We start from the raw sequence: 56,499 nt of genomic DNA on the forward strand, positions 1-56,499 counted from the left end.
GGCGCGCCGGAGAGCGCCTGCTCGAGCGTGAGGGTCTCGCCGACCACGTCGGGTCGGAAGACGTTCTCGAGCGGGATCGGGTGGCTGGTCGCCGGCACCTCGGGCGTGGCGACGGCCTGGACCGCGCGCACGGAGTCGACGATCTGGCCGAGCTCCCTGGTGAGGCTCCCGATCTCGTCGGAAGTGAGGTCGATCCTGGCCAGCTGGGCCAGATGGGCGACCGTGTCGGCCGTGATCTCGGACATGCGTCTCCGTCTGGTGGTTCGGGGGGATTTCCGGCCGCCAGTCTACTCGGCGCGCCCGCACCGCCTCCGCCCGTGCCGCCCGCCCGTCAGGAGCCGCCGAAGAGGCTGGCGCCGTGCTTCAGGAGTGCGTTGTACGCGCCCTCGTAGGTGGTCGGCAGGTCCTCGCCGGGCTCGCCGTACCGGGCCAGCAGCAGGCCCATCAGGCCGACGGCGGGCGGGCTCAGCGGCTTGTCGCGGTTCACGTGCGCCGGATGCGCCGGTGCCGCCTCGGGGTTCGGCGGCAGGTACTGCGGCACCGTGGTCGGCCAGTCGCCGATCTGCCGCGGCTCGTCGAGGGTCAGCACCCCGAAGAGGTCCGGGGCGGAGGCGTCGCGAGCGGTCAGCGGCTCGAGGCCGTGCAGGGCGCTGAGGGTCCGGATCACGGCGCCGTGGTGCAGCTCGTCGTGCACGATCGTGCCGGCCCTCGTGTACGCCGAGACCGCAATCGCCGGCACGCGGCAGCCGAGCCGGTCGAAGGCGAAGCCCATCTCGCCCTCGCGGCCGTCGCCCGGCGGAGTCGCCGACGGCGGGGGGACGTGGTCGTAGAGGCCGCCGTGCTCGTCGAAGGTCGCCAGCAGGAGCGTGTTCACCGCGTTCGAGCCGGTCGTGCTCGCGCTCTCCCGGATCGCCGAGTACACCTGGTGCAGCAGCAGCTCGCCGGCGCGGACGTCGGACAGCGCGCTGTCGTAGACGGGCGTGCCGTCGACCTCGTCCTCGTGCAGGACCCCGGTCGGCGGGTGCATGTCGTTGTGGTCGAAGACGAGCCGCGGCTCGAGGAAGGCGTAGTCGGGCAGCTCGCCGTTCTCCACGTCGGCGTAGAAGCGGTCCATCGTCGAGAAGTGGGTCTTCCAGTACTTCTCGAGCACCGGCGCGTGCAGGAAGCCGGTGTAGGAGACCACCTGCAGCGCGTCGAAGTAGACGCGCCAGGTCCTCCCCGCCTCCTCGAGGCGGTTGAACACCGTCGGCGCGTCGGCCAGGTCGTCCGCGAGCCACTTCTCGTAGCCGCCGCCCTGCTTGTTGGTGACGAAGCCGTGCGAGGTCGACGCGTGCAGGAAGGACCTGTTGCAGAAGGTCTGGGAGGGGACGGCGCAGAACCACTGGTCGAAGACGGCGAACTCGCGGGCGAGGGTGGAGAAGACGGGCAGCATCTCCGGCGAGAAGCCGCCCATGATCGTCCGCGCCTCCTCCGCCGTGGGCTCCTGCCCCTTCTTCATCACCCTCAGGTGCTGGACGTAGTCCTCGAGGAAGCCGCTCATCGTCGGGGCGGAGGCGTCGGCAGGCGCGTTGAAGGGCGTGGTCATGGCGCCGACGGTGCGGCCGGCGTTCTCGGGCGGATCCACCGTGCCGAAGAGCTGGGTGTTGACGTGCGGGTACTCCTCGCCCGGGTCCGGGTCGGGCTGGCGCATCACGGAGTCGGTGGCGCCCTCGTAGACGTGCGTGCCGACGGTCAGTCCCCCGGCGCTGGTGTTGGTCCGCTCCTCGGGGAGGAGGCCCTCGAAGCTCTCGCCCGCGGGCAGGTCGTCCGGTCCGTAGAGGCGGCCGAGGACGTTGTCGAAGGAGCGGTTCTCGAACATGATCACGACGACGTGGTCGAATCCCGGCTCCGTGCGGGCGGGCAGTCGCGGCTCCTCCTCGCGGCGGGGGCCGGAGGCGACGGCCGCGCCGATCGCGCCGCCGGCGAGGGCTCCGGCTCCGACTCCGGCGGCGGCGGTGCCGGCCAGGAAGCGGCGGCGCGAGCGGGAGCGGGGAGCTCCGTCGTCGTGCTCCGAGGGAGTCCGCTCGCTGGTCATCTCCGCCGCCTCTCCTGCGCCGCCTGCGCCTGCTCGGAGTGTAGCGACGCGCCCGGGACGGCGGCTCGGACGCGGGCGAGCAGTCCGGCCTCCGGCTCGGGGTCGACGTGCGCGCGGCGGGCCGCGTCGCGGAGGCGCCGCCCGATCGGCGCGGGCGGCGCGAACGCCGGCGCCGTGCGGGGCCAGCGCGCGAGGGGGCGGTCGGGACCGCTGAGGAGTGCGGCCAGCTCTCGGACCTGCGGATCGACGAGCGCTCGGCGCACGCCCGCCCGGGCGCGGACGAGCTGCGCGGGAGTCTCCGGACCGAGCGGCACGCCGATCCGTGCACCCGAGGGGACGGCCGAGGCGATCACGAGCGCCGGCACCGTGCCGGGCCGCTCCGCGCTCCCCCGCGCGGTGACGAGGAGCAGCATCCGCCGCCCCGCCCGCTCCCCGTCGCGGACGGCGTCGAACACGACGTGCAGCAGCTGCTCCGCGAGGCGCGCATCGGCGGATCGATCGGTGCCGGCGGCTGCGGCGTCGGCGAAGTCGGCCGGATCGACGAGGGACCGCGGCTCGACCAGGACGAGCGGAGGCAGGGTGCCGGCTGCGGCCTCGGCGGCCAGCGCGTCGATGGGAAGGAGGCGCCCGCCGCGGGAGCCGGCGGCGCCCGGGTCGCGGTGGGGCCACTCCGGATCGGCGAGGAGCGTGGTCGAGACGCCCTGCCGCTCGTCGACCGCGAGAGCCCAGCCGGTGCCGGTCTCCCGGGCCGCGCGCAGGGCCGCCGGCAGCGGATCGCGGCCGTCGGCGCGCCAGTGGTCGGCCCGGGCGAAGGCCGTGGCGAGGAGCGCGTGCACCGGCAGCATCTCGGGGGCGAAGCGCGCGCCCGGAGGATCGTCCGGGCCGGGCGCGGTCATCACGGCGTCCGTGCCGCCGGTGAACACCGGGCCGTCCGTGTCGTCGAGCGCGCCGAGGACCTGGTCGCGGCTGCGGCCGGCGAAGGAGAGCACGACCACGTGGTCGATCCGCCCGAGCACCTCGGCGGTCCGACGCTCGGCGGTGGTGGGCCGAGCCGCGGCGTCGAGCGCGAGCGACGCTGCCTCGGCGAGGGAGCGGCGCAGGAACGCACGCCGCTCCCCGCCGCCCGCGTCAGGCATCGGGCCCGGTCGGCTCCTCCGTGCTCGGGGCGGCCGCGTCCGGGACGGCGTCGGTCTCCGGCACGGCGTCATCCTCCGGCGAGGCGTCGGAGTGCGATGCGCCGGCGACGTCCCCGTCCGGGCCGGCGGCGGCCTCCTCCGGAGCGTCGGCGGACGCCTCCTCCGGAGCGTCGGCGGACGCCTCCTCCGGCAGCGCGATCGCGTCCGGTCCCTCCGTCACCAGGAGGTGGAACTCGGCCGCGGTGATGATCCGGAGCCCCAGGGCCTCGGCCTTGCCGAGCTTGCTGCCGGCGCCGGGACCGGCGGCGACGTAGTCGGTCTTCTTGGAGACGCTCGAGCCGGCCTTGCCGCCGGCCGCGAGGATGGCCTCCTGCGCCCCCTCGCGGGAGTACCCCTCCAGGCTGCCGGTCGCTACGACCGTGAGACCCGCGAGCACCCCGCCGGCGGCGTCCGCGGCACCGGGCCCGGGGTGGCCGGGCGTGGCGAAGCGCACTCCGGCCGCGGCCCAGCGGTCGACGATCTCGACGTGCCAGTCGACCTCGAACCAGGCGATCAGAGCGTCGGCGATGATCCCGCCCACCCCGTCGACCGCGGCGAGCTCGTCGCGGCTCGCCCCGCGGATCGCGTCGAGCGAGCCGAAGTAGCCCGCCAGCGCGCGCGCGGCGACCGGGCCGACGTGCCGGATGCTGAGCGAGACCAGCAGACGCCACAGCTCCTTGGTCTTCGCCCGCTCGATGTTCTCGATCAGCCGGAGGGCGTTGGTGGAGGGCACGGAGGCCGCGTCTCCCGCGAAGGCTCCCGCCTCCGGGTCGAAGGCGCCGTCCTTGGCGAGCTGCCGCTTGCGCTTGAAGGGCGTGACGACCTTCGGATCGCCCTTCGCGTCGAGCTTCTGCAGACCCGTCTCGGAGTCGCGGACGACGACCTCGATCGGGAAGAGATCGGCCACCGCGAGCTCGAACAGGCCGGCCTCGGTCCGCAGCGGCGGCTCGGCGGGCACCAGGGGCTGGGTCAGGGCGGCGGCGCTGACCTCGCCGAGCGCCTCGATGTCGAGCGCGCCGCGGCTGCCGATGTGCTCGACGCGTCCGCGGACCTGCGCGGGGCAGGACTCCGCGTTGGGGCAGCGCAGGTCGACGTCGCCCTCCTTGGCCGGAGCGAGCGTGGTGCCGCACTCGGGGCACTGCGTCGGCATCACGAACTCGCGCTCGGAGCCGTCGCGGAGCTCCACCACCGGGCCGAGCACCTCGGGGATGACGTCCCCGGCCTTCCGCAGCACGACCGTGTCGCCGATGAGTACGCCCTTGGCCCTGACCACGTCGGCGTTGTGCAGCGTGGCCTGGCGCACCTCGGACCCCGCGACCTTCACCTTGGTCATCTGGGCGAAGGGCGTCGCGCGGCCGGTGCGCCCGACGCTCACGACGATGTCGAGAAGCTTCGTGTGCACCTCCTCGGGCGGGTACTTGTAGGCGATCGCCCAGCGCGGCGCCCGGCTGGTGGCGCCGAGCTCGTCGTGCAGCTCGAGCTCGTCCACCTTCACGACCACGCCGTCGATCTCGTGCTCGACCGAGTGCCGCTCGCGGCCGTAGCGCTCGACGAAGGCGAGCACCTCCTCCACCGAGGCCGAGACGCGGTTGTGGCCGCTCACCGGCAGTCCCCAGGAGGAGAGGAGCCCGTAGACCTCGGACTGGGTCGCGACAGGCGGGTCCGGCCAGGCGCCGATGCCGTGCACGTAGAGCGCGAGGGAGCCGACGCGCGCCTCGCCGGCGCGCAGGTCGAGACCCGACTTCTTGTCGAGCTGCTGGCGGAGGCCGCCGCTCGCCGCGTTCCGCGGGTTGGCGAAGGTCGGGAAGCGCCGCAGCGCGCTCGTGCGCGCCTTCTCCTCCTCGAAGACGCCTCGGGTGGCGGCCGGGCGGGTCGACCAGCGGGTCCGCGCCTCCTCGACCGCCTCGTCGCGCAGCGTCTCCTGGAGGGCGTTCAGCTCGGCGAAGGCGGCCACGGGGATGAAGACCTCGCCGCGGACCTCGACGAGTGCCGGGTGGCCCTCGCCGGAGAGGCGCTCGGGGATCCCCGCGACGCGGAGGGCGTTGACGGTGACGTCCTCGCCGGTGCGGCCGTCGCCCCGGGTCGCCGCCGTGACGAGGCGGCCGTTCTCGTAGTGGAGGGAGATCGCGAGCCCGTCGATCTTGAGCTCCGTGAGCCAGGCGACGGGGCGGTCGGCCGACGCCACCGTCTTCTCGCACCACTCGCGCAGCTCCTCGGCCGAGAACACGTTGTCGAGGGAGAGCATCCGCTCGGCGTGGTCGATCGGGGCGAGGCCCGCTCCGACGATCCCGCCGACGGTCCGCGTCGGCGAGTCCTCGGCGGCGAGCTCGGGGTGCTCGGCCTCGAGCGCGGCCAGCTCGCGCACCAGGGCGTCGTACTCGGCGTCGGACAGCGGCGAGGAGTCGGCCGCGTAGTAGTCGTCGCTCGCCGACCGGATCCGCGCCCGCAGCTCCTCGACGCGGGCGGCGGGCTCGACGGCGCTCACCGGAGCACCGCGGCGTCGGCCGCGACCGTGCGGTCGATCGTGCACTGGCCCAGCACGCGGGTGCCGAGGTAGACGACGGCCGTCTGGCCGGGGGCGACGCCGTCGAGCGGCGAGTCCGGAGTGATCACGAGCTCCACCCTGCCATCGACGTGCGACACCACCGCGGAGGCGGGGACCGGGTCGGCGTGGGCGCGGATCTGGACGTCGCAGCGGAAGGGCGCGTCCGCGTCCTCGGGAGCGGCGCCCGCCCAGGTGAACCGCTCGCCGGCGATCTCGCCGATGCGCAGCGCCTCGCGCGGACCGACCACGACCTCGTTGCTCACCGGCCTCACCTCCAGGACGAAGCGCGGCCGACCGTCGGGCGCGGGGACGCCGAGGTGCAGGCCCCGGCGCTGGCCCACCGTGTACCCGTGAGCGCCCTCGTGGGAGCCGACCACCGCGCCGTCCCGATCGACGACCGCTCCGGTCTCGGGGGCGACGCGCTCGGCGAGCCAGCCGCGGGTGTCGCCGTCGGGGATGAAGCAGATGTCGTAGCTGTCGGGCTTGCTCGCGACGCTGAGGCCCCGCTCCGCCGCCTCCGCGCGCACGATCGCCTTGGACGGCGTGGAGCCGAGCGGGAACATCGAGTGCCGCAGCTGCTGCTCCGTCAGCACGCCGAGGACGTAGGACTGGTCCTTCGCCTCGTCGCTCGCGCGGTGGAGCTCCGGGGAGCCGTCGGCAGCCGTGCGGAGGGAGGCGTAGTGGCCGGTGCAGACCGCGTCGAAGCCGAGGTCGAGAGCCTTCTCGAGCAGGGCGGCGAACTTGATCCGCTCGTTGCAGCGCATGCAGGGGTTCGGGGTGCGGCCCGCCGAGTACTCGGCGACGAAGTCGTCGACGACGTCCAGCTTGAACCGCTCGGAGAAGTCCCACACGTAGTACGGGATGCCGAGGACGTTCGCGGCACGCTGCGCGTCCATCGAGTCCTCGATCGTGCAGCACCCCCGGCTGCCCGTGCGAAGCGTGCCGGGCATCCTGCTCAGGGCGAGGTGCACGCCCACCACGTCGTGCCCCGCCTCCACCGCGCGGGCCGCGGCCACCGCCGAGTCCACTCCACCGCTCATCGCCGCCAGAACCTTCACCGTGCGAGTCTACGTTTCCCGCGGGCGCGGCCGGCAGGGGGTCAGGCGGGCAGCACCGCGCGGCTCGACAGTCCGGCTCGGGCGGCGCGGGCGTAGGCGCCGGGCAGCGCGGCCAGGAGGGCGTCGACGTCCGCGTCGGTCGAGGTGTGGCCGAGCGTCATCCGGAGCACTCCGCGGGCCTCGTCCTCGCTGCGGCCGAGCGCGAGGACCACGTGCGAGGGCTCCGGGATCCCCGCCGTGCAGGCGGATCCGGTCGAGACGGAGACGCCCGCGGTGTCGAGGAGGAAGAGGAGGGAGTCGCCCTGCGCACCGGGGAAGGCGAGGTGCGCGTTGTTGGCGACCCGGCGTCCGGAGTCGAGGGCGGGCCCGGTCAGGGTCGCCCCCGGCACGGCGGCGAGGACGCCCGCGACGAGCCGGTCGCGCAGGGCGGCCAGGCGCTGCGCCTCCGCCGACAGCTCGGCGTCCGCCTCGACCGCGGCGGCGGCGAAGGCCGCGGCGCCGGGCACGTCCTGGGTGCCGGAGCGGACGCCCCGCTGCTGTCCGCCTCCGTGCAGCACCGGGACCACGCGGGCGTCGCGGGCGAGCACGAGCGCACCGGTCGCGATCGGCCCGCCGACCTTGTGACCCGAGACGCTGACGGCGGCCAGTCCCGCGCCGCGCCCGGAGCCGGAGGCGCGGCGGATCTCGGCGATCCGCAGCGGCACGTGTCCGAGGGCGGCGACCGCGTCGACGTGGAGGGGGACGCCGGCGCGGGCGCACACCGCCGCCAGCTCGGCGATCGGATTGATCGTCCCGATCTCGTTGTTGACCCAGAGCACCGTGACCAGGGCGACCGATCCGGGGTCCTCCTCCAGCGCCGCGGCGAGCGCCTCCGGCCGCAGGGTGCCCTCGTCGTCGAGCGGCAGCCACTCGAGGACGGCGCCCTCGTGCTCGGCGAGCCAGGCGGCGGAGTCGAGCGTCGCGTGGTGCTCCCCCTCGGCGACCAGGACCCGGACGCGGGCCGGATCCTCGCTCCGGCGCTGCCAGTAGAGGCCCTTGATCCCGAGGTTGACCGCCTCGGTGCCGCCGGCGGTGAGGATCACCTCGATCGGCTCGCAGCCGAGCACCCCGGCGAGCGCCGACCGGGCGTCCTCCAGCCGGCGGCGCGCCTCCTGGCCGGAGCCGTGGACGGAGGAGGGATTGCCGCCGTGGGCGGACGCCTCCGCGAACGCGGCGAGCGCCGAGGCGCGCAGCGGGGTGGTCGCGGCGTGGTCGAGGTAGATCACAGCAGCCCTTCGTCCCGCGTCGGGGGCACGGAGGGAGCCGGTGCCCGTCACTACTGTAAGTCGCATGACCTCTCACGATCCCCTGGCCCGGCTCGGCGTGACCGTGGACGATCAGGGCGGTGAGCTGCGGGTCTGGTCCGAGAGCGCGAGCGCCGTCGATCTGCTGCTGTACGACGAGAAGGATCCGACCTGGGTGACCCGCACGGTCCCGCTGGCGCGCGACGACGCCGCGGTCTGGTCCGCGCGCTCCGATCTGCTGGCCCCCGGCCGCCGCTACGCCCTGCGCGTCGACGGGCCGACGGGCCCCCGGCACCGCTTCGACCCCCGCCGGGCCCTGCTGGAGCCGTACTCCCGCGGCCTGCACCGGGTGGCGGAGAACGAGTGGCGCTCGGTCGTCGTGGACGACGCGTTCGACTGGGGCTCCTCCTCCCGGCCCGGCACCCCGATGGACCGCACCGTGATCTACGAGGCGCATGTGAAGGGGCTGACCCGGCTGAACCCGGCGCTGCCCGTGGAGCTGCGCGGCACCTACGCCGGCCTGGCGCACGAGTCGACGGTCTCGGCGCTGCTCGATCTGGGCGTGACGGCGGTCGAGCTGCTGCCCGTGCACGCGTTCGTGTCGGAGCAGCGCCTGCTGCGGCAGGGGCTGACCAACTACTGGGGCTACAACACGCTGAACTTCTTCGCCCCGCACGCCGCGTACGCCCCCTCCACCGCGCAGCGCGGCGGACCGTCCGCGGTGCTCCGGGAGTTCAAGGGGATGGTGAAGCTCCTGCACGAGGCCGGCCTCGAGGTGATCCTGGACGTGGTCTACAACCACACCGCCGAGGAGGGGCCGGGCGGGCCGATGTCGAGCCTGCGCGGGATCGACGATGCCGGCTGGTACCGCCAGACGCCCGAGGGCCACTACGTGGACGTCACGGGCTGCGGGAACACGATCGACTTCGGCCGGCCGGCGGCGCAGCGCCTCGCGCTGGACTCGATGCGCTACTGGTCGGGCGAGGTCGGGATCGACGGCTTCCGGCTCGACCTGGCCGCGACCCTCGGCCGGGACGAGATCGCGCACTTCCGGAGCGACCACCCGCTGCTGCGGGCCGCGGTCGAGGATCCGGCGCTGGCCGGCGTGAAGATGATCGCCGAGCCCTGGGACGTGGGAATGGGCGGCTGGCAGACGGGGAACTTCCCGGCCGGGTGGTCGGAGTGGAACGACCGCTACCGCGACCGCGCCCGCAATTTCTGGCTCTCGGACATCGACTACGCCCGCCGCGCCGGCACGGCCCCCGTCGGCATCGGCGGCTTCGCGACCCGGCTCTCGGGCTCCTCCAACACCTTCTCGGCGGAGCGGGGACCCCTCGCTTCGGTCAACTTCGTCACTGCGCACGACGGCTTCACGCTGGCGGACCTCGTCTCGTACAACGTCAAGCACAACATCGGCAACGGCGAGTCGAACCGCGACGGAGCCGACACCAACCGCTCCTTCAACCACGGCTTCGAGGGCCCCACCACCGACGAGCGGATCACGCTGGCGCGGCGGAAGGCGATGCGGAACCTCCTCGGCACCCTGCTGCTGTCGGCCGGCGTGCCGATGATCACGGCGGGCGACGAGACCGGGCGCAGCCAGCGCGGCAACAACAACGCCTACTGCCAGGACTCGGACCTGACCTGGGTGCGCTGGGAGGGCCTGGCCGACTGGCAGCTCGCGCTGCGCGCGCACACGCGCACCCTGCTGCGCCTGCGGCGCGAGCACCCGGCGCTGCGTCCCTCCCGCTACGGCAGCGGCGACGCGAGCGAGCCGGGCGCCACGACCATGACGTGGTTCGACGCCCACGGGCGCGGGATGAGCGAGCACGACTGGACCTCCGCCGCCAACCGGACGCTGCAGTACCTCGCGGCCTCGACGCCGGTCGAGGGCGAGCCGGACCGTGTCCTGCTGGTGGTGCACGGCGTCGAGCAGGACACCACGGTCGTGCTCGCCGAGGACGAGGGGGTCGCCGGCTACACGCGCCTCTGGAACAGCGAGGAGCCGGAGCCGCTGGAGCACGGCGAGTCGTTCGAGCCGGGGCAGGTCATCCGCGTGGCCGGAACCTCGATGCAGCTCTTCGCCGCGCACGGGCCGGCGGCCGAGCAGGACGCCTGATGGCGAGGAGCGGGCCGGGGACCCCGGCGACCGTCGCGCTGACGGCGGCGGGCGTCCCCTTCACTCCCCGCCAGTACCGGCACGACCCGGCCACGACGCGCTACGGGCTCGAGGCGGCCGAGGCGCTCGGCGTCGAGCCGGAGCGCGTGTTCAAGACCCTGATGGTCGACGTCGACGGCGAGCTCGTGGTGGGCGTCGTGCCCGTCACCGGCTCGCTCGGGCTGAAGGAGCTCGCGGCCGCGGTCGGAGGCAGGCGGGCGGCGATGGCCGACCCGGCGCTGGCCCAGCGCCGGACCGGCTACGTGCTCGGCGGCATCTCGCCGCTCGGGCAGAGGACGCGGCACCGCACCGTGATCGACGAGACCGTCGAGCTCCACGACACGGTGCTCGTGTCGGGCGGGCGCCGGGGCTTCGACATCGAGCTCACCCCCGCCGACCTCGTCGCCGCGACGGCCGCCCTCCTCGCCGACATCGCGCGCTGACCCCCGATCCCTCGCCGTCCTCCTCCGGGCGCCGTTTCGCTCGATGCGCCGTCCTCCTCCCGCGAGATCCCACTCCGGTCCGCGAGACGCCGAGGAAGGCGCACCGGAGCGGCATCTCGCGGAGAGGGACCGGGCGGGGTCAGCCGGCGGCGGCGGCCAGGCCCAGCTCGGCGGAGCGGGCCAGGAGGGGATGCCGGGGCACGACGCGGACGGTGTAGCCGAAGGAGCCGCTGCGGTCGAGGGTGACCACTCCGGCGTAGGGCACGCGCCCGACCGCGTCGGCCGGCACTACGGCACCCGACTCCTCGACCACCTCGAGCTCGTGGTGGCGGACCTCGGTGAGCGAGCCGTCAGCGGCCGTCGTCCCGTACACGACCTCGACCGAGACGTCCGCCGGCGAGAGCTCGCCCAGGCGCACGCCCGCCCGCACGGCGAGCCGGTCCCCGCGCTGGGGCACCGCGTCGATCCCGCCGGATTCGACGGACGCGACCGCGACTCCGGGCCAGCCGGCGCGGACCCGCCGCTTCCAGCTCGCCAGCTCCTTGGCCGGCTCGAAGTGATCGGCGGCGACGGCGCGCCCGGCCTCGGCGGCCGGCGAGTAGAGCGCCTCGACGTACTGGCGCACCATCCGCTCGGCGGAGAGCTCGGGCGAGAGGGTCGCGAGGGTGTGCCGGATCGACCGCACCCACCGCCGGGGCACGCCGTCGTGGTCACGCTCGTAGTAGCGCGGCACGACCTCGGTCTCGAGCAGCTCGTAGAGCGCCTCGGCCTCGAGCGTGTCGCGGGCCTCCGGGTCGAGCGCGCGGTCGGAGGAGGGGATCGCCCAGCCGTTCTCGCCGTCGAAAAACTCGTTCCACCAGCCGTCGAGGATCGAGAGGTTGAGCGAGCCGTTGAGCGCCGCCTTCATCCCCGAGGTGCCGCACGCCTCGAGCGGGCGCAGCGGGTTGTTGAGCCAGACGTCGGTGCCCGGGTAGAGCAGCTGCGCCATCGCGATGTCGTAGTCCGGCAGGAAGACGATCCTGCGGCGCACGTCCGGCTCCTGCGCGAAGCGGACGAGCCGCTGGATCAGGCGCTTCCCCTCCTCGTCGGCCGGGTGGGACTTGCCCGCGATGACGATCTGGATCGGGTGCTGCGGGTGGGTGAGCAGCGCCCGCAGACGCTCGGGGTCGTGGAGCATCAGGGTCAGCCGCTTGTAGGTCGGCACCCGCCGCGCGAAGCCGATGGTGAGCACGTCCGGGTCCAGCAGCTCGTCGAGCCAGGCCGGCGGGAGGCCGCCCGGGTTCTGCTCGCGCCAGGAGCGGGCGGCCCGGCGGCGGGCGTCCCGCACCAGCTGCTCCCGCATCGCCCGGCGCGCGGCCCACAGCTCGGTGTCGCCGAGCGCACCCGAGGCCCAGTCGGCCCGCGTCGTGTCGTCGGTGCCGAGCCGCTCCTCCGCGAGCCGCCGGAGGATCGGATCGGTCCAGGTGGCCGCGTGGACGCCGTTCGTCACCGAGCCGATCGGCACCTCCGCCGTCTCGAAGCCGGGCCAGAGGCTCGAGAACATCGAGCGGCTGACCTCGCCGTGCAGCGTCGAGACGCCGTTGGAGCGCTGCGCGAGCCGCAGGCCCATGTACGCCATGTTGAACGCCGTCCCGGAGTCTCCCGGCTCGGCGCCCAGCGCGAGCACGTCCTCGACCTGCACGCCCGGGAGCAGCTCCGTGGAGAAGTACTCCTCGATCATCCCGCGGTCGAAGCGGTCGATGCCCGCCGGAACCGGAGTGTGCGTGGTGAAGACCGTGCTCGCCCGCACCACCTGGAGAGCCTGGTCGAAGTCCAGGCCCGCGCCGATCAGGCCGGAGATGCGCTCGAGCCCCTGGAAGCCGGCGTGCCCCTCGTTGGTGTGGAACACCTCCGGGAGGACGCCGCCCGAGACCTCGGCCCAGAGCTCGAGCGCGCGGACCCCGCCGATGCCCAGCAGCAGCTCCTGCAGCAGGCGGTGCTCGCCCCCGCCGCCGTAGAGGCGGTCGGTGACGGAGCGGAGCGAGTCCTCGTTCTCGGGGATGTCGGTGTCGAGCAGGAGGAGGGTCACCCGGCCGACCTCCGCGCGCCAGACCCGGGCGTAGAGCGCGCGTCCCTCGGGGAGCGCCAGCACGATGCGGGCGGGCGAGCCGTCGGCGAGACGGACGACGCGCAGCGGCAGCCCGTCGGGATCGAGCGAGGGGTAGGACTCGAGCTGCCAGCCGTCGGCGGAGAGCTTCTGCGAGAAGTAGCCCGACCGGTAGAAGAGGCCCACGCCGGTGAGCGGCACGCCCAGGTCCGAGGAGGCCTTCAGGTGGTCGCCCGCGAGGATGCCGAGTCCGCCGGAGTACTGGGGCAGCGCCGCCGCGATGCCGAACTCCGGCGAGAAGTAGGCGATCGAGCGCGGGGCGGACTCCGGCAGCGACTGGTACCACCGCGGCTCGGTGCGGTAGCGCTCGAGCTCGTCGCGGAGGCGCCACGCCTCGTCGACGAAGCCCTGGTCCCCCGCCAGCTCGGCGAGGCGCTCGGGGCTCACTGCTCCGAGCAGAGCGGTGGGGTCCGCTCCCCCGCGCCGCCACAGCTCCGGATCGACCCGCTCGAACAAGCGCCGGGCGGGCTCGTGCCAGGCCCAGCGGAGATTGCCCGCCAGATCGCCCAGAGCCGAGAGCTCGGGCGGGAGGACGGAGCGGACGATGAAGCGGCGGATCGCCTTCACGGCACCCCTCGACTCTCTGCGGACCCCGGAGCGCCCGGTCGCGGAGCACCGGGGCGGTCGCGCTCGGTCACCCTAGCGGACCCCTCGGCCGCCGCGGATCGGCCGGACGCGGACCCGCCCCGACGCTCCGGCACGCGCTCCCCGGATCCGTTTGCACAGGCCCGAGCGCGGGCGCAACCGTCGTGTGCGAGCCGCCGCCGGTCGCTACTGTCATGACGTGGCTCAGATACCTTTCGGCAAGGCTCAGAACGGCAAGGACGCACGGCGAGCGGGTCGCGGACGCGCACCCCAGGAGGCGTCGGCGCCTCCCGAGACGGCCGCTCCGGCGCCCGCCGCCGCCCCCGAGGCGACTCCTGCTCCCCCCGCGGCCGACAGTGCTCCGGCCGCCCCGGTGACCGCGGACGCACCCCACGCGTCGCCGGCGACCGCGACGACCGGGAGCGGCTACCGCGTCCGGGCCGAGCGCCTGCCGATCATCGACCCGCAGCCCCGGCTCGAGGACGACCGCTGGCCCGCGAAGGCGTTCGTCGGCGAGGTCGTCCCCTTCGCTGCCACGGCCTTCCGCGAGGGGCACGACCTCATCGGCGTCGACCTCCTGCTGCGCTCGCCGTCCGGGGCCGAGTCGGAGCACCGCATGTCGCTCCTCGCGACCGGCACCGACCGCTACGGGCGCCTCGTGGCCCTCGACGAGGAGGGCGACTGGAGCTACCGCATCCGCGCCTACGCCGACGACTGGGCGACCTGGCTCCACACGGCCGAGGTCAAGATCCCGGCCGGCCTGGACATCGACGTCACCTTCGCCATCGGCGAGGGCCTGCTGCACAGCGGCGCCGACGACTCCTCGCGGCCCGAGGGCGAGCGCAGCCTGCTCTCCGACACCGCCGCCCGCGTCGGCGACACCACGCTGAGCGCCGAGGAGCGCCTCGCCTCGGCTACCGATCCCGCCGTCCACGGCGCGCTCGATGCCCGCCCGGTGATGAGCCTCACCAGCGTCTCGGAGCCGCGCACCGTCCACGTCGAGCGCACCCGCGCCGGCGTCGGCGCCTGGTACGAGTTCTTCCCCCGCTCCGAGGGCGCCGTGCGCCACGAGGACGGGACCGTGACCAGCGGATCCTTCCGCGCCGCGATAGACCGCCTCCCCGCCGTGGCGGCGATGGGCTTCGACGTGCTCTACCTGCCGCCGATCCACCCCATCGGCCGCTCCTTCCGCAAGGGCCCGAACAACACGCTCGACGCCGGCGAGAACGATCCCGGCTCGCCGTGGGCGATCGGCTCGGCCGAGGGCGGCCACGACGCGATCCACCCGGACCTCGGCACCGAGGACGACTTCCGCGCCTTCCACGCCGCGGTCGAGGCCGCGGGCCTCGAGCTCGCCCTCGACTTCGCCCTGCAGGCCTCGCCCGACCACCCCTGGGTCACCAGCCACCCCGAGTGGTTCACGACGCTCCCCGACGGCTCGATCGCCTACGCCGAGAACCCGCCGAAGAAGTACCAGGACATCTACCCGATCAACTTCGACAACGACCCCGAGGGCATCCGTCAGGAGTCGCTGCGGGTCCTGCGGCACTGGATCGACCTGGGCGTGCGCATCTTCCGCGTCGACAACCCCCACACGAAGCCGCTCGACTTCTGGGAGTGGATCATCCACGAGGTCAACGCCGAGCACCCCGAGGTCGTCTTCCTCGCGGAGGCGTTCACCCGCCCCGCGATCATGCGCGCACTCGGCAAGGTCGGCTTCCAGCAGTCGTACTCGTACTTCACCTGGCGCAACACCAAGGAGGAGCTCGGCGAGTTCTTCACGAGCATCTCCCACGAGACGGCCGACTACATGCGGCCGAACCTCTTCGTGAACACTCCGGACATCCTCACCGAGTACCTCCAGTACGGCGGCCGCTCGGCGTACAAGGTGCGGGCGGCCCTGGCCGCGACCGCGTCGCCGCTGTGGGGGGTCTACGCCGGCTACGAACTGGTCGAGAACGTCGCTCGCCCCGGCGCCGAGGAGAACATCGACAACGAGAAGTACGAGTACAAGACGCGCGACTGGGCCGGCGCCGAGGAGTCGGGCCGCTCGCTGGCGCCGTACATCACGCGCCTCAACGAGATCCGGCGCTCGCACCCCGCGCTCGGGCAGCTGCGGAACCTGCACGTGCACGGCAGCGACGACGACGCGATCCTCGTCTACTCCAAGCACCTGCAGGCCGCGTTCACGGGCACCGGGACCGACGACACGATCATCGTCGTCGTCAACACCGACCCGCATTCGGCCCGCGAGACCACGGTCCACCTCGACCTGCCCGCGATCGGGCTCGACTGGAGCGCGACCTTCGAGGTCGAGGACCTGATCACCGGCGCCGTCTGGACCTGGGGCAGCGACGACTACGTGCGGCTCGACTCGTTCGTCGAGCCCGTGCACATCCTGAGCGTGAAGGCGGACGAGCGATGAGCGGAACCACCCCCGAGGGCACGAGCCCGGCCGAGGAGGCGGGCCTCGGCGCGCACGCCGAGACGGTCCCGACGACCGGCACCAGCTCGGCGACCACCTCCGGCCACGGCGCGCACATCGCCGACGCGGCGCTCGACGCTCGACAGCACCCCGGAGCGGAGGGCGAGAACGCGCGCAGCTACGCGGTCGAGACGGTCCCGGAGGCGCCTCAGCCGGTCGCGGCCGACGACGCCGTGACCGTCGAGCCCGACGCCGACGACGCGGAGTCCGCTCCGGTCGGCAGCGGGGCCGAGGGCGACCTGCCCGACGACACGGACGCCGCCGATTCGGTCGCAGCCGACAGCGCCGCGCCCTTTGAGACGACCGCCGGCCCCGCCGAGACGACCGCGGACCCCGCCTCCGCTTCGGGCCCCGTCGACGGCACCGCTGCGATCGCGCTGCCCGACATCCCGGAGTGGGTGCTGCAGCAGCTCGCCACCGGCAGCAACGCGCTCCCCCACGACGTCCTGGGCCAGCACCTCGTCGCGGCCCCCGGCGTCTCCGACCCGGTGACGGTCGTCCGCGTGCGCCGCCCGCTCGCCGAGAAGGTCGCCGTGGTGCTCGCCACCGGCGCCCGCGTCGAGCTCAGCCACCTCAGCGACGGGATCTGGCAGGGCTTCCACGTCCTCGGTCCGCAGGCGTACACCGTCGAGGCCCGCTACGGCGGCGGCGGCGAGTGGACCGCGGAGGACCCCTACCGCTTCTCGAAGACGGTCGGTGATTTCGACCTCTACCTCATCGGCGAGGGCCGCCACGAGCGCCTCTGGGAGGCGCTCGGCGCCCGTCACCGCGAGCACGAGGGGGTCTGGGGCACGAGCTTCGCCGTGTGGGCCCCGCACGCCCAGGCCGCTCGGGTCGTCGGCGACTTCAACGACTGGAACGGCGAGGGCCACTCCCTCCGCAACCTCGGGACGACCGGGGTCTGGGAGATCTTCGTCCCGGGCGTCGAGCCCGGAGCCTCCTACAAGTTCGACCTGCTCTCGCGTGACGGCCACTGGGTCCGCAAGGCCGACCCGATGGCCCGCGCCACGGAGGTGCCGCCCGCGACGGCGTCCAAGGTCCCCGTCTCGCACCACCAGTGGGGCGACTCCGGCTGGATGGAGAAGCGAGCCTCGGTCGATCCGCACACGCAGCCGCTCAGCGTCTACGAGATGCACCTCGGCTCCTGGCGTCCGGGACTGGGCTACCGCGACCTCGCGGACCCGCTGATCGAGTACGTCACCGAGCTCGGCTTCACGCACGTGGAGTTCATGCCGCTCGCCGAGCACCCGTTCGGCGGCTCCTGGGGCTACCAGGTCACCGGCTACTACGCCGCCTCCAGTCGCTTCGGCACGGCCGACGACCTCAAGTACCTGATCGACCGTCTGCACCAGGCCGGCATCGGCGTCATCGTCGACTGGGTGCCCGGGCACTTCCCCAAGGACGACTTCGCCCTCGCCCGCTTCGACGGCGAGCCGCTCTACGAGCACCCGGACTGGCGCCGCGGCGAGCAGATGGACTGGGGCACCTACGTCTTCGACTTCGGGCACACCCAGGTGCGCAACTTCCTCGTCGCGAACGCCCTGTTCTGGCTCGAGGAGTTCCACGTCGACGCCCTGCGCGTGGACGCCGTCGCCTCGATGCTCTACCTCGACTACTCCCGCAAGGAGGGCGAGTGGCTGCCGAACCAGTACGGCGGACGCGAGCACCTCGAGGCGATCAGCTTCCTCCAGGAGGTCAACGCCACGGCCTACAAGCTGCACCCCGGCATCATGATGATCGCCGAGGAGTCGACGAGCTGGCCCGGCGTCACCCAGCCCACCAGCTCCGGCGGCCTCGGCTTCGGGCTCAAGTGGAACATGGGCTGGATGCACGACTCGCTCGACTACATGGCGAACGATCCGCTGTGGCGCCAGTACCACCTGGGCGAGATCACCTTCTCGTTCGTCTACGCCTTCAGCGAGAAGTTCGTCCTGCCGATCAGCCACGACGAGGTCGTGCACGGCAAGGGCTCGCTGATCCAGAAGATGCCGGGCGACCACTGGCAGCAGCTCGCGAACGTGCGCGCCTACCTCGCCTTCATGTGGGCCCATCCCGGCAAGCAGCTGCTCTTCATGGGCCAGGAGTTCGGCCAGTACTCCGAGTGGAGCGAGGAGCGGGGCCTGGACTGGTGGATCCTCGATCAGCCGAGCCACCGCGGTCTCTGGAGCCTCGTCGGTCAGCTGAACCGCGTGTACCGCGACTCGCCGTCGTTCTGGGAGCTCGACCACGAGCAGTCGGGCTTCGAGTGGATCGACGGCGGCGCGGCGGCGGCCAACGTCGTCTCGTTCCTGCGCAAGGACAGCGAGGGTCGCCCGATCGCCGTCATCGCCAACTTCTCGGGCTCGCCCGTGCACGGCTACCGCGTGAGCCTGCCCACGGCCGGCCGCTGGGAGGAGCTCGTCAACACGGACGCCGAGATCTACGGCGGCAGCGGAGTCGGGAACTTCGGAGCGGTCGAGGCTCGCGAGGAGCCGTGGGCCGGCCGCCCGGCTTCCGCCGAGCTGGTCCTGCCCCCGCTGGCCGTGCTCTACCTGCGACCCGCCGACTGATCGGTCCCCGCACGGAAGAGGCCGCCCGCCGCGACGATCGTCGCGAGCGGGCGGCCTCTCGGCGTTCCGGCCGGCGTCAGTAGAGCAGGCCGGTGAGCCGGGCCCGAGCCTTGTTGACGCGCGGGTCGGTCTGACCGACGATCTCGAAGAGCTCCAGGAGACGAGCCCGGACGGCGGCCTTCCCCTCGGCGTCGAGGCGCGGGAACATCGAGAGCAGCCGGTCGAAGGCATCCTCGACGTGGCCGCCCGAGACGTCCAGGTCGGCGACGGCGAGCTGCGCGTCGAGGTTCGACGGCTCGGCCGCGGCGGTCGAGCGGATGTCGTCGAGCGTGCGGCCCTGGAGGCGGGCCAGCAGCCGCACCTGCGCGAGACCGGCGACGGCGAGGTCGTCGCGCGGGTTCTGCGCGATGGCGGTCTCGTACTCGGTGATCGCCGCGGCGTAATCGCCCCGGTCGATCGCGTCGTAGGCCTCCTGGTGGTGCGGCGGCAGCGGCTCGGGCTCGGGCTCGCCGCCCTCGGCGGGAGCGACTCCCTCCACCGGCACCGTGCCCGTCACACCGTTCTGAGCGGCGAGCTGGAGGACCTGCTCGAGCAGGTCGCGCAGCTGCTCCTCGGCGACGAGGCCGCTGAACAGGGGCACCGGGCGGCCGCCGATGATCGCGGCGACCGTCGGCACGGACTGCACCTGGAACGCCTGCGCCAGCTGCGGGCTCGACTCCACGTCGACCCCGACGAGCACGAACGCGCCGGCGTACGAGACGACGACCTTCTCGAGCAGCGCGGTCATGCTCTGGCTCTGGTCCGACCAGGAGCCGCGCAGGTCGACGATCACCGGCACGCGCGACGAGAGCTGGACCACCTGGTCGAACTCGGCGTCGCCGGCGGTCAGCAGCAGAGGATTCGCGCCGGGCGCGCCTCCGGGAGCGGCGGGCGCGGCCGGGGCGCCGGCGGAGGCGGCGGGCGGGGTGCGGCGGTTCACCAGCGACGAGAGGTCGACGGCGCCGCGGAGGTTTCCGGGCAGGGGCGGGACGGTGCTCACGGCAGCTGCACCACCGAGACGAGTCCCTGGCTCCATCCGAGCATCACGATCTTCTCCTCCGATCCGACGGGCGGTACGTAGAACAGCAGTTGGTATCCGTAGGTGGTCTCGATGCCGGTCGTCGACTTGTCCGTGCCCAGCAGGGTCTGCGAGGCGCCGGAGGTCGAGACGGTCGAGCCCTCGGCAGTGGGGCGGACGGTCGACGTCTCGGCGATGCTCGCCGCGACGAGGGCCCCCGAGTCGTTCGTCGCGAGCGCGATCGTCGGCGACGTGCCGGCGGCGTTCGAGAACTCGATCGAGGCGGTGTCCGGCAGCGCCTCGCGGTCGGCGTTCTTCTTGTCGACGCCGACCTGCCCCCGGAGGGTGTCGCCGTCGGCCGCGAAGAGCTCGGCGTACTGGCTCGAGTCGCCGTTGGCGAGCACGTCCGCGTACGCGGAGCCGACGGTCTGCGGGGCGAGCTTCATCAGGCGCGAGTCGGGCGCCACGATCGACGTGCCGACGGTGACGGGCGCGACGTCGGGGATGCGCGCGTTGGCCTCGAGCGAGATGGCGTAGTCGACCTTGTAGTCGACGCGCGGGCTCGCCTGGCTCATCATCAGCGCGATCGGGGCCTGGGTGGAGTCCGTCGAGTTCTGCACGACGGCGGTCACCAGGCGCGGCCACGACTCCGTGTCCTGCGGGAGCACCAGGCTCACCGGGGAGGCCGGGATCGTCTGCGGCGGGTCGATCGTCCCGCCCTTGGCGACGACGTCGTAGTTCGTGGTGCGCTCGGTGAGCGCCTCGCCCTGGAAGCGCTCGGCGAGGATCCCGGCGTCCCGGGCGGCGTCGGCGCGCGACGCGACATCGGCGACCTCGGCGACGACGGCCTCCGCCTGCTGCGTGGTGACCACGGGGGTCGGCTCGGCCGAGACCGGCTCTGCCCCCGCGGTCGCCGTGGCGGACGCGGTCGGCGCCCCGCTCGCGCCCGCGGCGAGATCAGGCCAGTAGTCGGAGCTGCAGCCGGAGAGGAGGACGGTCGTCCCGAGGACGACGGGCAGCACCAGGGCCGTCCGGCGGCGCGAGGGCGCCGGCGACGCCGTGGAGGCCTGGATCCCGGCACGCGGCCGGGGACGGCGGGCACCGCGGGGGATCCGGCCCTGCGGTCCCTTCCGGCGCGGGCCGTGCTGGCGGCGCAGGTGGACGAAGGCCCAGATGTAGAGGACGAGGCCGAGGAGGAGGAACACGGCTCCTCCGAGCAGCAGCGGGCCGGCGAGGGGCGTCGCGGTGTCCACGGGCCAGCTGACGCGCACGGAGTCGGCTGCCGGCGCGGTGCCGTCGCTCGCGATGAGGATGGAGACGTCCTCCGGCACGTCGAGCGCCAGGGTCACGCTGCCGCTCCCCTCGAACTCCTCGAGCCAGAGGTCGGAGCCGCGCGGATCGACGACCGCCGCGTCGGCGGTCTCGACGTCGGAGGAGAGCTGGACGCGCTCCCCCGTCTCCTCCGCGGAGGTGAGGGTGTCGTCGGCGCGCTCGTAGCCGATGGCATCGTAGCTCGAGCCGCCCACCCAGCCCAGCACGTCGGAGGTCGGGGCGTAGGCGACGACGAGGTCGCCGCTGCCCTCGACCGTGATCGTCTGGCGTCCCGGGTTGGCGCCCAGGGTGCTGCCGTCGATCACCGCGTAGGGAGCGGAGGAGTCGAGCACGGTCTCGGCGGTGAGGGACTCCGGAGGAGCCCAGACCGTCCGCTGACCGATGCCGAGCACGATCATCGCGGCAGCGATGACGGTGGCGATGATGGCGAAGACGAACCGCACGAAAGAACTCCTCCTGCGTTGCCGGATCGGGGTGACGGCCGGGGCCGGCTCGGGGTACGCAGCCGGACCGGGGCGCGACGGCAACAGACAAAGACAGTCCACGATAGCCGATGCCCTCGCTCCGATGCCCGGGAGAAGCCGAGAGTGCGGCCCGGGCGGCGCGCGGTGCGGGTGTCGCCCCGGCCGCGGCCTCCGCGCTGAATACACTTTCCGAGTGCCGCGAGCCCCACCGCGGTCCTGCTCTGAAGGAGACGACGTGGCGAACGACGAGGCCGAATTCACCCAGGTGTTCCGTGGCTACGACCGGGACGAGGTCGACAAGGCCGTCCAGGGCCTGCGCCGCGAGCTCATCCACTCGAACACCCAGGCGGCCGAGAGCGGCCGCGAGGTGAAGCGCCTGTCCTCCCGGATCGAGGGCCTCGAGAAGGAGCTGCAGCAGGTCGGCACTCCCACTTACGCCGGCCTGGGCGCCAAGCTCGAGCACACCCTGCGCGTGGCCGAGGAGCAGTCCGAGCGGATCATCGCCCAGGCCGAGAACGACGCCTCCGCCCTCCGCCGATCCACCCGCGACGACGGCGACCGCATCCTCCAGGAGGCGCGCGACGAGGCCGAGCGCCTGGTGACCGAGGCGCGCCGCCGTGCTGACCGGACCCGCGACGAGTCCGAGGCGCAGGCCGCGGCGACGCTCGGCAAGGCCGCCGACGACCGCGACGTGATGACGCAGGACGCCGTCCGCGAGGCCGCCGCGATCCGCGGCACCGTGGCGACCGAGGCCGCCGAGACCCGCGCCACCGCGAAGCGCGAGGCCGCCGCGATCCGCTCCGAAGCCGAGCGCGAGGCTGCGGAGATGCGCGCCGTCGCCGCCCGCGAGATCGAGGTCGCCCGCGCCGAGGCCGCCCGCCTCGCCCAGGCCAACGAGCTCCTGCGGGCCGAGGTCGCCTCCGAGGTGGACCGGCTCCGGGCGGCCGTCGAGGCCGAGGTCGCCCAGGCGCGCGCGGCGGTCGAGGCCGAGGTGCTCTCGACCCGCGCCGCGCTCGACGCCGAGGTCGCCGCAGTCCGCGCCGAGGGCGCGCGCGAGATCGCCGACCAGCGCACCCGGCTCACCCAGGAGCGCGCCGAGGCCGTCGCCGTGCTCGACGCCGAGCTGGCGGGCCTGCGCGCCGCGTCCGCCGACGAGGCCGCTGCGCTCTCGCGCGAGGTCGAGCAGGCCCGGATCGACCTGGTGGTCGAGCTCGCCGCGCGCCGCGAGGAGGCCGACCGCGACGACCTGCTCCGCCACCAGGAGGCCGTCGCGCAGACCCAGCGCTACCTCGACGAGTCGAACCTGCAGCTCGCCGACGCCATCCGACGCGCGAACGACAAGCGCCTCGAGGCGGACGCCCTCCGCAGCGACGCCCTCGACGACACGACGCGACTGCGCCGGAAGGCCCAGGACGACTCCGACGCCCTCCTCGACGACGCGCGCGACCAGGCGCAGAAGCTCGTCGCGGACGCGGAGCGCCGCAGCCGCGAGCTGATGGACACCGCCGAGCGGCGCCTCGACGAGATCCGCACCGAGCGCGACGCGATCGCCGGCTATGTGTCGGGACTGCGCGGGCTCATCGGCCACATCGACGGACTCGCGGACGACAGCGACGGCGACGGCTCCGACGGCAGCGGCCCTGACGGCAGCGGCTCCGACGGCGGCTCGTCCGGCCGCTAGGCGGTCGCTGGGCGGGTCGGCTCAGCCGAGCTCGCCCGCCCACTCCGTCGGCAGCGGGGACGAGGCGGGCGCGACCACGCGCACGATCTCGTCGAGGACGCGCCGTGTCTGCGCCTCGCCGACCCAGAGGTGCTTCCCGCCCTCCACAGCGACGAGGTCCAGCTGCGGCACGCTCGCGAAGCGCTCGGCGGCCGCCTCCGGCCGCAGGTAGTCGTCGAACTCCGGGACGAGCGCCACGAGCGGTCGGCCGTCCTCGCCCCAGGCGGCGACCTCCTCCGCGCTCGTGCGGTGCAGCGGCGGCGAGAGCAGGATCGCTCCCTCGACGGGGTGCTCCCTCCCCCACTTCAGCGCGAGCTCGGTGCCGAAGGACCAGCCGACCAGCCAGGGGTGCGGCAGTCCGCGCTCCGCGACGAGCGCCAGGGCTGCGGCGACGTCGGCGCGCTCCTCGGTGCCGTGTCCGAACGCGCCCTCGCTCGTGCCGCGCGGCGACGCAGTGCCGCGGGTGTTGAAGCGGAGGACCGCCAGATCGGCGAGCGCGGGCAGGCGGGCGGCGGCCTTCCGCAGGATGTGCGAGTCCATGAAGCCGCCGTGTGTGGGCAGCGGATGCAGGGTGACCAGGGTCGCGACCGGCTCGCGCTCCAGGGGCAGCGCGAGCTCCCCGACAAGGGTCAGCCCGTCGGCCGTGTGCAGCTCGATGTCCTCGCGACGGGCGGGGAGGACGACGCCTCCGCGGATCTCGTGGGTCATCGTGCTCCTCGGATTCTCCAGCAGTGCGTGTGCCAGTGGCGGCGGCCGGCCAGATCGGCCGCGTCGCCGAGCGCGCCGTCGGCCCGCCAGGTGACCAGGTGCGGCTGGCCGATGTCGATGGTGAGCCCGCAGCCCGGGCAGAGGTAGTTCTTCACGGCCCGCGCTGCGGAGACGGGCTGGACGTTCCACTCCCGGCCGGCGTGGGACTCGGTGCGCCGGAAGCCGGCGAGCATCTGCGAGAGGTCGCGCTGCTCGTCGTCGTCGTCACGGCGGCCGCCCCGGGGTCTGTTGCTGCGCGGCATCCCCCCAGTCTAGGAGGCCGCCGCCGTGCCCCTTCCGTCAGTGGGAGCTGTCGTCCATCTCGAGCCGGGTCTCCTCGGCGTCGAGCATCAGCTGCGCCCGCCGCAGCGTCCGCGAGGAGTAGACCCCGCGCCCCCGGGCGTCCAGCAGTGCCTCCCGCTCGGCGAGCAGGACCGCTCGGCGCAGCCGCAGGTACTGCGCGTGCGGGCCGAGGGGCGCATCCTCCGCGCGGCCGACCTGTTCCCACGCCACCTGCGAGCGGGTCAGAGTGTCGCGGCGCACGCGCTCGAGGACGCGCTCGCCCGCCTCGCCGTCGGGCAGCTCCGCCACCGCCTCGGGGAGGGCCTGGATGCCCGTGGCCGCGACCTCGTCGAGCAGCGTCGCGAGCTCGCGGCGGTCTGCCTCTCCGTCGGTGCCCTGGATGCCGGTGAGCCGGATCAGCGCGGGGAGCGTCGCACCCTGCAGGAGCAGCGTCACGACGGCGACGGTGAAGGCGATCAGGATCAGCTGGGAGCGGTAGGGAGTCTCGTCCGGCAGCGACTGGGCCGCGGCGAGCGTGACCACGCCGCGCATCCCGGACCAGGACAGGACGACTCCTCCGCGCCAGCCGAACGCCTCGCTCGTGGTCGCGGCCAGATCGGTCTCGCGCCGGAGGTAGAGCCGCTCCGCTCTCACCTGCCGCCGCCGGAAGCGCTCGTCGCTGGTGGCGCTGTTGCGCAGTCGCATGAGGCCCACCGCCAGCCGCCGGTTGATCCGCTCCGCCCGCCGACCGGAGCTGCGCAGCCACAGGAGCAGCGGCCACACGAAGAGGGCCCGCAGCACGATCAGGATGACCACGGTGGCCAGACCCAGCAGCACCGCGGTGCCCACTCCGAACTCGCCCGGGTCCACGACCCCGGAGACGATCGCCTTGATCTCGGCGCCCATGAGCAGGAAGACGCCGTTCTCGAGCAGGAACTGCGCCGTCCGCCAGTTCACCCGCTCGCTGATCCGCGACTGCGGCGAAAGGAAGCGCGCGCTGTTGTGCCCCGTGTAGATCCCGGTGACCACGACGGCGAGCACCCCGGACGCGCCCAGCTCCTCGGCCGGGATGTAGGCCAGGAACGGCACGGCGAAGGACACGGCGGTGTCGAGCACCGGGTCCCGCAGCTTCGAGCGCACGAAGACGGTGAGAACGCCCATCACCAGTCCGAGGACGATCGCCATCAGGACGGAGTAGACGAAGAGGACCCCCACCTCGCCCACGTCGATCGCGTCGGTCGTGACGGAGGCGCCGACCACGGCCGCCGCAGCCGTCGCGGCGCGCAGCAGCACCAGCGCCGACGCGTCGTTCACAAGGCTCTCGCCCTCGAGCACCGTCACCAGGCGGGGCGGGAGTCCGAGCTTCTTGCCGATCGAGGTCGCGGCCACCGCGTCGGTCGGGCTCACGACGGCGCCCAGAGCGATCGCCGCGGGCAGGCTCAGATCGGGGAACACGAGGTAGAGGAAGCCGCCGACCACGAGGGCGGTCACGACGACCAGGAGGACCGAGAGCCCGAAGATCGAGCGCAGGTTCCGCCGGAAGTCGGTGAGGGGCACCTGGATCGCGGCCGAGTACAGCAGCGGCGGCAGCACGCCCGCGAGGATCAGCTCAGGCTCGACCTCGATGTCCGGGACCCCGGGGAGATAGGACGCGCCGATCCCGATGACGACCAGGAGCAGCGGTGCGGCGATCCCGAGGCGGCTCGAGAACCGCGCGACGGTGACGACCGTGATGATCCCGACGACCCCGAGCAGCGCGTAATCCACGGCACCAGGGTAGCGAGAGCCTCAGCCCGCCGGACGCTGTGCCGAGCGGAGGGGAACGATCAGTACCAGCCGACCGACTCGGAGTGGGCCCAGGCGCCGCAGGGCGAGCCGTAGCGGCCGGAGATGTAGCCGAGGCCCCAGGTGATCTGGGTGCTCGCGTTGGTCGCCCAGTCGGAGCCGGCCGACGCCATCTTGCTGCCGGGGAGTGCCTGCGGGATGCCGTAGGCACCGCTGGACTTGTTCTCGGCGTAGACGTTCCAGCCGGACTCGCGGTTCCAGAGGAGGACGAGGCAGTCGTACTCGCTGTCGGCCCAGCCGCGCTGCACGATCATGTCGTACGCGATCGCCTTCGCGGATCCGGGATCCGGAGCGGCGGCGCGCTGGACGGGAGCGGCGGTCTCGGCCTCGGCGGAGCCCGACTCCTCCTCGTCGATGGTCGCGGAAGCGGTCTGAGTCTCGGTCGGAGTGGGCGTCGGGGTCGGAGTGGGCGTCGGCTTCGCCTCGGCGCCGAACGAGTCGCGCTGGACGGTCCGCTCGACGGCGTCCGCGACGACGAGTCGCTGCGCGGAGTCGCCGTTGAAGCGCGCCGGGGCCTGGTAGTAGGGAGACGCGACCGCGCCGCTGGACGGATCGACGACGTTCACCATGGCGAACGCGATCGACGCCGTGAAGGCCAGCACCGTCACCGGGATCCGAGCCCAGGAGCGCCGCACCGGGGTCTGGTGCGGGATCGCCGGGCGACCGCTGGTGCGGTTCGCGGGCGTGTGGGCGACGGAGGTCTGAGGATGCTGAGCCACGATTACGAAAGCATAACGGACGATGACCTGATCGGCCAGCAGATCCGGCTCCGGTCAGCGGACCGCCAGCATCACGTCGACGACCGTGTCGAGCAGCAGGTCGACCTGCGCCTCGGCGTACCCGCCGCGCTGCGGGGCGAAGGAGACGGTCCGCACGTCGTCCACGGTCAGCACCGATCCGTCGCGGAAGTAGCCGGAGATCCTGTCGGCGAAGGCGTCGACCTGGCGGATGTTGTAGCCCGTCGTGAGAGCGCCGGCCCGGGTGAACCGCTCGCGGGGAGCGCGGGCCAGCCGGTTCACGATCTCCTGGGCGGTCGACCGCGCGTCCGCGAGCCACGCCTCCTCGCCCCGGGCCGCGATCGCGTACTGGCGCTCCCGCAGGGCGAAGGCGTCCTCGAGGCGCTCGAGCGCCGCATCGACGTGGGGCGCGGAGTAGCCGCCCTTGCGCAGGGTGAACGCGGTGTGGCGCAGGTCGGCGGCGCGGAGGTCCGCCGGTCCCCCGGAGAGCTGCGAGTAGGCCTCGCGCGCCGACGCGAGGAAGGAGTCGACCTCGGCCGTGTCGTAGCCGGGACGGGACTCGCGGGCTCGGGGGAAGGGAGCGGTCATCCCGACATCATGCCAAGCCGCGCGCCGGGAGCGGAATCGGCACGCCCCGGTGAGGCGTGCGCTCAGTGGGCGAAGAGGAAGTACAGCACGTAGGCAGCTGCGGCCGACGGCAGGATCGAGTCCAGCCGGTCGAGGACTCCCCCGTGGCCGGGCAGCCAGGAGCTCATGTCCTTGATGCCGATGTCGCGCTTGATCAGCGACTCGGCGAGGTCGCCGAGCGTCGCGGTGAGCAGCACCACGGCCCCGAACACCGCACCGACCCACCAGGGCTGGCCGAGCATCAGCAGGGCGAGCAGGACGCCGACGACGATCCCCGCGACGGCCGCACCGGCGAACCCCTCCCAGGTCTTCTTCGGGCTGATACGCGGTGCCATCGGGTGCTTGCCCCAGGTGAGTCCGCTCACGTAGGCGCCGGTGTCGACGACGATCACGAGCACCAGGAACGCGAACGCCCAGAGCTGGCCGCCGGGCTCGGCGACGAGACGGATCGCGAAGGCGCCGAGGAAGGTCGTGTAGCCCTGGACGAACGCGCCGAGGCCGATGTCGAGGGCGAGGTCCCTCCGGCTGGAGGCGGTGCGCCGGAAGAGCTGCTCCCCCAGCCGCCAGAGGCCGACGAGGACGGATCCGCCGAGGACCGTGGCCCACGCGGCGCCGAGGCCGCCGTAGTAGGCGGCCGGCACGGCGACGACCGCCACGATCCCGGTCGGGATGCGCGGGATGTCCCGACCGGCGTGGCGCAGAGCGTTCGAGAGCTCCAGCGCCGCGAGCAGCACCACCACCCCCGCGAGCACCATGAAGAGCTCCTTGACCAGGAGGAGGCTGACGACCATCGCGCCACCACCGAGGAGTCCGATCGCGGTCGCCGACACGAGGTTCCGGCCCGAGCGCGCAGTCAGGCGGTCGTTCGTCGCCTCGAGCTGGGCGCGGGTCGCCTCGAGCTGGCGCTCGACGTCGGCCCGGCCCTGCTGGGCGCGCGCACGCAGCGCGTCGCGGGTGACCATCCGGGATCCCCGGGCACCCGGGACGTGCGGAGACGGTCTCTTCTCGCCGCCCTCGGGTCCTTCGGGGATCTCGGGCACCGCTACACCTCGAGCAGTTCGGATTCCTTGCGCTTGAGCGCCTCGTCGATCGCGTCGACGTGCTGCTTCGTGAGCGCCTCGAGCTCCTTCTCGCCGCGGGCGAGCTCGTCGTCGCCGACGTCGCCCTTCAGCGCGTCGAGGTCGTCCTTGCCCTTGCGGCGGATGTTGCGCACCGCGATCTTGGCGTCCTCGGCCTTGGTGCGGACGATCTTGACGAACTCCTTGCGGCGCTCGGCGGTGAGCTCCGGCAGGGTCACCCGGATGATCGTGCCGTCGTTGGTCGGGTTCGCGCCGAGGTTCGGCATGTCCCGGATGGCCTGCTCGATGTCGCGGAGCGAGCCCTTGTCGTAGGGCGTCAGGACGAGCGTGCGGGCCTCCTGGTTCTGCATCGAGGCGAGCTGCGACAGCGGCGTCGGGGTGCCGTAGTAGCTCACCAGCACCTTCTGGAACATGCCGGGGTTCGCGCGTCCGGTGCGGACCGTGGAGAAGTCCTCCTTGGCGACCTCGACGGCCTTGCCCATCTTGGTCTTCGCGTCGGCCAGTACATCCGAGATCACAGGGAGCTCCTTAAGAGAGGGAAGTGGTCAGTCTAGTTCGAGACGAGCGTGCCGAGCTCGGCGCCGCGGATGGCCTTCGCGACGTTGCCCGAGGGCTCCATGCCGAAGACCTGCATCGGCATGCCGTTGTCCATGCAGAGGCTGAACGCGGTGGAGTCGACAACCTTGAGGCCCCGCTGGAGCGCCTCCTGGTAGGTCAGCGCGTCGAGCTTCTTCGCGTCGGGGTTCGTCCGCGGGTCGGCGTCGTACACGCCGTCCACACCGTTCTTGGCGACGAGGACCACGTCGGCGTGCGTCTCGAGCGCGCGTTGCGCGGCGACCGTGTCGGTCGAGAAGTACGGGAGTCCGGCGCCGGCGCCGAAGATGACGACGCGGCCCTTCTCCATGTGCCGGATCGCCCGGCGGGGGATGTAGGGCTCCGCGACCTGCGTCATCGCGATCGCGGACTGCACGCGCGTCTCGGCGCCCGCCTGCTCGAGGAAGTCCTGGAGGGCGAGGGCGTTCATCACCGTGCCCAGCATGCCCATGTAGTCGGCCCGGCCGCGGTCCATGCCGCGCTGCGAGAGCTCGGCTCCGCGGAAGAAGTTGCCGCCGCCGACGACCACCGAGATCTCCACCTCGGTCGCGGCATCGGCGATCTCGCGCGCCAGGGCGCTGATCACGTCAGGGTTCACGCCGAGCGTGCCGGCTCCGAACGCCTCCCCCGACAGCTTCAGAAGCACCCTGCGGCGCTTGCCCGTCGTCATCGCATCCGTCTCCGTCATGGACGTTTCCTCCCGTAGACCCGTACAAACCTATCCCGCGCGGAGCGGGCCCCGCGACCACGCCCGGGACCGCCCCGGGCAGAGCGAAGGGAGCCCGGGTCGACTGAACGACCCGGACTCCCTCCTGCAGTGCTGTTAGGCGCCGACCTTGAAGCGGGCGAAGCCCGACACGGTCAGGCCCGCGTCGCTCAGGACCTTGCTGACGGACAGCTTGTTGTCCTTCGCGTAGTCCTGGTCGAGCAGGGCGACCTGCTTGAAGTACGCGTTCACGCGTCCCTCGATGATCTTCGGCAGGGCGGCCTCGGGCTTGCCCTCGCCGCGCGAGATCTCCTCGACGATGCGGCGCTCGTTGTCGACCTCGGACTGCGGCACGTCCTCGCGCGAGAGGTAGGACGGGTTCGCGAACGAGATGTGCTGGGCGACGGAGCGCGCGGTCTCGGCGTCCTCGCCCGCGTAGCCGACGACCACGCCGACCTGCGGGGGCAGATCCTTGTTCGTCTTGTGGAGGTAGATCGCGAAGTGCTCGCCCGAGACGGAGGCCACGCGGCGCAGCTCCACCTTCTCGCCGAGGATCGCGGCCTCGTCGTTGATGAGGTCGGCGACGGTCTTGCCGTCGGCGGGGGCCGCGAGGGCCTCCTCGACCGTGGTGGAGCCGGCGGCGACGACCGCGGCGAGCACGGCGTCGGCGAGGGCGATGAACTTCGTGCCCTTGGCGACGAAGTCGGTCTCGCAGGCGAGCTCGATCATCGTGGCGACGCCGTCCTTCTCGGCGGCGGCGACGAGGCCCTCGCTCGTCGAGCGGTCGGCGCGCTTCGCGTTGCCCTTGGCGCCCTTGAGGCGGAGGATCTCGACCGCCTTGTCCAGGTCGCCGTCGGCCTCGACGAGCGCGTTCTTCGTGTCGACCATGCCGGTACCGAGCTGCTCGCGCAGCGTCTTGACGTCAGCGAGGCTGAAATTTGCCATGTTCTCGGAACTCCTCTTGGTTCGGAAACCCTGTGGCGCCGTCACTCGCGGCGGGCTCACGGGAGGAGCCCAGCACGCCGAGGTGACGGCGGTTCTTACTCGTGGTGAACGTGCACCGACCGAGCGGGGGCCGGACGACCGCGGGTGCGGCGTCCGACCCCCGTCACGGAACGGGGTGTCAGGCGGTGGCGGTCTCGTCGGTCGAGGTCGCGGCGGCGTCGGCCTCGGGGGCCTCCTCCGCGGCGGGGGTCTCGGCCTCGACGACGGCCTCGTCGGCGGTCTCGGCCTCGGCGTCGGCGACCTTCTCGGTCTCCGCGCCGGCCTGCTCGTTCGGCTCCTGCACGTCGGCGGCGGGCGCACCGGTGGAGAGCAGCTCCTGCTCCCACTCGGCCAGCGGCTCGACGGCGGAGACGTTGCCCTCGGCCTCGGGCTTCTGGTGGCGCTGGATGAGGCCCTCGGCCGCGGCGTCGGCGACGATGCGGGTGAGCAGGCTCACCGAGCGGATCGCGTCGTCGTTGCCCGGGATCGGGTACTGGACCTCGTCCGGGTCGCAGTTCGTGTCGAGGATGCCGATGACCGGGATGCCCAGCTTCTTGGCCTCGTCGATCGCGAGGTGCTCCTTCTTGGTGTCGACGACCCAGAGGGCCGACGGCGTCTTCGAGAGGTTGCGGATGCCGCCGAGCGACTTGTGCAGCTTGTCGAGCTCGCGCTTCTTGATGAGGAGCTCCTTCTTGGTGAAGCCGCTCTTCGACGTGTCGTCGAAGTCGAGCTCCTCCAGCTCCTTCATGCGGGCGAGGCGCTTCGAGACCGTCTGGAAGTTGGTCAGGAGGCCGCCGAGCCAGCGCTGGTTCACGTAGGGCTGGCCAACACGGGTCGCCTGCTCCGAGATCGCGTTCTGCGCCTGCTTCTTGGTGCCGACGAAGAGGATGGTGCCGCCGTGGGCGACCGTCTCCTTGACGAAGTCGTAGGTCTTGTCGATGTAGGCCAGCGACTGCTGGAGGTCGATGATGTAGCTGCCCGAGCGCTCGGTCAGGATGAAGCGCTTCATCTTCGGGTTCCAGCGACGGGTCTGGTGCCCGAAGTGGACGCCGCTGTCGAGCAGCTGGCGCATGGTGACGACTGCCATGAGTCGTTCTCCTTGTCTCGGGGCCCGGGCGCACGACGGCGCCGAACTCCCGTTCGGTTGTCTGCGACGGCCGGTCGGCACGTCGCCCTGGCGCCCGGCGCACTCCCGCCCCGGCCGCGTGAGCGGAGAGGGACCGTGGGGAGCGGAGGCCCAATGGGCGCGCGTAGTCACCCCGACGAGCGAGGTGCTCCGTGGAGTCTAGCACCAGGACGGCCGCCTCCCCCGCTGCTGCGGGAGGGCGGCCGTCGGGGCTCGGAAGACCGGTGCTACTTGCGCGCCGACTTCATCACGGTGCGGATGTGCAGGGTGTCCATCTCCTCCAGAGAGCGGCCCTTGGTCTCGGGCACGAACATGAAGACGAAGACGAACGAGATCGCCGCGAAGGCGGCGTAGAGGCCGTAGGCCAGGGTGAGCGACACGTCCTGCGAGAGGATCGGGAAGGTCACCGTGATGGCGAAGTTCGCGATCCACTGGGCCGAGGCCGCCAGGCCGAGCGCGGCCGCTCGGATCCGGTTGGGGAAGATCTCGCCGAGGAGGACCCACACCAGCGGGCCCCAGGTCGCGCCGAAGAAGACGACGAACGCGTTCGCCGAGACGAGGGCGATCGGCCCCCACGCGCCGGGCAGCGAGACGTCCTCTCCGCTGATCGTCGACTGGCTGAAGGCGATGGCCATCAGCGCGAGCGAGACGGCCATGCCGGCCGAGCCGACCAGCAGCAGCGGCTTCCGGCCGACCTTGTCGACCAGGAAGATCGCCACGAAGGTGACGACGACGTTCACGACCGAGGTGAAGACCGAGATCGCGAAGGAGTTGGACTCGTCGAATCCGACCGCGCTCCAGAGCGAGGTGGAGTAGTAGAAGATCACGTTGATGCCCACGAACTGCTGGAAGACCGACAGCAGGATGCCGACCCAGACCACGGGGAGCAGGCCGAGGGCGGGACCGCGGAGGCTGGAGCGCTTCGCGTTCTCGGAGTCCTCGTCGATCTTCTTCTGAATGTCCGCGAGCGCCTCGTCGACCTCGTCGCGCGGCGTGACCGTCGCGAGCACCGCCCGGGCATCCTCGGAGCGGCCGCGGGTCGCGAGGTAGCGGGGCGATTCCGGCAGGGTCAGGGCCAGGAGGCCGTAGATGACGGCCGGCACGGCGCAGGCGATGAACATCCAGCGCCAGGCGGCGACGCCGAACCAGAAGGGCTCGGAGGCGCCGTCCGCGCCGTTCGCGATGAGGGTGTCCGAGAGCAGGGCGGCGAAGATGCCGAGCGTGATCGCCAGCTGCTGCAGCGACGCGAGGGCTCCGCGGATGGCCTTGGGCGCGATCTCCGAGATGTAGGTCGGAGCGATCACGGAGGCGATGCCGATGCCGAGGCCGCCGACCACGCGCCAGAGCACGAGGTCCCAGACCGCGAACGCTGCGCCGGCGCCGATGGAGGAGATGAAGAAGAGCCCGGCGCCGAGCAGCATGACCTTGATGCGGCCCCAGCGGTCGGCGAGGCGGCCCGCGAGGTACGCGCCGAGTGCGCAGCCGAGCAGCGCGGAGGCGACGGCGAAGCCGATCAGCGCGGCCGAGAGCTGGAACTCGCCCTGCACCGCCTCCACGGCACCGTTCACCACCGACGAGTCGAAGCCGAAGAGGAAGCCGCCGACCGCCGCCGCGATCGCGAGGCCGATCACCTTCCTCTTCAGCTTCGCCGCCGAGGGGTTCGGGATGTCCGCTCTCCCGCTGGTCGTGTCAGATCGTCCGCTGGTCATGGTCGTCTCCGATTCTCGCCGCCGGTGGGGGCGGGGTGCCGCTCCCGAGCCGGATCACCGGCACGTTACTCCTCGCCGCGGCACCGCCGGGACGGGTTGCGCTCTCCCCCGGCCGATGTCCTCCCTCCACAGCCGGGCCCGTCGCGCTCTCCTCCCCTGATCCGCTCGGCCGACCACCGGTCCCAGACCGGCTCCAGGAGGGTGGCCGCATGCTCCGATCCCGACTCCTGCGCCCGGGCGTGTTCGCCCTCGCCGCTCTGCTCGTCGGGGCGCCTCTCGGCGCCTCGCCCTCCGGCACCTCGTCCCCCGGCCGGTCCGACCCGCGGTGGATCTCACCCGTCCCGGAGTTCTCCGTCGTGGAGCCGTGGGGCGCGCCGGCCCACCGCTACGCCCCCGGGCACCGCGGGATCGACCTCGCCGCAGCGGCCGGGCAGCCCGTGGTCGCCGTCGCTGCGGGCACCGTGTCGTTCTCGGGCAGGGTGGTCGACCGGTCCGTGGTGAGCATCGTGCACGCGGACGGTCTGGTCTCGACGGTCGAGCCGGTCGACGGATCGGTGACGGCGGGGCAGGTCCTCACCGCGGGCCAGCCCGTCGGAGCAGTGGGTGCGGGCGGCCACTGCGACGGGAGGTGCGTGCACCTCGGCGTCCGCGAGGGTGGCGACTACGTCTCGCCGATGCGGTTCTTCGGCGGGATCCCCCGGGCGGTGCTTCTGCCGATGGACGACGTGGCGCAGGGGGTTCAGCGAGTGGCGCGGAAGGGTGCGTCCAGCGACTCGCGCGTCCGGTCAGGCGCGGGGGTGGGCGAGGCGGTAGGCGTCGCGGATCCGCTCGGTCGAGACGTGGGTGTAGATCTGCGTGGTGCCCAGGCTCGCGTGGCCGAGCAGCTCCTGGACGGCGCGGAGGTCGGCTCCGCCGTCGAGCAGATGGGTCGCCGCGGTGTGGCGGAGGGTGTGCGGACCGGACGGTCCGGAGCCATGACCGCCGTCGAGGAGCCTCGCCACCACGCCGTAGACCGTGCGCGGGGTGAGGCGCGCGCCCCGCCGTCCCAGCAGCAGGGCCCCACTCCCGTCGCCGGTGGCGAGAGAGGGTCGGGCGCGCTCCAGGTAGTCGACGAGCGCCTCCTTCGCGGGGACGCCGAACGGGACGACCCGCTGCTTGGCGCCCTTGCCGGTGACGAGCACGGTGAGCCGGCCGAGATCGACGTCGCCCAGGTCGACGGCGACCAGCTCGGAGACGCGGATGCCGGAGGCGTAGAGCAGCTCGACGATCGCGAGGTCCCGCAGCGCCACCGGGTCCTCGGTCGCGCCTCGCGCCGTGACCGTGTCGAGCACCTGTTCCGCCTGCGGGAGCGTGAGGACCCGCGGCAGTGTCCGTCCCGACTTGGGCGTCTTGAGGCGTGCGGCGACGTCGACGGGGAGCCGCTCGTTCCGATGCGCCCAGGAGGAGAAGGAGCGGACGGCCGCGGTGCGCCGGGCGAGGGTCGCGCGGGCGATCCCCGACTCCGACTCTCGCCAGAGCCAGTCGCGCAGCAGCTCGAGGTCGAGCTCGGCGGTGAGGAGCCGCCCCTTCTCCTCCGTGTGGGCGATCAGGCGCGCCAGGTCGGAGCGGTAGCCCTTCGCGGTGGCGGGCGAGAGGGACCGCTCATCGAGGACGTACCGGAGGAAGTGCTCGACCGAGTCGGCGAGCGTCTCGCCGGTCATGATCCGTCCGGCATCCGCGACCAGAGGTCGATGCGCCCCTGCTCGTCGAGCCCCTCGAGCCGCTCGATCAGGTCGGTGCCGAACCGCGTCGCGATCGGGGCCGGTGCCGTCGGCACGAACGAGGCGGCCACCGTCTCCGGGTGGACGTGGACGAGCGAGAGGCTCTGCGCTCCGTCGACGCCGGCGAGCTCCCGCTCGGGCGCTCCGAGGTCCATCGTGTAGCTGGTGGCGCCGGCGACGAGCACGGGCACGCCCGCGAAGGTCGCAGCCGTGGGGTAGTGCAGGTGGCCGCCGAGGATCGCGCGGACGTCGGTACCGCGCACCACCTCCTCGAGGCGGTCGATCCCCCGCAGCTCGAGCACGGTCATCGCGCCGAGCGGCGTGGGCAGCGGAGGGTGGTGCAGGGCGAGGATCGTCCCCAGCGGGGCCGGTGCGGCGAGCTCGTCCTTCAGCCAGGCCAGCTGGGCGTCGGTGAGGTCGCCGTGGTGGAAGCCGGGCACCGCGCTGTCGAGCGCGATGAGCCGGAGCCCGCCGAGGTCGACGACCTGGTCCACGGGTCCCGCGCCCGCCGGGTCCTGCTCGAGGAGCACCCGCCGGAAGGCTCCGCGCTCGTCGTGGTTGCCCATCACCCAGACGATCGGGCAGCCGAACCGCTCGCCCACGGGGTCGAGCTGCTCGCGCACGCGCCGGTAGGCGTCCTCCTCGCCGCGGTCCGCGACGTCCCCGGTCACCACGATCGCGTCCAGGCGTCCGCCGCGCTCGGCCAGCCGGCCGACCGCCTGCGCGAGGCGGGCGACCGTGTCGACCTTCCCGTAGAGCGGAGCGCCGTCGGCCAGCAGGTGCGTGTCGCTCAGATGCGCGATGACCCTGTCGGCGGCGCGGAAGTGCCCGAGCTGCGGGCGCTCTCCGCCGTGTCCTGCTGCCGTGGCGTCCATGCCGCTCCCCTCGCCGATGCCCCTTCAGCGTAGGGCGGACCGCCGACAGCGCCGCGGCGGCGGGGCCGCTCACCCGGGCGCCCGCTCCCAGTCCCCGTCCTCGGAACGGTGGACGCGTCCGTCTGCGAGGAGCGCACCCAGCGCCGACAGTGCCGAATCGAGCGATTCCCCGGAGAGCCGGGCGACGGTTGCGGCGTCACAGCCTCCTTCGGATTCGACGACGGCCAGGACTCGCGCCTCAGCCGCGGTCAGCGCTCGGCACGATCCGTCGGCGTCGCCGACGGCGAGCAGTTCGAGCACATCCGCCGGCGAGGTGACGCAAGTCGCCGCGTACTCGCGGAGGAGCCGGTGGCAGCCGGCGGAGGAGGCACTGGTGACCGAGCCCGGGACCGCACCGAGGGGGCGGCCCAGGGCAGCCGCGTGGCCGGCGGTGTTGAGGGATCCGGAGCGGGCGCCGGCCTCGACGACGACGGTGCCCGCGGTGGAGGCGGCGATGAGGCGGTTGCGCTGCAGGAATCGCCAGCGAGTGGGCGTGGTGCCCGGCGGGACCTCCGTTGCGACGGCGCAGCCGGGGGTGGCGATGATGCGGTGGAGGAGGTCGGCGTGAGCCGTCGGATAGAGGCGGTCCGCTCCCCCGGCGAGGAAGGCGACCGTCCGGCCTCCGGAGCCGAGGGCGGCACGGTGGGCGACCGCGTCGATCCCGAAGGCACCGCCCGAGACGACGGCGACGCCTCGCGCCGCGACGCCCGCGGCGAGCTCGGCGGCGACGTGCTCGCCGTAACCGGTCGCAGCGCGGGCGCCGACGAGGGCGAGGCGGTGCGGCGGATCGAAGGCGGCGGGATCACCGCGCAGCCAGAGCAGGAGTGGCGCGTGCGGCCCGAGGTCGTCGAGCGACTCGGGCCACACGGGAGCCCCGGGCAGGAGCAGCCGGGCGCCGAGTCGCTCGGCGATCTCGAGACGTCGAAACAGGAGCCTGCGGTCCAGGCGCGGTCGCCAGCGCGCCAGCCCCGACTGGAGCGCGGCGACCTCGGAGTCGAGGGGCGCTAGCGCCGCGCCTCCTGCGTCGGAGGGAGCGCGATGCGGGGGCGCGAGGATCTCCTCCGCGGACGACGAGGACACGACGTGGGCGAAGGCCTCGGCCGCGCCGACCCTCTCGATGAGGAGGGCTGCGACGGAGTCGCCGGGCTCGGTCAGAGAGTTCCAGCCGCACCGCGCTGTAGCGTCGACGAGTGCGCTCCGAGCGCAGCCGGACTCACCCGAAGGCTCGCCGTCGGCAGCCGAGTCCGGATCGGCTGCGCCGCTCGGCAGCAGTCGGCGAACAGCATCGAGCTCCGCGCCGTCGAAGAGCGCGTCGGGCCGGATCACGCGGCACCCCCACGGAGGACGAGCGCGCGCGCGAGGTGGGCTGCTGACGGCCGGTCGGCTGCGTCGAGGTCCGCGAGCGTCCAGGCCAGGCGCAGGACCCGGTCGTAGCCGCGCATGGTCACCAGACCTCGCTCCAGAGCCCGGTCGAGCGTGCGGGACTCGGCACTGGTCGGGCGCACCGGGTCCGAGCGCAGCCAGGCGCCGGAGACCTCCGAGTTGAGCGTCCACGGAGTGGAGGCGAGGCGAGCCGCTGCCAGGGACCGCGCCGCAACGACGCGGGCGCGGGCCTGCGCCGTCGACATGCCTGACGTGTCTCGACGTGCGGCCAGCTGAGCCGCGCTGATGCGGCGGACCGTCAGTCGGATGTCGACGCGGTCGAGCAGCGGTCCGCTGAGCCGCGCGAGGTAGCGGCGGCGGACCGAGGGAGCACAGGTGCAGGTCTCTCCGGGGATGCCGAAGCGGCCGCACGGGCACGGGTTCGCCGCGAGGACGAGCTGCACCCGCGCGGGGAACTCGGCGACGGCGTTCGCGCGGTGGATGCGGATCACGCCGGATTCGAGCGGCTGGCGCAACGCATCGAGGGCGACGGACGAGAACTCGGGGGCCTCGTCGAGGAACAGCACTCCCCGGGTGGCGCGGGCGACCGCGCCGGGCCGGATGCGGCCGCTGCCCCCGCCGACGATCGCTGCGGACGAGGCGGAGTGGTGCGGACTCTCGAACGGCGGTCTGCGCACCAGCGCGCCACCGGTCGGCGCTCCGACGAGCGAGCGCATGCAGGTGGCCTCGAGCGCTGCATCGTCGTCGAGGTCGGGGAGGATGCCCGGCAAGCGCGAGGCGAGCATCGTCTTCCCGGCGCCGGGAGGCCCGAGCAGGAACACGTGGTGCCCGCCCGCCGCCGCGACGACCATCGCCTCGGCCGCCTCCTCGTTCCCCACCACGTCGGAGAGGTCGAGGCGGGCCTCCGGCTCGGACACCGTCTCAGACGGCGGCGCGGCCTCGGGGAGCACCGGCACTTCCCACTCGGCTCCGTGCCAGACGGCGGCCGCCGCCAGCGAGGAGACCGCGATCACCTCGACGCCGTCGACCAGCTCCGCCTCGAGCCGGTCCTCGACGGGGACCATCACGCGGCGCCTGCCCTCGCGGGCGGCCGCGAGCACCGCGGGCAGCACGCCCGGGACGGAGCGCAGCCGGCCGTCCAGGCCGAGCTCCCCGATGTGGACGACCGCGGCGACCGACTCCGCATCGACCTCGCGGAGCGACGCGAGCGCGGCCAGCCCGATGGCGAGATCGAAGGCGGAGCCGTGCTTGGGCATCGCGGCCGGCGAGAGGTTCACGGTGATCTTGTACTCGGCGATGGTGCTGCCGGAGTTGATCGCCGCCGAGCGCACCCGCTCCTTCGCCTGCGCGAGCGCGGCGTCGGGCAGGCCGATGATCACCATGCCAGGGGTGCCGTCGGCCGAGTGCGCCTCCACCCCGACCACGGCTCCCGCGAAGCCGACGAGACCGACCGCCGAGGTCCTTCCCAGGCCCATCAGGCCACCGCCCGCAGGTGCCGGATCTGCGACGGGACTCCCCCGGGCGCGACGATGCCGACCGCGTCGATCCGCAGATGCCGGGAGCGCTCGTGGTGCTCGTCGGCCCAGGCGTAGGCGAGTCGGCGCAGGCGCTGCGCCTTGGCCCGCGTGATGGCCTCGACCGGCAGTCCGAAGCGCGTCGACGAGCGCGTCTTCACCTCCACCACGACCAGTGCCGACCCGTCGCGGGCCACGATGTCGAGCTCGCCCTCGCGGACCCGCCAGTTGCGGTCGAGGATCTCGAATCCGTTGTCTCTCAGGTGCGCCGCCGCGATCTCCTCGCCGCGCCGCCCCAGTTCGTCCTTGTCCATGCGTCCTCCTGCCGGAAGCGTGCCGGAGCAGGAACAAGCGCTGTACGGCCGGGAGGGGATCCGGGGAGAAGAGGGCCGAGGTGGCGGGTGGGGAGGGACGTCGGACCGGGGTCTCGATAAGCCGCCGGGTGCGGCTACGCGACCAGCTGATGTATCCGCGCCGCCTGACGACGAGACGCGCGGAGCCGAGGATCCGAGAGAGCTCCGGAGCGGGGTGGGGCTCCTGGCACCGGGTCTCGATGCGCCGTCGGAGGCGGCTACGCGACCAGCAAGGGGTCCGGAGCCTGCCGCGACAGAGGGCTACTCGTCGAGCGCGAGCTCCTTGGGGAGCTCGAACTCCTTGCGGGAGAGCTCCTCGACGTTGACGTCCTTGAAGGTCAGCACGCGCACCGACTTCACGAAGCGGTCGGAGCGGTAGACGTCCCAGACCCACACGTCGCGCATGGTGAGCTCGAAGTAGAAGTCGTGCTCGGTGTCGCGGCGGACCAGGTCGACCTCGTTCGCCAGGTAGAACCGGCGCTCGGTCTCGACGACGTACGAGAACTGCGAGACGACGTCGCGGTACTCCCGGTACAGTGCCAGCTCGACCTCGCGGTCGTAGTCCTCGAATTCGTCCTCATCCATCGTTGGACAATCCTACGCCGAGCCGACGGGCCCGAGCGCCGGGAGCGGCTCCTCGACGCTCTCCCGCGACTTCGACAGCCAGGTCACCCGGTGCAGCGGGGATGGGCCGACCCGCTCGATCCCCGCCCAGTGCGCGGCGCTGCCGTAGCCCTTGTTGCTGTCCCAGGCGTAGTCGGCGAAATCGTCGTGGTGGCGCACCATCTGACCGTCCCTGCCCACCTTCGCGAGCACGGAGGCGGCGGAGACGGCCGCGCAGTCGCGGTCGGCCTTCACGCGGGTGACGATCGTCAGCTCGGCCGCCCACTCGCCCAGCGCGGGCGTCAGCCAGTCGTGAGCGCCGTCGAGGAGGACGACGGCGGTGGCGAGGTCGACGCCCTGGTCGGCGAGGCGCTCGATGCCCCTCGACGCGGCGCGGCCGAGGCCGGCGATGATCCCGGTCTCGTCGATCTCGTCCGCCGAGGACTCGCCGATCGCCCAGGCCGAGACCCACTTCGCGACTCCCGGCAGGAGCGCCTCGCGGCGGGCGGGAGCGAGCATCTTGGAGTCGCGGAGCCCCTCGGGGAAGCGCCCGCAACGGCTGCCGATCGACACGACACCGACCGACACCGGGCCGGCGATCGCGCCGCGGCCGACCTCGTCGCAGCCGATGACCGTCTCGTAGCCCTGCCGGAAGAGGCGCCGCTCCTGCGTCAGCGTCGGCTCGGCGACGACCACCTAGCCCTGCCCGCTCTGCGCGTCGTCCGGGCCCTCCTCGGAGGCCTCGGTGTCGACTCCGCGGAACACCGACGGGTAGTCGTCGAGCCACGCCCACTGCTGCACGGGCCAGGTCACGAGGATCGCGCGGCCCACGACGTTGTCGATCGGCACGAAGCCGCCGCCCGGCTTGTCGGTGTTGTAGCGGGAGTCGGCGGAGTTGTAGCGGTTGTCGCCCATCACCCAGAGCGAGCCCTCGGGCACGACGACGTCGAAGGGGGTGGCCGAGACCGCCTGCACCCCGTCCGGCAGCTTCACGTAGGGCTCGTCGATCGGGTTGCCGTTGATCTCGACCTGGCCGAGCGGTGTGCAGCAGGTCACGTGGTCGCCCGGCAGGCCGATGACGCGCTTGATGAGGTGGTCGTTGCTGTCGGGAGCGGTGAGGCCGACGAGCGCGAGGGCGGAGTCGACCGCGGCCTGGAACGGCGGCACGGAGGGCTCGGAGCTCGGCGAGAGCCATCCGCCGGGATCGCGGAAGACGACGACGTCGCCGCGCGAGATCTTCACCACTCCGGGTACGAGCTCGTTCACGAGGATCCGGTCGTTCTCGACGAGCGTCTGCTCCATCGAGGAGGAGGGGATGTAGAAGGAGCGGATCAGGAAGGTCTTCACGAGGAAGGAGACGAGCACCGCGACCACGAAGATGATCAGCACGTCGCGGAGGAAGAGCAGGACTCCCCGGCGCTTGCGCGGGCGCTTCTCGGACGGATCCGCCGAGTGGCGGGCGTGGTCCTCGCCTCCGGGAAGGCGGACCGGGGCCGTGCTGTCTGTCATCGCTCGCCGTCGCCCCTACTGTGCATCACCGGGTGGACTCCCCGGACGGATCGCCCCCGAGAAAGGGAGGAACCCCGGTCCATCATAGGTGGACCGGGGTTCCCGAGAAGTCGTGCGGATGCCGCTCAGGCGTCGCGCTTCTCCTTGATCTTGGCCTTCTTGCCGCGGAGGTTGCGCAGGTAGTAGAGCTTCGCGCGACGGACGTCACCGCGGGTGACGACCTCGATGTGGTCGATGACCGGCGAGTGCACGGGGAACGTGCGCTCGACGCCGACCTGGAAGCTCACCTTGCGGACGGTGAAGGTCTCGCGGACGCCCTCGTTGGAGCGGCCGATGACGACGCCCTGGAAGACCTGGATGCGCGAGCGGGAGCCCTCGACGATGTTGACGTGGACCTTGACGGTGTCGCCGGCGCGGAAGTCCGGGACATCGCTGCGGAGGGACGCCGCATCGACGGAATCGAGGATGTGCATGCTGTATCGCTCTCCGTGCCCGCCACAGGTCGAACACCGTTTCGTTGATGGAAGTCGGTCGTGCCCACGTCGTCGCGGCTCCCCTGTGGCAGAGCCTGCGCGAGGCACAAGCGCTCATTCTGCCATGCCGCGCCGATCCGAGTCAAAGCAGGGACGTTAGGAGGGCAGAGTCATGAGGAGGGCAGAGTCATGAGGAGGGCAGAGTCATGAGGAGGGCAGAGTCGTCAGGAGGGCAGAGCCGTCAAAAGGGCAGGGGCGCCCTGAGGCCAGAGCCGCGCAGAGGGCGGATCCGTCGAGAGGGCCGAGCCGTGGAACAGGGCGGGGCCTCGCAGTGGGACAGCGCTTCGCGGGACGCCCGACCCCTCAGAGGACGATGGTCTGCCCGTCCTGCGGGCGCTCCGGATCGAAGCCCTCGCCGGCGACCGGGCGGTGAGCGCCCTCGGCCTGCACGGACGCCGCCTCCGAGAAGGCGAGGAGAGTGGCCCTCGCGTCGGCGAGGAACCGCCACCCCGAGTGCCAGAAGGCCGCCACTCCGAGGACCACCGAGAGCAGGCCCAGCGCCCAGGCGCCGGGCGGGAAGAAGCCGAAGGCGATCAGGGAGAGGTGCCAGGCGCCGACCACGGCCACGTCGCCCCACGCGGGAGTGCGCGTGGGCCGAACGGTCACCCGGAATGCGACGATCGCGGCCACAGCCGCCAGCGCGACCGCCAGAATGGGGAGGGCGATCACCAGGCCGAGCACGGTCCAGCCGCTCGATCCTCCGAAGACCCCGTAGCCGAGGAGGATCCACAAGGGCAGCACGATCGCCGCCGGGAACTGCCAGGAACCGAATGCCCGTCGCGTGCGCATGCACCGACCGTACCCACCACCGCTGAGCGACGGCTCAGCGGACCCCGAGAGGATCAGGATGATCGAGCTACGCACCCCCGCCGAGATCGAGGAGATGCGTCCCGCCGGCCGCTTCGTCGGCGAGGTACTGAAGGCCACCTCCGCTGCCGCCGCGGTCGGCGTGAACCTGCTGGAGCTCGACCGGCTCGCCCACGACATGATCCGCGCGGCCGGCGCCGAGTCCTGCTACATCGACTACCACCCCTCCTTCGGCGCGAGCCCCTTCGGCAAGGTCATCTGCACCTCCGTCAACGACGCGGTGCTGCACGGCCTGCCCTTCGACTACCGGCTGAAGGACGGCGACCTGCTCACCCTCGACTTCGCCGCCTCCGTGAACGGCTGGGTCGCCGACTCGGCCATCAGCGTCGTGGTCGGGACGCCGCGCGAGGAGGACCTCGCCCTCATCGACACCACCACACGCGCGCTCGAGGCCGGCATCGCCGCCGCGCAGCCCGGGAAGAAGATCGGCGACATCTCCGCGGCCATCGCGGCCGTCGCACACGCCGAGGGCCTGTCCATCAACACCGACTTCGGCGGCCACGGCGTCGGCCGCACGATGCACGGCGATCCGCACATCCCCAACGACGGACGCGCCGGCCGCGGCTACCCGCTCCGCCCGGGCCTCGTCGTCGCGATCGAGCCGTGGTTCCTGCAGACGACCGACGAGATCTACACGGACAAGGACGGCTGGACCCTCCGCAGCCGCGACGGCTCGCGCGGCGCCCACATGGAGCACACGATCGCCATCACCGAGACGGGGAACATCGTCCTCTCCGCGCGGGACTGACTAAAGATGGACAGTACCGCTATCGGATAGCGATACTGTCCACGTGCGAATCTCGGAGCTCAGCCGCAGCAGCGGCGTCAGCCTGCCCACGATCAAGTACTACATCCGGGAGGGGCTGCTGCCGCCGGGCGACGCCGCCGGCCCCCAGCGGGCGGAGTACGGGGACGCCCATGTCGCCCGCCTGACGCTGCTCCGGGCGCTCATCGAGAGCGGCGGCGTCGGCATCGCCGGCGCGAAGCGGATCACGGCCGCGCTCGACGCGGGCGTCGGTCCGACAGCAGCGTTCGAGGTGGCGCAGGACGTGGTCTCCGTGAGCACCGACTCGACCGCGTCCGCCACCGAGGCGTCGACGCGGCGGATCGCCGAGGCCGCGGGCTCCGACCACTGCGGCCACCCTGCCGTCGCGACGGCGGCACGGGCGCTCGACGCGCTCGAGCTCTCCACCGGACCGATGAGCGCCGGCTGGCTCGAGGCCTACGCCCGCGCCGCCGCCCTCGTCGCCTCCGCCGACCTCGACGAACTGCAGGCCCGTGAGAGCGTGAGCGAGCAGGCTGCCGTCGCCGCCGTCGGCACCGCGCTCGGAGACGTGGTGCTGCAGTCGCTCCGGCGCGTCGCCCAGGCGCGCGAGACGCAGAGCCGCTTCGGCTCGACGGAGGTGCCCCGATGAGCGCCGCGACCGAGACGCCCGCGCGCACGGCCTCAGCTGCTCCGCACCGGCCGCTCCTGGTGCTCGCTGGCGCGATGGCGGTCGGCGCCCTCCTCTGCGCGATCGCGCTGGTCGTCGATCCCCGCGAGCTCGGCGGACAGCCGCTCTGGGGCAAGCCGCTGAAGTTCTGCCTCTCGATCGCGCTGTACGCCGTGACGCTCGCCTGGCTGATCGGGCTCGTGCCCCGCCGGCGCCGCCTCGCCCGAGCGCTGGGCACGGTCGCGGCGGTCGGTCTGGCGGTCGAGATGGTCGTGATCGGAGGCGCCGCCCTGGTCGGCGAGCGCAGCCACTTCGACGTCTCCACTCCCCTGCACGCCGCGCTCTGGGCCTCGATGGCCGTCTCGATCATGGTGGTCTGGCTGGCGACGCTGGTCCTCGCCGCCCTCCTGGCGCGGGTGCCGCTCGGCGACCCTGCGCTGACGCTCGCCGTCCGCGCCGGACTCGTGATCGGGCTCGTCGGGATGGCCCTCGCGTTCCTGATGACGGGGCCCTCGCCCGGCCAGATCAGCGACTACCAGGGCGTCGTCGGTGCGCACGCCGTCGGAGTCGCGGACGGCGGACCCAGCCTCCCCCTCCTGGGCTGGAGCACCACGGGGGGCGATCTGCGCATCCCGCACTTCGTCGGGATGCACGCTCTGCAGGGGCTCCCGCTGCTCGCGCTGCTGCTCGGACGGCTGGCAGCCCGGATCCCCGTCCTTCGCCCCGGATCCACCCGGCTGCGGCTCGTCGCCCTGGCCTCGGCGGGCTGGGCGGCCGCGGTGGCCCTCACCTGCTGGCAGGCGCTGCGCGGACAGGCGCTGACCGCACCGGACGCGCTGACCCTCGCCGTCGCTACTGTGGCCGTGATCGCCCTCGCCGGAGGGACGATCCTCACCCTCGCACGAACGGAGGCCCGCGCATGAGCCGGCTGCACCGCGGCTGGACGCCGCTCGGGATCGTCTACCTCGTCCTCGCCCTCGCCGGGCTGATCGGGACCTGGACCTGGAACGTGAGGGCGATGCAGGAGGGCGCGGACGTCCTCGCCGGCCTCGCCGCGGGCGGGCCGTGGGTGTCGTCGTTCTCGACCGACCTGCTGGTCGTCGCGATCGCGGCCGTCGCCTTCATGGTGGTGGAGGGCCGCCGGATCGGGATGCGCCGCGTGTGGATCCTGGTGCTGCTCGCGCCGCTGGTCGCCCTCGCGTTCGCGTTCCCCCTCTTCCTCGCCCTCCGCGACCGGCACCTGGCCCTCGCGGCCCGGTGACCGTGCGGCGCGGGGCTAGGGAAGCAGTTCGGGGCGGACGCGGCGCGTGCGCTCGACGCTCTGCTCGTGGCGCCAGGCGGCGATCGCCCCGTGGTTGCCGCTGAGGAGCACCGGAGGGACGTCGAGGCCGCGCCAGGAGGCCGGCTTGGTGTAGCTCGGGTACTCGAGCAGCCCGTCGGAGTGGCTCTCCTCGACCAGGCTCACCGGATTGCCGACCACGCCCGGGACCAGGCGTCCGACGGCCTCGATCATCGCCATCACGGCGACCTCTCCTCCGTTGAGGACGTAGTCGCCGAGGCTGATCAGCCGGACCCGCGCGCGCTCGGCGGTGTGGTCCACGACGCGCTGGTCGATGCCCTCGTAGCGGCCGCAGCCGAAGACGAGGGTGGACTCCTCCGCGAGCTCGCGGGCGGTCGCCTGGGTGAACAGCTCGCCCGCGGGCGACGGGAAGATCACGACGGGGTCGTCCGCGCCGTCGAGGATCGTGTCGAGCGCCTCGCCCCACGGCTCCGGTCGCATCACCATGCCGGCGCCGCCGCCGTAGGGCGTGTCGTCGACGGTGCGGTGGCGGTCGTGGGTGAAGTCCCGCAGGTCGTGCACGCCGAGCTCGATCAGCCCGCTCTGCCGAGCACGGCCGAGCAGGCTGATGTCGAGCACGCCGAAGAACTCCGGAAAGATCGTGACGATGTCGATCCTCACGACCGGGGCTCCTCCTCGGAGGCGGCGTCGGAGGCGGCCGGGGGCTCGTCGTCGGCGGGCTCTCCGAGAGCGGCGTCCGCGTCAGCGGAGTCCGCGTCATCGGAGGCGTCCGGCGCGTCGGCGTCCGCAGGCGCGCTCAGCGCCGGGTCCGCGAGGTCGACACCGCTGAGGTCGACCGCGGCGGGCTCCTCCTCGGGAGCCTCCTCGAACAGGCCGATCGGAGGCGTGACCGTGACGATCCCGGCCGCGGCGTCGACGGAGGGGACGATCGCGTTCACGAACGGCACCATCACCTCGCCGGAGGGGGTGCCGACGATGAGCAGGTCCTGCGCGGGGAAGTGGTCGACGCGGCGGACGGTGCCGACCTCGACGCCGTCGCGGACGACCTTCATGCCGACCAGCTGGTAGTCGTACCAGGAGTCGTCCTCGCCCGGCTGGGTCTGCACCTCCTCGTCGATCCAGAGGATCGCCTTCAGGAGGGTCTCAGCGGCGTTGCGGTCGTCGACACCTCGGAAGAACGCGACGGGGTGGCTGTTGTACCAGCGCAGCTCGACGAGCTCGAGCTTCTTGCCGTGCCACTCGGAGGTGCGCGGGACCTGCAGCGTGAACGTGGATCCGGGGGTGAAGCGCTTGTCGGGCTCGTCCGTGTAGAGCTCGAGCTTGATGGCGCCCTTGAGCCCGTGGGCCTTGGTGAGTCGGGCGACGCGGAGCTGCGTCGTGCCCGGTCCGGTGACCGACACCTCTACTTGTCGGTGTCGACGACGTCGACGCGCACGCGGCGCCCGTCGGCGAGCGCGGCGACGAGAGTGCGGACGGCCTTGGCTGTGCGACCGGAGCGTCCGATCACGCGACCGAGGTCCTCGGGGTGCACGCGCACCTCGAGGACCTCTCCGCGCGGGGAGCTCGTGGCCACGACACTGACCTCATCGGGGTTCTCGACGATCCCCTTGACGAGGTGTTCGACGGCGGGAGCGAGCACTGACTACGCCTCGGTGGAGGTCTCGTCGGCGGTGTCCTCGACCGGGGCGGCCTTGGCCGGAGCCTCGGACTTCGGCTTGAGAACGGGCTTCTTCTTCGCGTCGACGACGAACGGAGCCTTGGGCTCCTTCACCTGGACGGTGCTGACGGCGTCGGCGTCGCCCTTGAAGCGACCCCAGTCGCCGGTCAGCTTGAGGATCGCGGCGACCTGCTCGGTCGGCTGCGCGCCGACTCCGAGCCAGTACTGCGCGCGCTCCGAGTCGACCTGGATGAACGAGGGCTGCTCGGTCGGGTGGTACTTGCCGATCTCCTCGATCACGCGGCCGTCGCGCTTGGTGCGCGAGTCGGCGACGACGATGCGGTAGTAGGGCGCCCGGATCTTGCCGAGGCGCTTCAGACGAATCTTGACAGCCACAATTCTCCTGTGTGGTCGTTGACCGGTGTCCGGTCGATGATGGATGAACTGAGCCGTGAGCGTGGGGGCACACCCGGCGGAAGCTCGAGGGGGTTTCGTCGGCGGTGAGTAGAGGGTCGACCGCCTCGGACCCGACGGATCATTCTGCCAGAAAAACCGCCCCGGTGCGGGCCCGGCACGCCGCCGCCCAGCGGCACCCTCGCGGGAGCGGGCCTCGCGGGACCGGGAAGGCCTCCGCCGGGGCTCGGCGTCCGCCCCGGCCGCAGGTGGCAGGATGGCGAGGCGCGTCCCGATCGGCGGACGCCCGGATCCGATGAGGACCACGCCATGGAGATCAGCTTCGCCGCATCAGACCGCTCCACGCTCGGGATCGAGTGGGAGGTCGCGATCGTCGACCGGCAGACGGGCGATCTCGCCAACGTCGCCGATGTGGTGCTGGAGGCGCTCCGCAGCGACGACGGCGCCCCGCACCCGCACATCACCGGCGAGCTCCTGCGCAACACGGTCGAGCTGGTCTCCGGCGTGCACACCTCCGTCCGCGACGCGGTCGCCGACCTGCAGGATCAGCTGCGGCAGGTGCGCGAGATCACCGACCCCATGGGACTCGACCTCGTGTGCTCGGGCACGCACCCGTTCGCGCAGTGGTTCGACCAGGCCATCACGGACAAGGAGCGGTACCACCGCCTCATCGACCGGACCCAGTGGTGGGGCCGGAACATGATGATCTGGGGCATCCACGTGCACGTCGGCATCGAGCACCGCGACAAGGTGCTGCCGATCCTCAACTCCCTGCTCGACTACTACCCGCACCTGCAGGCGCTCTCGGCGTCGAGCCCGTTCTGGGGCGGAGTCGACACGGGCTACGCCTCGAACCGCGCGCTGATGTTCCAGCAGCTGCCGACGGCGGGCCTGCCTCCGCAGTTCGGTGCCTGGGCGAACTACGAGGAGTACGTCGACGACATGATGCGCACCGGCGTCATCGACGATCACACGGAGGTCCGCTGGGACATCCGCCCCTCGCCGCAGTGGGGCACTCTCGAGATGCGCGCGTGCGACGGCCTCTCCTCCGCGGAGGAGATCGGAGCGGTCGCCGCGCTGATCCAGTGCCTCGTCGAGCACCTCTCGTCGCGGCTGGACGCGGGCGAGGACCTTCCGACGATGCAGCCCTGGTACGTGCGCGAGAACAAGTGGCGCGCGGCCCGCTACGGACTCGACGCCGAGATCATCCTCGACGCCGCTGGAGCGGAGCGGCTGGTCACCGACGACATCCGCGACCTGCTCGTCACCCTCGCACCGGTCGCCGAGCGTCTCGACTGCGTGAAGGAGCTCGGCGACGTCGAGCTGATCCTGGTCGCGGGAGCGAGCTACCAGCGCCAGCTGCGGACGGCGGCGGCGAACGACGGCGACCTGAAGGCGGTGGTCCGGGCGCTCGCGGGCGAGTTGCGCGACGGGCTCCGGGATCCCCGCTCATGACGCGTCCCGTCCTCCTCGCCGCAGCCGCGATCGGCGCGCTGGCCCTCGGCCTCGCCGGCTGCTCGTCCTCGACGACGACCGGCCCGGCGACCGCGTCCCCCGCCGGCACCGCCACTCCCCTCCCGACCGTCACCGCCGATCCGCTGCCGCTCTCGATCGGCGGCTCTCTTCCCGTCGGCTCCCGGGTGACGATCGTCGGCGACAGCATCGTGCGCGGTCTGACGGTCGACCCGGAGCAGGCCTGGCCCGCTCTCGTCGGCGACGACCTCGGCTGGGACGTCACGAACCTGGGCTGCGACGGCGGCGGCTTCATCGAGCCGGGCGACTGCGGCGTCGCGATCGGCGACCGCGCGGAGGAGATCGCCGACACCCGGCCCGACGCGATCGTGCTGATCGCCAGCAGCAACGATCTCGGCTGGGATCCGGAGGACGTGGACGCCGCGATCGGGCCGGCAGTGGACGCGATCGTGTCCGCCTCGCCCTCGGCCCGGCTCATCGCGCTCGACTCGGTCTGGGGCCCCGACCCGCGTCCCTCCGATCTCGACGAGTACGACGCGGCACTGGTCGAGGCCGTGACGGCCGCCGGCGGCGGTGCGCTGGAGTACCCGGACCCCCTCCGCGAGGACGGGCTGCTCGGCGAGGACGGCGTGCATCCCACCGTCGAGGGCCAGCGCGCCCTGGCCGACGCGTTCGAGGTGGCGGCCGAGAAGTCCGGCCTCGCCCGGGCGGTGCCGACGGGACAGAAGGCGACGGACGCGCCGGCGGCCTGACTCCGACGCGGGGCGCCGTCGTGACGGCGCCCCGCCGGGTCAGCGCGCGGTGCTGTTCCGGCCGTCGCGCCAGCCGAGCAGGTCGCGCACGGGCGCGAGGTCGATGTCCGGACCGGTGATGCCGAGCGTGAACAGGCGGGCGCCCAGGTCGTACTGCTGGTCGAGCACGTCGAAGGAGGCGTCGCCGACACCGCCGCGCACGCTCGCGCCGGTCGAGATCTCGATCGCGGCCGGGTCGCGGTCGACTCGTCCGCACCACTCCGAGAGCACGCCGAGCTTGCGCTCGAGCGTCGGGACGTCCGAGAAGCTGTGCCAGATGTCGGCGTGCTCGGCGACGATCCGCAGCGTCTTCTTCTCGCCGCCGCCGCCGATCATCACCGGGATGTCGCGGGTGGGCGCCGGGTTGAGCATCGACCACCGGCTGCGGATGCGCGGCATCGCCTCGGAGAGCTCGTCGAGGCGGGAGCCGGGAGTGCCGAACTCGTAGCCGTACTCCTCGTAGTCGCGCTCGAACCAGCCCGAGCCGATGCCGAAGATCAGACGGCCCTCGGCGCCCTTGGCGCTGATGTGGTCGACCGTGCGCGCCATGTCGGCGAGGAGGTCGGGGTTCCGGTAGCTGTTGCAGGTGACCAGCGGGCCGAACTCGATGCGGCTGGTCTGCTCGGCCCAGGCCGCGAGCATGCTCCAGCCCTCGAAGTGCAGGCCGTTCGGCTCTCCCGAGAGCGGGAAGAAGTGGTCCCAGTTGAAGGCGATGTCGACGCCGAGGTCCTCGAGCTCGGCGAGCGTGTCGCGGATGACCTCGTAGGGGACGTGCTGCGGTGCGATCTGGACGCCGATGCGGACGGGGCGCGCGTGTGCGGTTGTCATGCCCTCACGCTAGCGAGCGGTGCGCCTCACGGGGATCCCCGCTGCGGCCCCCGGAGGGACGGCGCGCTACTCCCCCGCCGGGTCCGGCGACGCCGAGGGCGCCTCGTCGCTCGTGGAGCGGGCGAGCTTGACGACGGTGGCCCCCTCGTCGTCGAACAGGCGGAGCCGTCCGCCGTCGATCGAGGCCATCGCCGCCTCCGAGAAGATCATCGGCAGCGCGACGCCGTCGCAGGCGATCAGCGTGCTCGGCCCGGCCGACACGGTGAGGGCGCCCTCCTGGTCGATCGACCACTCGCCCAGCGCGCCGTTGCAGCCGTCGGAGCCCGTCCAGGTCCCGTCCTCCGCGATCAGGAGGAACGGCACGTCGGGCGCGTCGTAGGAGACGCCCGTCACCCAGCGGCCGACCAGGTCCTCCGGGGAGGGCGCCGTCATCGCGTCGACCCCGGAGCCCTCGGCGCAGCCGGTGAGCCCGAGCACGGCCGCGAGGACGAGGACCCCGCCCGCGCGTCCGGCCGCGACCCGCCTCATCGCCCGAGGAGCTTCTGCAGCTGCTCGAGCTCCTCCGGCGTGGGCTGGGCGCCCTTGCCGGCGCCGCCGCCCAGGCCGAAGCCGGAGCCGCCCGCATCGCCCGGGCGGGGCCCGGAGGTGATCGCCGCGTTCTCGGCCGCGCGCTTGGCGGGGTTGCCGGACTTGCTGCTCTTCTTCTTCTGCGCCTTCGGGCGGCCCTGGTAGCCGGCGCCGGGCACGGGGCCCATGCCGGGGACCGAGGGCATGCCGCCCTTGGCGACCGTCTTCATCATCTTGGCGGCCTGCTCGAAGCGCTGGACGAGCTGGTTGACGTCCGTGACCGTCATGCCGGAGCCGCGGGCGATGCGCAGGCGCCGCGAGCCGTTGAGCAGCTTCGGGTTGACCCGCTCCGCCTTCGTCATCGACTGGATGATCGCCTCGGTGCGCACGATCTCGCGCTCGTCGAACTGGTCGAGCTGCTCGCGCATGCCCTTCGCGCCGGGCAGCATGCCGATCATCTTCTTGATCGAGCCCATGTTGCGCAGCTGCTGCATCTGGCCGAGGAAGTCGTCGAGGGTGAACGTGTCCCCCATGATCTTCTCGGCGATCTTGCGCGCCTCGTCCTCGTCGAACGCGGACTGGGCCTGCTCGATGAGGGTCAGCACGTCGCCGAGGTCGAGGATGCGGCTCGCCATGCGGTCGGGGTGGAACTGCTCGAAGTCGTCGAGCGACTCGCCCGTGGAGGCGAAGAGGATCGGGCGGCCGGTGAGCGAGGCGACCGAGAGCGCCGCGCCTCCGCGGGCGTCGCCGTCGAGCTTGGAGAGGACGACGCCGGTGAAGTCGACTCCCTCCTGGAAGGCCTTGGCGGTCGCGACCGCGTCCTGGCCGATCATCGCGTCGATGACGAACAGGACCTCGTCGGGGTTCGTGACGCGGCGGATGTCGGCGGCCTGCTTCATCATGTCGGCGTCGACGCCGAGGCGTCCGGCCGTGTCGATGATGACCGTGTCGTACTGCTTGTCGGTCGCGAAGCGGATCGCGTTCTGAGCGACCTTGACCGGATTGCCGACGCCGTTGCCCGGCTCCGGCGCGTAGACCGCGACTCCGGCCTGCTCGCCGACGACCTGCAGCTGCTGCACGGCGTTGGGGCGCTGGAGGTCGGCCGCGACGAGCAGCGGGGTGTGGCCGTCCTTGCCCAGGTACTTGCCGAGCTTGCCCGCGAGGGTCGTCTTGCCCGCGCCCTGGAGGCCGGCGAGCATGATGACGGTCGGCGGGCGCTTGGCGAACTCGAGCCGGCGCGACTGCCCGCCGAGGATCGCGACGAGCTCCTCGTTGACGATCTGGACGACCTGCTGGGCCGGGTTGAGCGCCTTGTTGACCTCGTCGCCGAGGGCGCGCTCGCGCACCTTGCCGGTGAACTCCTTCACGACCTCCAGCGCGACGTCGGCGTCGAGGAGGGCCCGCCGGATCTCGCGGACGGTGCCGTCGACGTCCGACGCGGAGAGCTTGCCCTTCGTCCGGAGGTTCTTGAAGGTCTCGACGAGTCGATCGGAGAGGGTGCCGAAAGTAGCCATGATGCCCGGAATTCTACCGGAGGCCCGGAGGGTCGGCGGGCGGGGCCGCCGATCGGCTCGCGATCGGCGCGATCACCGCGGAGCGGATTAACTGGTCCGGGTCCAAGAACAGGGCTAGGGTGGCCCGGTGATCGAGACACTGGTGGCGGGCGACTCCGCGGATCCCCTGGACTACACCGACGGCTGGGAGCTGCAGCGCCGCCTGCACGCCGAGGTGGTGGCGGGCTCGAGGCCGGACACCCTCGTGCTCTGCGAGCACTCCTCCGTCTACACCGCCGGCAAGCGCACCGAGGCGCACGAGCGCCCGGACGACGGCTCGCCCGTGGTCGACGTCGACCGCGGAGGGCGGATCACCTGGCACGGCCCGGGCCAGCTCGTCGGCTACCCGATCGTGCGGCTCGGCGAGCCCGTCGACGTGGTCGCCTACGTCCGCTCGCTGGAGGGCGTGCTGATCGCCGCTCTCGATGACCTGGGCGTGCAGGGGCGGCGCGTCGACGGGCGCTCGGGAGTGTGGATCCCGAGGGACGGCGGCGCCGACAAGATCGCCGCGATCGGCATCCGCGTCGCCTCGGGCGTGACGATGCACGGATTCGCCCTCAACGTCTCGAACAGGCTCGAGCCCTACGCCCGCATCGTCGCCTGCGGCATCGCCGACGCCGGAGTGACCACGCTCGAGCGCGAGCGCGGCGAGGCTCCGCCCATGGAGGCGGTGCGGGCGCGGGTGGCGGCGCGCTTCTCGGAGGCGGCCCCCGCCTTCTCCGCCCGCATCGAGGAGGTCGCCGCGTGAGCGCCGAGGCCGGCGGCCGCAAGCTCCTGCGGCTGGAGATCCGCAACGCCGAGACGCCGATCGAGCGCAAGCCCGAGTGGATACGCACGAAGGCCTCGATGGGCCCGGAGTACCTGCAGCTGCAGTCGCTGGTGAAGAGCGAGGAGCTGCACACCGTCTGCCAGGAGGCGGGCTGCCCCAACATCTTCGAGTGCTGGGAGGACCGCGAGGCGACCTTCCTCATCGGGGGCGCCCAGTGCACCCGCCGCTGCGACTTCTGCCAGATCGACACCGGGAAGCCCGCGGACTACGACGCGGACGAGCCCCGGCGCGTCGGCGAGTCCGTGGCGCGGATGAACCTCCGCTACGCGACCGTCACCGGAGTCGCCCGCGATGACCTGCCGGACGAGGGCTCCTGGCTCTACGCCGAGACCATCCGCCAGATCCACGCCCAGGCTCCGGGCACGGGGGTCGAGATCCTGGTCCCGGACTTCACCGGCCGCGCCGAGCACCTGCAGCGGGTGTTCGACGCGGAGCCGGAGGTGTTCGCCCACAACGTCGAGACGGTGCCGCGGATCTTCAAGCGCATCCGGCCGGCCTTCCGCTACGAGCGCTCGCTCGACGTGCTCACCCAGGGCCGGGAGGCGGGGCTGATCACGAAGTCGAACCTCATCCTCGGCATGGGCGAGGAGCGGGAGGAGATCTCGCAGGCGCTGCAGGACCTCCACGACGCCGGCACCGACATCGTGACCATCACGCAGTACCTCCGCCCGACGCCGCGGCATCTGCCGGTGGACCGCTGGGTGCACCCGGAGGAGTTCGTGGCGATCAAGGAGGAGGCCGAGGACATCGGCTTCCTCGGCGTCCTCGCCGGGCCCCTGGTCCGATCCTCCTACCGGGCCGGCCGGCTCTGGGCGCGCTCGATGGAGTCGAAGGGGCTGCCGGTCCCGGAGCACCTGCGCCACCTCGCCGACGCGGCACTGGGCTTCTCGCAGGCCGTGTAGCCCGCCACCGGGACGGCGCCGGCGCGTCGTTCCGGGCGGGGCCGCTCAGCTGACGAGCTGCTGGGCGAAGACGTGGGGGGTGAAGCCGGTGAGGTCGCCGATGCCCTCGCCCTGGCCGACGAGCTTGATCGGGATGCCGGTGCGCTCCTGGACCGCGAGGACGAAGCCGCCCTTCGCGGAGCCGTCGAGCTTGGTGATGACCAGGCCGGTGACGCCTGCGTGCTCGATGAACGCCTCGGCCTGGCTCAGCCCGTTCTGACCGGTCGTCGCGTCGAGCACGAGCAGGATCTCGGAGATCGGGGCCTGCTTCTCGATGACGCGCTTGATCTTCGTGAGCTCGTCCATCAGCCCGCCCTTGGTGTGCAGGCGGCCGGCCGTGTCGATGATGACCATCTCGACGCCGGTGTCCTTCGCGAACTGCACGGTCTGGAAGGCGACGGACGCCGGATCCTGGCGCTCCTGCTGAGGGCGGACGATCTGGGCGTCGGCGCGCTGCGCCCAGGTGGCGAGCTGGTCGACCGCCGCGGCGCGGAAGGTGTCGGCCGCGCCGACCACGACGCTCCGGCCGTAGTTGCGGAGGAACTTGGCGAACTTGCCGATGGTCGTGGTCTTGCCGACGCCGTTCACGCCGACCACGAGGATCACGGCGGGGCGCTCGCTGAGCTTGAGGGTGGTGTCGTACTTCGACAGGCGCTCCTCGAGGGACTCGCGGAGCATCCGCTGGAGGTCGCGCGGGTCGGTGGTGGAGTATCGGGCCACCTTGGCGCGGAGGTCGTCGACGATCTCCTCGGTGATGTCGGGGCCGAAGTCGGCGGTGATCAGCGCCGTCTCGAGGTCGTCCCAGGTCTGGTCATCGATCGTGCGCTTCTCGAACAGGCCGCGCAGTGCGCGGCCGAGCGACCAGGAGGTGCGTTCTGCCATGGGTCCAGGCTACCGGCGGGCGCGCCTCCGAGCGGTCGGGGAGGCGGGTTCAGGCCGGGGGCGCGGCGATGCGCTGGCCGACAACGGCCGAGACGCCGTCCTGCCGCATCGAGACGCCGTAGAGGGCGTCCGCGATCTCCATGGTCCGCTTCTGGTGGGTGATGACGATCAGCTGGCTCGAGGTGCGCAGGTCCTCGAAGATGCTGAGCAGTCGGCCGAGATTCGCGTCGTCGAGAGCGGCCTCCACCTCGTCCATGATGTAGAAGGGGCTCGGCCGCGACTTGAAGATGGCGACCATGAACGCCACGGCCGCGAGCGAGCGCTCCCCTCCGGAGAGGAGCGACAGCCGCTCGATCTTCTTGCCGGCCGGCCGCACCGCGACCTCGATGCCGGTGGTGAGCAGGTTCTCCGGGTCGGTCAGGCGGATGCTGCCGGTGCCGCCGGGGAAGAGGACGGGGAACACGTCCGCGAACGCCGCCTGCGTGTCGTCGAACGCGGAGGCGAACACGGTCTGCATCGTCTCGTCGAGCTCCTCGATGATGGTGAGCAGGTCCCGCCGGGTCCCGGTGAGGTCGGCCAGCTGCTCGGTCAGGAACGCGTGCCGCTGCTCCAGCGCGGCGAACTCCTCCAGCGCGAGCGGATTGACGCGGCCCAGCTGCCCCAGCTGCTTCTCGGCCTTCTCGAGGCGGCGGCGCTGCTCCTCGCGGACGTAGGGCCGCGGCTCCTGCTCCTCGTCCGTCTCGTCGGGGACGCCGACTCCGGGACCGTACTCCTCCACCAGCACGTCCTCGGTGAGCCCGAGCTCGGACGCGGCGCGCTCGAGCAGACCGGTGAGCTGCAGCCTCTTCTCGTAGATCTGCAGCTCGAGGCCGTGCACGCTCTCGG

Annotated in this window: 52 protein-coding genes and 1 pseudogene (2 of these 53 cut by a window edge); 14 read left to right on the plus strand and 39 right to left on the minus strand. The window is 72.6% G+C overall.

Annotated features, from left to right (window positions below; translation table 11 throughout):
* From gatC to C5C53_RS07985, 6 genes are all read right to left on the minus strand, one after another.
* Positions 1–245: the 5' portion of an Asp-tRNA(Asn)/Glu-tRNA(Gln) amidotransferase subunit GatC gene (gene gatC / locus C5C53_RS07960; protein ID WP_104226848.1), read on the minus strand. Its footprint begins 55 nt before the window's first position; 245 of the gene's 300 nt are visible here — the first part of the coding sequence; its start codon is at positions 243–245; its stop codon lies beyond the left edge, outside the window.
* Positions 246–331: 86 nt separating this feature from the next.
* Positions 332–2,074 carry an alkaline phosphatase family protein gene (locus C5C53_RS07965; protein WP_104267263.1) on the minus strand — a complete coding sequence of 581 codons (1,743 nt, stop codon included), beginning with the start codon at positions 2,072–2,074 and terminating at the stop codon, positions 332–334.
* Positions 2,071–3,210, minus strand: a complete 1,140-nt coding sequence (locus C5C53_RS07970; RefSeq protein ID WP_104267264.1) for a hypothetical protein — start codon at positions 3,208–3,210, stop codon at positions 2,071–2,073. Before C5C53_RS07970 ends, C5C53_RS07965 begins: the two co-directional genes overlap by 4 nt.
* Positions 3,203–5,734, minus strand: coding sequence for an NAD-dependent DNA ligase LigA (gene ligA, locus C5C53_RS07975; protein WP_104267265.1), 2,532 nt, complete (start codon positions 5,732–5,734; stop codon positions 3,203–3,205). Before ligA ends, C5C53_RS07970 begins: the two co-directional genes overlap by 8 nt.
* Positions 5,731–6,852: a tRNA 2-thiouridine(34) synthase MnmA gene (mnmA, locus tag C5C53_RS07980; RefSeq protein ID WP_181028759.1), complete on the minus strand. Its 1,122-nt coding sequence runs from the start codon at positions 6,850–6,852 to the stop codon at positions 5,731–5,733. Before mnmA ends, ligA begins: the two co-directional genes overlap by 4 nt.
* Before the next feature lie 41 nt (positions 6,853–6,893).
* Positions 6,894–8,117 carry a cysteine desulfurase family protein gene (locus C5C53_RS07985; RefSeq protein WP_308470980.1) on the minus strand — a complete coding sequence of 408 codons (1,224 nt, stop codon included), beginning with the start codon at positions 8,115–8,117 and terminating at the stop codon, positions 6,894–6,896.
* Positions 8,118–8,181: 64 nt separating this feature from the next.
* Between C5C53_RS07985 and glgX the strand changes: the two genes are divergently transcribed.
* Both glgX and ybaK read left to right on the plus strand, forming a co-directional pair.
* Positions 8,182–10,254, plus strand: a complete 2,073-nt coding sequence (glgX, locus tag C5C53_RS07990; RefSeq protein ID WP_104267266.1) for a glycogen debranching protein GlgX — start codon at positions 8,182–8,184, stop codon at positions 10,252–10,254.
* Positions 10,254–10,736 (plus strand): Cys-tRNA(Pro) deacylase, encoded by a 483-nt coding sequence (gene ybaK / locus C5C53_RS07995; protein WP_104267267.1) that lies wholly within the window; start codon positions 10,254–10,256, stop codon positions 10,734–10,736. Before glgX ends, ybaK begins: the two co-directional genes overlap by 1 nt.
* Before the next feature lie 139 nt (positions 10,737–10,875).
* On the opposite strand, the gene glgP is transcribed toward ybaK, so the two are convergent.
* Positions 10,876–13,449, minus strand: a complete 2,574-nt coding sequence (gene glgP / locus C5C53_RS08000) for an alpha-glucan family phosphorylase (protein WP_104267268.1) — start codon at positions 13,447–13,449, stop codon at positions 10,876–10,878.
* A gap of 472 nt (positions 13,450–13,921) precedes the next feature.
* Between glgP and C5C53_RS08005 the strand changes: the two genes are divergently transcribed.
* The gene (locus C5C53_RS08005; RefSeq protein ID WP_308470981.1) at positions 13,922–15,892 is read left to right on the plus strand and encodes an alpha-1,4-glucan--maltose-1-phosphate maltosyltransferase; all 1,971 of its coding nucleotides are present in this window, start codon (positions 13,922–13,924) and stop codon (positions 15,890–15,892) included.
* Positions 15,889–18,501, plus strand: a complete 2,613-nt coding sequence (glgB, locus tag C5C53_RS08010) for a 1,4-alpha-glucan branching protein GlgB (RefSeq protein WP_181127734.1) — start codon at positions 15,889–15,891, stop codon at positions 18,499–18,501. The genes C5C53_RS08005 and glgB overlap by 4 nt, the downstream gene beginning before the upstream one ends.
* Positions 18,502–18,577: 76 nt before the next feature.
* Here the strand turns inward: glgB and C5C53_RS08015 are convergent, their stop codons facing one another.
* Together C5C53_RS08015 and C5C53_RS08020 are read right to left on the minus strand one after the other, a co-directional pair.
* On the minus strand, positions 18,578–19,540 hold the full coding sequence (locus C5C53_RS08015) for a tetratricopeptide repeat protein (protein ID WP_104254948.1): 963 nt from the start codon (positions 19,538–19,540) through the stop codon (positions 18,578–18,580).
* Positions 19,537–21,333, minus strand: a complete 1,797-nt coding sequence (locus tag C5C53_RS08020) for a hypothetical protein (protein ID WP_104267269.1) — start codon at positions 21,331–21,333, stop codon at positions 19,537–19,539. The genes C5C53_RS08015 and C5C53_RS08020 overlap by 4 nt, the downstream gene beginning before the upstream one ends.
* A 256-nt stretch (positions 21,334–21,589) precedes the next feature.
* On the opposite strand from C5C53_RS08020, the gene C5C53_RS08025 reads away from it, so the two are divergent.
* Positions 21,590–23,035, plus strand: a complete 1,446-nt coding sequence (locus tag C5C53_RS08025) for a DivIVA domain-containing protein (RefSeq protein WP_104262833.1) — start codon at positions 21,590–21,592, stop codon at positions 23,033–23,035.
* A 21-nt stretch (positions 23,036–23,056) separates the two neighbouring features.
* On the opposite strand, the gene C5C53_RS08030 is transcribed toward C5C53_RS08025, so the two are convergent.
* The 11 genes from C5C53_RS08030 to C5C53_RS08080 form a co-directional block, all read right to left on the minus strand.
* The gene (locus tag C5C53_RS08030; protein WP_104226862.1) at positions 23,057–23,782 is read right to left on the minus strand and encodes an alpha/beta hydrolase; all 726 of its coding nucleotides are present in this window, start codon (positions 23,780–23,782) and stop codon (positions 23,057–23,059) included.
* A complete protein-coding gene (locus C5C53_RS08035; protein WP_181027199.1) occupies positions 23,779–24,084 on the minus strand; it encodes a hypothetical protein in 306 nt (101 codons plus the stop codon). The genes C5C53_RS08030 and C5C53_RS08035 overlap by 4 nt, the downstream gene beginning before the upstream one ends.
* A gap of 37 nt (positions 24,085–24,121) precedes the next feature.
* Complete coding sequence (locus tag C5C53_RS08040) at positions 24,122–25,870, minus strand: sodium:proton antiporter (protein WP_104226863.1); 1,749 nt, start codon at positions 25,868–25,870, stop codon at positions 24,122–24,124.
* 59 nt (positions 25,871–25,929) lie between these two features.
* On the minus strand, positions 25,930–26,667 hold the full coding sequence (locus C5C53_RS08045) for a lytic transglycosylase domain-containing protein (RefSeq protein WP_258075396.1): 738 nt from the start codon (positions 26,665–26,667) through the stop codon (positions 25,930–25,932).
* Positions 26,668–26,721: 54 nt separating this feature from the next.
* Positions 26,722–27,273 (minus strand): DivIVA domain-containing protein, encoded by a 552-nt coding sequence (locus tag C5C53_RS08050; RefSeq protein WP_104226865.1) that lies wholly within the window; start codon positions 27,271–27,273, stop codon positions 26,722–26,724.
* Between the two features lie 62 nt (positions 27,274–27,335).
* Entirely contained in the window at positions 27,336–28,274 is a 939-nt protein-coding gene (locus C5C53_RS08055; RefSeq protein WP_104232500.1) for a phosphatidate cytidylyltransferase, read from the minus strand.
* An 80-nt stretch (positions 28,275–28,354) separates the two neighbouring features.
* Positions 28,355–28,909 carry a ribosome recycling factor gene (gene frr, locus C5C53_RS08060; RefSeq protein WP_104267270.1) on the minus strand — a complete coding sequence of 185 codons (555 nt, stop codon included), beginning with the start codon at positions 28,907–28,909 and terminating at the stop codon, positions 28,355–28,357.
* 32 nt (positions 28,910–28,941) lie between these two features.
* Positions 28,942–29,655, minus strand: a complete 714-nt coding sequence (gene pyrH / locus C5C53_RS08065; RefSeq protein ID WP_374952923.1) for a UMP kinase — start codon at positions 29,653–29,655, stop codon at positions 28,942–28,944.
* A gap of 153 nt (positions 29,656–29,808) precedes the next feature.
* Entirely contained in the window at positions 29,809–30,636 is an 828-nt protein-coding gene (tsf, locus tag C5C53_RS08070; protein ID WP_104223895.1) for a translation elongation factor Ts, read from the minus strand.
* A 178-nt stretch (positions 30,637–30,814) separates the two neighbouring features.
* Complete coding sequence (rpsB, locus tag C5C53_RS08075) at positions 30,815–31,762, minus strand: 30S ribosomal protein S2 (protein WP_104223896.1); 948 nt, start codon at positions 31,760–31,762, stop codon at positions 30,815–30,817.
* A gap of 266 nt (positions 31,763–32,028) precedes the next feature.
* Complete coding sequence (locus C5C53_RS08080; RefSeq protein ID WP_104223897.1) at positions 32,029–33,510, minus strand: sugar porter family MFS transporter; 1,482 nt, start codon at positions 33,508–33,510, stop codon at positions 32,029–32,031.
* Positions 33,511–33,719: 209 nt separating this feature from the next.
* Between C5C53_RS08080 and C5C53_RS17595 the strand changes: the two are divergent.
* Positions 33,720–34,172, plus strand: a pseudogene (locus C5C53_RS17595) (murein hydrolase activator EnvC family protein); the annotation flags it as partial.
* A gap of 123 nt (positions 34,173–34,295) precedes the next feature.
* On the opposite strand, the gene C5C53_RS08090 reads toward C5C53_RS17595, so the two are convergent.
* From C5C53_RS08090 to C5C53_RS08135, 10 genes are all read right to left on the minus strand, one after another.
* The gene (locus tag C5C53_RS08090) at positions 34,296–35,210 is read right to left on the minus strand and encodes a tyrosine recombinase XerC (RefSeq protein WP_104267271.1); all 915 of its coding nucleotides are present in this window, start codon (positions 35,208–35,210) and stop codon (positions 34,296–34,298) included.
* The gene (locus tag C5C53_RS08095; protein WP_104223899.1) at positions 35,207–36,145 is read right to left on the minus strand and encodes a phosphodiesterase; all 939 of its coding nucleotides are present in this window, start codon (positions 36,143–36,145) and stop codon (positions 35,207–35,209) included. Before C5C53_RS08095 ends, C5C53_RS08090 begins: the two co-directional genes overlap by 4 nt.
* A gap of 69 nt (positions 36,146–36,214) precedes the next feature.
* A complete protein-coding gene (dprA, locus tag C5C53_RS08100) occupies positions 36,215–37,510 on the minus strand; it encodes a DNA-processing protein DprA (RefSeq protein ID WP_258075397.1) in 1,296 nt (431 codons plus the stop codon).
* Positions 37,507–39,042, minus strand: a complete 1,536-nt coding sequence (locus C5C53_RS08105; protein ID WP_104267272.1) for a YifB family Mg chelatase-like AAA ATPase — start codon at positions 39,040–39,042, stop codon at positions 37,507–37,509. The genes dprA and C5C53_RS08105 overlap by 4 nt, the downstream gene beginning before the upstream one ends.
* On the minus strand, positions 39,042–39,395 hold the full coding sequence (locus C5C53_RS08110; RefSeq protein ID WP_104223901.1) for a YraN family protein: 354 nt from the start codon (positions 39,393–39,395) through the stop codon (positions 39,042–39,044). Before C5C53_RS08110 ends, C5C53_RS08105 begins: the two co-directional genes overlap by 1 nt.
* 300 nt (positions 39,396–39,695) lie before the next feature.
* Entirely contained in the window at positions 39,696–40,019 is a 324-nt protein-coding gene (locus tag C5C53_RS08115) for a DUF2469 domain-containing protein (protein ID WP_055792576.1), read from the minus strand.
* A gap of 12 nt (positions 40,020–40,031) precedes the next feature.
* Complete coding sequence (locus C5C53_RS08120; RefSeq protein ID WP_104226870.1) at positions 40,032–40,733, minus strand: ribonuclease HII; 702 nt, start codon at positions 40,731–40,733, stop codon at positions 40,032–40,034.
* On the minus strand, positions 40,734–41,546 hold the full coding sequence (lepB, locus tag C5C53_RS08125) for a signal peptidase I (RefSeq protein WP_104267273.1): 813 nt from the start codon (positions 41,544–41,546) through the stop codon (positions 40,734–40,736).
* A 125-nt stretch (positions 41,547–41,671) separates the two neighbouring features.
* Positions 41,672–42,019 (minus strand): 50S ribosomal protein L19, encoded by a 348-nt coding sequence (gene rplS / locus C5C53_RS08130; protein ID WP_104223904.1) that lies wholly within the window; start codon positions 42,017–42,019, stop codon positions 41,672–41,674.
* Positions 42,020–42,382: 363 nt separating this feature from the next.
* On the minus strand, positions 42,383–42,868 hold the full coding sequence (locus C5C53_RS08135) for a hypothetical protein (RefSeq protein WP_104247628.1): 486 nt from the start codon (positions 42,866–42,868) through the stop codon (positions 42,383–42,385).
* Between the two features lie 58 nt (positions 42,869–42,926).
* Between C5C53_RS08135 and map the strand changes: the two genes are divergently transcribed.
* Genes map through C5C53_RS08155 form a run of 4 tightly spaced genes read left to right on the plus strand, consistent with a single transcriptional unit; the run spans position 42,927 to position 45,640 of the window.
* Positions 42,927–43,694 carry a type I methionyl aminopeptidase gene (map, locus tag C5C53_RS08140; protein ID WP_104267274.1) on the plus strand — a complete coding sequence of 256 codons (768 nt, stop codon included), beginning with the start codon at positions 42,927–42,929 and terminating at the stop codon, positions 43,692–43,694.
* A 43-nt stretch (positions 43,695–43,737) separates the two neighbouring features.
* Complete coding sequence (locus tag C5C53_RS08145) at positions 43,738–44,361, plus strand: MerR family transcriptional regulator (protein ID WP_104262841.1); 624 nt, start codon at positions 43,738–43,740, stop codon at positions 44,359–44,361.
* Positions 44,358–45,302: a hypothetical protein gene (locus C5C53_RS08150; protein ID WP_104267275.1), complete on the plus strand. Its 945-nt coding sequence runs from the start codon at positions 44,358–44,360 to the stop codon at positions 45,300–45,302. The genes C5C53_RS08145 and C5C53_RS08150 overlap by 4 nt, the downstream gene beginning before the upstream one ends.
* Positions 45,299–45,640, plus strand: a complete 342-nt coding sequence (locus C5C53_RS08155; RefSeq protein WP_104250523.1) for a DUF2834 domain-containing protein — start codon at positions 45,299–45,301, stop codon at positions 45,638–45,640. Before C5C53_RS08150 ends, C5C53_RS08155 begins: the two co-directional genes overlap by 4 nt.
* A 15-nt stretch (positions 45,641–45,655) precedes the next feature.
* On the opposite strand, the gene trmD is transcribed toward C5C53_RS08155, so the two are convergent.
* The 4 genes from trmD to rpsP are packed head-to-tail and all read right to left on the minus strand — an operon-like array spanning position 45,656 to position 47,732.
* Positions 45,656–46,339, minus strand: coding sequence for a tRNA (guanosine(37)-N1)-methyltransferase TrmD (gene trmD / locus C5C53_RS08160; RefSeq protein ID WP_104267276.1), 684 nt, complete (start codon positions 46,337–46,339; stop codon positions 45,656–45,658).
* Positions 46,336–47,079 carry a ribosome maturation factor RimM gene (rimM, locus tag C5C53_RS08165; protein WP_104267277.1) on the minus strand — a complete coding sequence of 248 codons (744 nt, stop codon included), beginning with the start codon at positions 47,077–47,079 and terminating at the stop codon, positions 46,336–46,338. The genes trmD and rimM overlap by 4 nt, the downstream gene beginning before the upstream one ends.
* Positions 47,080–47,081: 2 nt before the next feature.
* Positions 47,082–47,318 (minus strand): RNA-binding protein, encoded by a 237-nt coding sequence (locus tag C5C53_RS08170; protein ID WP_068210678.1) that lies wholly within the window; start codon positions 47,316–47,318, stop codon positions 47,082–47,084.
* 3 nt (positions 47,319–47,321) lie between these two features.
* On the minus strand, positions 47,322–47,732 hold the full coding sequence (rpsP, locus tag C5C53_RS08175; RefSeq protein WP_104223912.1) for a 30S ribosomal protein S16: 411 nt from the start codon (positions 47,730–47,732) through the stop codon (positions 47,322–47,324).
* A gap of 327 nt (positions 47,733–48,059) precedes the next feature.
* On the opposite strand from rpsP, the gene C5C53_RS08180 reads away from it, so the two are divergent.
* Positions 48,060–49,205, plus strand: a complete 1,146-nt coding sequence (locus C5C53_RS08180) for a glutamate--cysteine ligase (protein ID WP_104267278.1) — start codon at positions 48,060–48,062, stop codon at positions 49,203–49,205.
* Positions 49,202–49,975, plus strand: a complete 774-nt coding sequence (locus C5C53_RS08185; protein ID WP_104267279.1) for an SGNH/GDSL hydrolase family protein — start codon at positions 49,202–49,204, stop codon at positions 49,973–49,975. Before C5C53_RS08180 ends, C5C53_RS08185 begins: the two co-directional genes overlap by 4 nt.
* Before the next feature lie 39 nt (positions 49,976–50,014).
* Here the strand turns inward: C5C53_RS08185 and C5C53_RS08190 are convergent, their stop codons facing one another.
* From C5C53_RS08190 to ffh, 3 genes are all read right to left on the minus strand, one after another.
* A complete protein-coding gene (locus C5C53_RS08190; RefSeq protein WP_104223915.1) occupies positions 50,015–50,842 on the minus strand; it encodes an LLM class F420-dependent oxidoreductase in 828 nt (275 codons plus the stop codon).
* 66 nt (positions 50,843–50,908) lie between these two features.
* On the minus strand, positions 50,909–51,370 hold the full coding sequence (locus C5C53_RS08195; protein WP_104267280.1) for an META domain-containing protein: 462 nt from the start codon (positions 51,368–51,370) through the stop codon (positions 50,909–50,911).
* The gene (gene ffh / locus C5C53_RS08200) at positions 51,367–52,923 is read right to left on the minus strand and encodes a signal recognition particle protein (protein WP_104267281.1); all 1,557 of its coding nucleotides are present in this window, start codon (positions 52,921–52,923) and stop codon (positions 51,367–51,369) included. The genes C5C53_RS08195 and ffh overlap by 4 nt, the downstream gene beginning before the upstream one ends.
* 127 nt (positions 52,924–53,050) lie before the next feature.
* On the opposite strand from ffh, the gene lipB reads away from it, so the two are divergent.
* On the plus strand, positions 53,051–53,710 hold the full coding sequence (gene lipB, locus C5C53_RS08205; protein ID WP_104267282.1) for a lipoyl(octanoyl) transferase LipB: 660 nt from the start codon (positions 53,051–53,053) through the stop codon (positions 53,708–53,710).
* Entirely contained in the window at positions 53,707–54,693 is a 987-nt protein-coding gene (gene lipA / locus C5C53_RS08210) for a lipoyl synthase (protein WP_104247634.1), read from the plus strand. Before lipB ends, lipA begins: the two co-directional genes overlap by 4 nt.
* Before the next feature lie 45 nt (positions 54,694–54,738).
* Here lipA and ftsY read toward each other — a convergent pair whose 3' ends face one another.
* Both ftsY and smc read right to left on the minus strand, forming a co-directional pair.
* Positions 54,739–55,614, minus strand: coding sequence for a signal recognition particle-docking protein FtsY (gene ftsY / locus C5C53_RS08215; protein WP_104223920.1), 876 nt, complete (start codon positions 55,612–55,614; stop codon positions 54,739–54,741).
* A gap of 49 nt (positions 55,615–55,663) precedes the next feature.
* Positions 55,664–56,499, minus strand: partial view of a chromosome segregation protein SMC gene (smc, locus tag C5C53_RS08220; RefSeq protein ID WP_104267283.1) — the 3' portion only. The gene runs 2,668 nt beyond the window's last position; 836 of the gene's 3,504 nt are visible here — the last part of the coding sequence; the start codon falls outside the window, past its right edge; its stop codon occupies positions 55,664–55,666.

It is taken from the genome of Rathayibacter sp. AY1E3, from assembly GCF_002932235.1.
GTDB lineage: Bacteria > Actinomycetota > Actinomycetes > Actinomycetales > Microbacteriaceae > Rathayibacter.

What these genes read in the sequence shown, in the direction of transcription:
- C5C53_RS07965 (WP_104267263.1), bottom strand. Translation starts at nt 2,074, where the DNA reads ATGACCAGCGAGCGGACTCCCTCGGAGCACGACGACGGAGCTCCCCGC.
- C5C53_RS07970 (WP_104267264.1), bottom strand. Translation starts at nt 3,210, where the DNA reads ATGCCTGACGCGGGCGGCGGGGAGCGGCGTGCGTTCCTGCGCCGCTCC.
- glgX (WP_104267266.1), top strand. Translation starts at nt 8,182, where the DNA reads ATGACCTCTCACGATCCCCTGGCCCGGCTCGGCGTGACCGTGGACGAT.
- ybaK (WP_104267267.1), top strand. Translation starts at nt 10,254, where the DNA reads ATGGCGAGGAGCGGGCCGGGGACCCCGGCGACCGTCGCGCTGACGGCG.
- glgB (WP_181127734.1), top strand. Translation starts at nt 15,889, where the DNA reads ATGAGCGGAACCACCCCCGAGGGCACGAGCCCGGCCGAGGAGGCGGGC.
- C5C53_RS08030 (WP_104226862.1), bottom strand. Translation starts at nt 23,782, where the DNA reads ATGACCCACGAGATCCGCGGAGGCGTCGTCCTCCCCGCCCGTCGCGAG.
- C5C53_RS08035 (WP_181027199.1), bottom strand. Translation starts at nt 24,084, where the DNA reads ATGCCGCGCAGCAACAGACCCCGGGGCGGCCGCCGTGACGACGACGAC.
- C5C53_RS08050 (WP_104226865.1), bottom strand. Translation starts at nt 27,273, where the DNA reads ATGACCGCTCCCTTCCCCCGAGCCCGCGAGTCCCGTCCCGGCTACGAC.
- C5C53_RS08055 (WP_104232500.1), bottom strand. Translation starts at nt 28,274, where the DNA reads ATGGTCACCCGCGACGCGCTGCGTGCGCGCGCCCAGCAGGGCCGGGCC.
- pyrH (WP_374952923.1), bottom strand. Translation starts at nt 29,655, where the DNA reads ATGACGACGGGCAAGCGCCGCAGGGTGCTTCTGAAGCTGTCGGGGGAG.
- tsf (WP_104223895.1), bottom strand. Translation starts at nt 30,636, where the DNA reads ATGGCAAATTTCAGCCTCGCTGACGTCAAGACGCTGCGCGAGCAGCTC.
- rpsB (WP_104223896.1), bottom strand. Translation starts at nt 31,762, where the DNA reads ATGGCAGTCGTCACCATGCGCCAGCTGCTCGACAGCGGCGTCCACTTC.
- C5C53_RS08080 (WP_104223897.1), bottom strand. Translation starts at nt 33,510, where the DNA reads ATGACCAGCGGACGATCTGACACGACCAGCGGGAGAGCGGACATCCCG.
- C5C53_RS08090 (WP_104267271.1), bottom strand. Translation starts at nt 35,210, where the DNA reads ATGACCGGCGAGACGCTCGCCGACTCGGTCGAGCACTTCCTCCGGTAC.
- C5C53_RS08095 (WP_104223899.1), bottom strand. Translation starts at nt 36,145, where the DNA reads ATGGACGCCACGGCAGCAGGACACGGCGGAGAGCGCCCGCAGCTCGGG.
- C5C53_RS08105 (WP_104267272.1), bottom strand. Translation starts at nt 39,042, where the DNA reads ATGGGCCTGGGAAGGACCTCGGCGGTCGGTCTCGTCGGCTTCGCGGGA.
- C5C53_RS08110 (WP_104223901.1), bottom strand. Translation starts at nt 39,395, where the DNA reads ATGGACAAGGACGAACTGGGGCGGCGCGGCGAGGAGATCGCGGCGGCG.
- C5C53_RS08115 (WP_055792576.1), bottom strand. Translation starts at nt 40,019, where the DNA reads ATGGATGAGGACGAATTCGAGGACTACGACCGCGAGGTCGAGCTGGCA.
- lepB (WP_104267273.1), bottom strand. Translation starts at nt 41,546, where the DNA reads ATGACAGACAGCACGGCCCCGGTCCGCCTTCCCGGAGGCGAGGACCAC.
- rplS (WP_104223904.1), bottom strand. Translation starts at nt 42,019, where the DNA reads ATGCACATCCTCGATTCCGTCGATGCGGCGTCCCTCCGCAGCGATGTC.
- C5C53_RS08135 (WP_104247628.1), bottom strand. Translation starts at nt 42,868, where the DNA reads ATGCGCACGCGACGGGCATTCGGTTCCTGGCAGTTCCCGGCGGCGATC.
- map (WP_104267274.1), top strand. Translation starts at nt 42,927, where the DNA reads ATGATCGAGCTACGCACCCCCGCCGAGATCGAGGAGATGCGTCCCGCC.
- C5C53_RS08150 (WP_104267275.1), top strand. Translation starts at nt 44,358, where the DNA reads ATGAGCGCCGCGACCGAGACGCCCGCGCGCACGGCCTCAGCTGCTCCG.
- C5C53_RS08155 (WP_104250523.1), top strand. Translation starts at nt 45,299, where the DNA reads ATGAGCCGGCTGCACCGCGGCTGGACGCCGCTCGGGATCGTCTACCTC.
- C5C53_RS08180 (WP_104267278.1), top strand. Translation starts at nt 48,060, where the DNA reads ATGGAGATCAGCTTCGCCGCATCAGACCGCTCCACGCTCGGGATCGAG.
- C5C53_RS08185 (WP_104267279.1), top strand. Translation starts at nt 49,202, where the DNA reads ATGACGCGTCCCGTCCTCCTCGCCGCAGCCGCGATCGGCGCGCTGGCC.
- C5C53_RS08190 (WP_104223915.1), bottom strand. Translation starts at nt 50,842, where the DNA reads ATGACAACCGCACACGCGCGCCCCGTCCGCATCGGCGTCCAGATCGCA.
- C5C53_RS08195 (WP_104267280.1), bottom strand. Translation starts at nt 51,370, where the DNA reads ATGAGGCGGGTCGCGGCCGGACGCGCGGGCGGGGTCCTCGTCCTCGCG.
- ffh (WP_104267281.1), bottom strand. Translation starts at nt 52,923, where the DNA reads ATGGCTACTTTCGGCACCCTCTCCGATCGACTCGTCGAGACCTTCAAG.
- ftsY (WP_104223920.1), bottom strand. Translation starts at nt 55,614, where the DNA reads ATGGCAGAACGCACCTCCTGGTCGCTCGGCCGCGCACTGCGCGGCCTG.